Source organism: Serratia sp. NPDC087055, assembly GCF_044900985.1.
Lineage (GTDB): Bacteria > Pseudomonadota > Gammaproteobacteria > Enterobacterales > Enterobacteriaceae > Serratia.
On the sequence record NZ_JBJDOG010000005.1, the window covers coordinates 230,687 to 288,165 of the forward strand.

At 55.3% G+C, this 57,479-nt stretch carries 51 protein-coding genes (2 of these 51 running past the window's edge); 20 read left to right on the forward strand and 31 right to left on the reverse strand.

Features of this window, described 5'->3' with window-relative positions; genetic code table 11:
• The 4 genes in view from ACI2J2_RS20635 to ACI2J2_RS20650 are tightly spaced (at most 10 nt apart) and all read right to left on the reverse strand, a layout consistent with a single transcriptional unit that may run on beyond the window.
• A protein-coding gene (locus tag ACI2J2_RS20635; RefSeq protein WP_265555397.1) for an MFS transporter crosses the window boundary here: on the reverse strand, nt 1-596 show its 5' portion. It extends 835 nt beyond the left edge of the window; only the first 596 of its 1,431 coding nucleotides appear in the window; the start codon lies at nt 594-596; its stop codon lies off the left edge, out of view.
• 10 nt (nt 597-606) lie between these two features.
• Nucleotides 607-3,687 (reverse strand): multidrug efflux RND transporter permease subunit MdtC, encoded by a 3,081-nt coding sequence (gene mdtC / locus ACI2J2_RS20640; RefSeq protein ID WP_265555399.1) that lies wholly within the window; start codon nt 3,685-3,687, stop codon nt 607-609.
• Nucleotides 3,684-6,803, reverse strand: coding sequence for an MdtB/MuxB family multidrug efflux RND transporter permease subunit (locus ACI2J2_RS20645; RefSeq protein WP_404760749.1), 3,120 nt, complete (start codon nt 6,801-6,803; stop codon nt 3,684-3,686). The genes mdtC and ACI2J2_RS20645 overlap by 4 nt, the downstream gene beginning before the upstream one ends.
• Nucleotides 6,803-8,050, reverse strand: coding sequence for an MdtA/MuxA family multidrug efflux RND transporter periplasmic adaptor subunit (locus ACI2J2_RS20650; protein ID WP_404760750.1), 1,248 nt, complete (start codon nt 8,048-8,050; stop codon nt 6,803-6,805). Before ACI2J2_RS20650 ends, ACI2J2_RS20645 begins: the two co-directional genes overlap by 1 nt.
• Nucleotides 8,051-8,318: 268 nt before the next feature.
• Here ACI2J2_RS20650 and ACI2J2_RS20655 point away from each other — a divergent pair, with 268 nt between their 5' ends.
• The gene (locus ACI2J2_RS20655; protein ID WP_404760751.1) at nt 8,319-9,272 is read left to right on the forward strand and encodes an aldo/keto reductase; all 954 of its coding nucleotides are present in this window, start codon (nt 8,319-8,321) and stop codon (nt 9,270-9,272) included.
• Nucleotides 9,273-9,278: 6 nt separating this feature from the next.
• Here the strand turns inward: ACI2J2_RS20655 and ACI2J2_RS20660 are convergent, their stop codons facing one another.
• The 3 genes from ACI2J2_RS20660 to yegD form a co-directional block, all read right to left on the reverse strand.
• Nucleotides 9,279-9,788 (reverse strand): AAA family ATPase, encoded by a 510-nt coding sequence (locus ACI2J2_RS20660; RefSeq protein WP_404760752.1) that lies wholly within the window; start codon nt 9,786-9,788, stop codon nt 9,279-9,281.
• Nucleotides 9,782-10,345, reverse strand: coding sequence for a GNAT family N-acetyltransferase (locus ACI2J2_RS20665; RefSeq protein ID WP_404760753.1), 564 nt, complete (start codon nt 10,343-10,345; stop codon nt 9,782-9,784). The genes ACI2J2_RS20660 and ACI2J2_RS20665 overlap by 7 nt, the downstream gene beginning before the upstream one ends.
• Nucleotides 10,346-10,522: 177 nt before the next feature.
• A complete protein-coding gene (gene yegD / locus ACI2J2_RS20670; RefSeq protein ID WP_209638232.1) occupies nt 10,523-11,875 on the reverse strand; it encodes a molecular chaperone in 1,353 nt (450 codons plus the stop codon).
• Between the two features lie 166 nt (nt 11,876-12,041).
• Here yegD and alkA point away from each other — a divergent pair, with 166 nt between their 5' ends.
• Nucleotides 12,042-13,538, forward strand: coding sequence for a DNA-3-methyladenine glycosylase 2 (gene alkA, locus ACI2J2_RS20675; protein WP_404760754.1), 1,497 nt, complete (start codon nt 12,042-12,044; stop codon nt 13,536-13,538).
• Between the two features lie 10 nt (nt 13,539-13,548).
• Here alkA and ACI2J2_RS20680 read toward each other — a convergent pair whose 3' ends face one another.
• The 4 genes from ACI2J2_RS20680 to ACI2J2_RS20695 form a co-directional block, all read right to left on the reverse strand.
• Nucleotides 13,549-13,899 (reverse strand): DNA-binding protein, encoded by a 351-nt coding sequence (locus ACI2J2_RS20680; RefSeq protein ID WP_209638230.1) that lies wholly within the window; start codon nt 13,897-13,899, stop codon nt 13,549-13,551.
• Between the two features lie 211 nt (nt 13,900-14,110).
• Nucleotides 14,111-17,452: a diguanylate cyclase gene (locus ACI2J2_RS20685; protein WP_404760755.1), complete on the reverse strand. Its 3,342-nt coding sequence runs from the start codon at nt 17,450-17,452 to the stop codon at nt 14,111-14,113.
• 162 nt (nt 17,453-17,614) lie between these two features.
• Nucleotides 17,615-19,048, reverse strand: coding sequence for a magnesium transporter (gene mgtE, locus ACI2J2_RS20690; RefSeq protein ID WP_209638226.1), 1,434 nt, complete (start codon nt 19,046-19,048; stop codon nt 17,615-17,617).
• A 197-nt stretch (nt 19,049-19,245) separates the two neighbouring features.
• Nucleotides 19,246-19,425 (reverse strand): YfgG family protein, encoded by a 180-nt coding sequence (locus ACI2J2_RS20695; RefSeq protein ID WP_265555412.1) that lies wholly within the window; start codon nt 19,423-19,425, stop codon nt 19,246-19,248.
• A 488-nt stretch (nt 19,426-19,913) separates the two neighbouring features.
• Between ACI2J2_RS20695 and ACI2J2_RS20700 the strand changes: the two genes are divergently transcribed.
• Nucleotides 19,914-22,133 (forward strand): EAL domain-containing protein, encoded by a 2,220-nt coding sequence (locus tag ACI2J2_RS20700; RefSeq protein ID WP_404760756.1) that lies wholly within the window; start codon nt 19,914-19,916, stop codon nt 22,131-22,133.
• 28 nt (nt 22,134-22,161) lie between these two features.
• On the opposite strand, the gene ppx is transcribed toward ACI2J2_RS20700, so the two are convergent.
• Both ppx and ppk1 read right to left on the reverse strand, forming a co-directional pair.
• Nucleotides 22,162-23,712 (reverse strand): exopolyphosphatase, encoded by a 1,551-nt coding sequence (gene ppx, locus ACI2J2_RS20705; RefSeq protein WP_037424503.1) that lies wholly within the window; start codon nt 23,710-23,712, stop codon nt 22,162-22,164.
• A 10-nt stretch (nt 23,713-23,722) separates the two neighbouring features.
• The gene (gene ppk1, locus ACI2J2_RS20710; protein WP_209638220.1) at nt 23,723-25,786 is read right to left on the reverse strand and encodes a polyphosphate kinase 1; all 2,064 of its coding nucleotides are present in this window, start codon (nt 25,784-25,786) and stop codon (nt 23,723-23,725) included.
• 523 nt (nt 25,787-26,309) lie between these two features.
• Between ppk1 and ACI2J2_RS20715 the strand changes: the two genes are divergently transcribed.
• From ACI2J2_RS20715 to pstB, 3 genes are read left to right on the forward strand one after another with little or no spacing between them, the layout of a single operon-like run.
• Complete coding sequence (locus ACI2J2_RS20715; protein ID WP_404760757.1) at nt 26,310-28,484, forward strand: ABC transporter permease subunit; 2,175 nt, start codon at nt 26,310-26,312, stop codon at nt 28,482-28,484.
• Entirely contained in the window at nt 28,481-30,133 is a 1,653-nt protein-coding gene (gene pstA / locus ACI2J2_RS20720) for a phosphate ABC transporter permease PstA (RefSeq protein ID WP_265555420.1), read from the forward strand. Before ACI2J2_RS20715 ends, pstA begins: the two co-directional genes overlap by 4 nt.
• 28 nt (nt 30,134-30,161) lie before the next feature.
• Entirely contained in the window at nt 30,162-30,974 is an 813-nt protein-coding gene (gene pstB / locus ACI2J2_RS20725) for a phosphate ABC transporter ATP-binding protein PstB (protein WP_404760758.1), read from the forward strand.
• A gap of 242 nt (nt 30,975-31,216) precedes the next feature.
• Here the strand turns inward: pstB and speG are convergent, their stop codons facing one another.
• From speG to purM, 3 genes are all read right to left on the reverse strand, one after another.
• A complete protein-coding gene (gene speG, locus ACI2J2_RS20730; protein WP_209638211.1) occupies nt 31,217-31,771 on the reverse strand; it encodes a spermidine N1-acetyltransferase in 555 nt (184 codons plus the stop codon).
• A gap of 114 nt (nt 31,772-31,885) precedes the next feature.
• The gene (gene purN, locus ACI2J2_RS20735) at nt 31,886-32,524 is read right to left on the reverse strand and encodes a phosphoribosylglycinamide formyltransferase (RefSeq protein ID WP_265555422.1); all 639 of its coding nucleotides are present in this window, start codon (nt 32,522-32,524) and stop codon (nt 31,886-31,888) included.
• Nucleotides 32,524-33,561, reverse strand: coding sequence for a phosphoribosylformylglycinamidine cyclo-ligase (purM, locus tag ACI2J2_RS20740; RefSeq protein ID WP_265555424.1), 1,038 nt, complete (start codon nt 33,559-33,561; stop codon nt 32,524-32,526). The genes purN and purM overlap by 1 nt, the downstream gene beginning before the upstream one ends.
• A 255-nt stretch (nt 33,562-33,816) precedes the next feature.
• Between purM and upp the strand changes: the two genes are divergently transcribed.
• Together upp and uraA are read left to right on the forward strand one after the other, a co-directional pair.
• Nucleotides 33,817-34,443, forward strand: coding sequence for a uracil phosphoribosyltransferase (gene upp / locus ACI2J2_RS20745; protein WP_020828072.1), 627 nt, complete (start codon nt 33,817-33,819; stop codon nt 34,441-34,443).
• Nucleotides 34,444-34,636: 193 nt separating this feature from the next.
• A complete protein-coding gene (gene uraA, locus ACI2J2_RS20750; protein WP_265555426.1) occupies nt 34,637-35,929 on the forward strand; it encodes a uracil permease in 1,293 nt (430 codons plus the stop codon).
• 49 nt (nt 35,930-35,978) lie between these two features.
• On the opposite strand, the gene ACI2J2_RS20755 is transcribed toward uraA, so the two are convergent.
• The gene (locus ACI2J2_RS20755) at nt 35,979-36,227 is read right to left on the reverse strand and encodes a GlsB/YeaQ/YmgE family stress response membrane protein (protein WP_004941647.1); all 249 of its coding nucleotides are present in this window, start codon (nt 36,225-36,227) and stop codon (nt 35,979-35,981) included.
• Nucleotides 36,228-36,255: 28 nt separating this feature from the next.
• Entirely contained in the window at nt 36,256-36,765 is a 510-nt protein-coding gene (locus tag ACI2J2_RS20760; RefSeq protein ID WP_209638203.1) for an E3 ubiquitin--protein ligase, read from the reverse strand.
• Between the two features lie 228 nt (nt 36,766-36,993).
• Here ACI2J2_RS20760 and hda point away from each other — a divergent pair, with 228 nt between their 5' ends.
• Nucleotides 36,994-37,695 (forward strand): DnaA inactivator Hda, encoded by a 702-nt coding sequence (hda, locus tag ACI2J2_RS20765; protein ID WP_037424480.1) that lies wholly within the window; start codon nt 36,994-36,996, stop codon nt 37,693-37,695.
• A gap of 51 nt (nt 37,696-37,746) precedes the next feature.
• Here the strand turns inward: hda and arsC are convergent, their stop codons facing one another.
• Both arsC and ACI2J2_RS20775 read right to left on the reverse strand, forming a co-directional pair.
• The gene (gene arsC, locus ACI2J2_RS20770; RefSeq protein ID WP_209638201.1) at nt 37,747-38,100 is read right to left on the reverse strand and encodes an arsenate reductase (glutaredoxin); all 354 of its coding nucleotides are present in this window, start codon (nt 38,098-38,100) and stop codon (nt 37,747-37,749) included.
• A 20-nt stretch (nt 38,101-38,120) separates the two neighbouring features.
• The gene (locus ACI2J2_RS20775) at nt 38,121-39,590 is read right to left on the reverse strand and encodes a M48 family metallopeptidase (protein ID WP_209638199.1); all 1,470 of its coding nucleotides are present in this window, start codon (nt 39,588-39,590) and stop codon (nt 38,121-38,123) included.
• 370 nt (nt 39,591-39,960) lie between these two features.
• Between ACI2J2_RS20775 and ACI2J2_RS20780 the strand changes: the two genes are divergently transcribed.
• A complete protein-coding gene (locus tag ACI2J2_RS20780) occupies nt 39,961-40,503 on the forward strand; it encodes an Rrf2 family transcriptional regulator (RefSeq protein WP_209638197.1) in 543 nt (180 codons plus the stop codon).
• A gap of 158 nt (nt 40,504-40,661) precedes the next feature.
• Entirely contained in the window at nt 40,662-41,870 is a 1,209-nt protein-coding gene (locus tag ACI2J2_RS20785) for an NAD(P)/FAD-dependent oxidoreductase (protein ID WP_209638195.1), read from the forward strand.
• Nucleotides 41,871-42,014: 144 nt separating this feature from the next.
• Here ACI2J2_RS20785 and ACI2J2_RS20790 read toward each other — a convergent pair whose 3' ends face one another.
• Together ACI2J2_RS20790 and ACI2J2_RS20795 are read right to left on the reverse strand one after the other, a co-directional pair.
• Nucleotides 42,015-42,221, reverse strand: a complete 207-nt coding sequence (locus ACI2J2_RS20790; RefSeq protein WP_209638192.1) for a DUF2767 family protein — start codon at nt 42,219-42,221, stop codon at nt 42,015-42,017.
• Between the two features lie 29 nt (nt 42,222-42,250).
• Entirely contained in the window at nt 42,251-42,706 is a 456-nt protein-coding gene (locus ACI2J2_RS20795) for an Lrp/AsnC family transcriptional regulator (RefSeq protein ID WP_186427281.1), read from the reverse strand.
• Nucleotides 42,707-42,900: 194 nt separating this feature from the next.
• Between ACI2J2_RS20795 and ACI2J2_RS20800 the strand changes: the two genes are divergently transcribed.
• On the forward strand, nt 42,901-43,518 hold the full coding sequence (locus ACI2J2_RS20800; protein ID WP_404760759.1) for a LysE family translocator: 618 nt from the start codon (nt 42,901-42,903) through the stop codon (nt 43,516-43,518).
• A gap of 389 nt (nt 43,519-43,907) precedes the next feature.
• Here ACI2J2_RS20800 and ACI2J2_RS20805 read toward each other — a convergent pair whose 3' ends face one another.
• Nucleotides 43,908-44,336 (reverse strand): molybdopterin-binding protein, encoded by a 429-nt coding sequence (locus ACI2J2_RS20805; protein ID WP_209638189.1) that lies wholly within the window; start codon nt 44,334-44,336, stop codon nt 43,908-43,910.
• A gap of 298 nt (nt 44,337-44,634) precedes the next feature.
• On the opposite strand from ACI2J2_RS20805, the gene ACI2J2_RS20810 reads away from it, so the two are divergent.
• Complete coding sequence (locus ACI2J2_RS20810; protein WP_037424464.1) at nt 44,635-45,705, forward strand: AI-2E family transporter; 1,071 nt, start codon at nt 44,635-44,637, stop codon at nt 45,703-45,705.
• Nucleotides 45,706-45,759: 54 nt separating this feature from the next.
• Here the strand turns inward: ACI2J2_RS20810 and bcp are convergent, their stop codons facing one another.
• Both bcp and ACI2J2_RS20820 read right to left on the reverse strand, forming a co-directional pair.
• A complete protein-coding gene (gene bcp, locus ACI2J2_RS20815) occupies nt 45,760-46,224 on the reverse strand; it encodes a thioredoxin-dependent thiol peroxidase (RefSeq protein WP_209638187.1) in 465 nt (154 codons plus the stop codon).
• A 2-nt stretch (nt 46,225-46,226) separates the two neighbouring features.
• Complete coding sequence (locus tag ACI2J2_RS20820) at nt 46,227-46,832, reverse strand: glycine cleavage system transcriptional repressor (RefSeq protein ID WP_209638578.1); 606 nt, start codon at nt 46,830-46,832, stop codon at nt 46,227-46,229.
• A 110-nt stretch (nt 46,833-46,942) separates the two neighbouring features.
• Between ACI2J2_RS20820 and dapA the strand changes: the two genes are divergently transcribed.
• The 6 genes from dapA (at nt 46,943) to ypfH (ending at nt 53,803) form a co-directional block, all read left to right on the forward strand.
• Nucleotides 46,943-47,824 carry a 4-hydroxy-tetrahydrodipicolinate synthase gene (gene dapA / locus ACI2J2_RS20825; RefSeq protein ID WP_209638185.1) on the forward strand — a complete coding sequence of 294 codons (882 nt, stop codon included), beginning with the start codon at nt 46,943-46,945 and terminating at the stop codon, nt 47,822-47,824.
• 16 nt (nt 47,825-47,840) lie between these two features.
• Complete coding sequence (gene bamC, locus ACI2J2_RS20830) at nt 47,841-48,893, forward strand: outer membrane protein assembly factor BamC (protein WP_209638183.1); 1,053 nt, start codon at nt 47,841-47,843, stop codon at nt 48,891-48,893.
• A gap of 246 nt (nt 48,894-49,139) precedes the next feature.
• Nucleotides 49,140-49,853 carry a phosphoribosylaminoimidazolesuccinocarboxamide synthase gene (gene purC, locus ACI2J2_RS20835; protein WP_004951825.1) on the forward strand — a complete coding sequence of 238 codons (714 nt, stop codon included), beginning with the start codon at nt 49,140-49,142 and terminating at the stop codon, nt 49,851-49,853.
• Nucleotides 49,854-50,017: 164 nt separating this feature from the next.
• On the forward strand, nt 50,018-50,884 hold the full coding sequence (locus ACI2J2_RS20840) for a neutral zinc metallopeptidase (RefSeq protein ID WP_404760760.1): 867 nt from the start codon (nt 50,018-50,020) through the stop codon (nt 50,882-50,884).
• Between the two features lie 124 nt (nt 50,885-51,008).
• A complete protein-coding gene (locus ACI2J2_RS20845; RefSeq protein ID WP_322740280.1) occupies nt 51,009-52,997 on the forward strand; it encodes a GNAT family N-acetyltransferase in 1,989 nt (662 codons plus the stop codon).
• Nucleotides 52,998-53,113: 116 nt separating this feature from the next.
• Nucleotides 53,114-53,803, forward strand: coding sequence for an esterase (ypfH, locus tag ACI2J2_RS20850; protein WP_209638180.1), 690 nt, complete (start codon nt 53,114-53,116; stop codon nt 53,801-53,803).
• Between the two features lie 28 nt (nt 53,804-53,831).
• Here ypfH and ACI2J2_RS20855 read toward each other — a convergent pair whose 3' ends face one another.
• Genes ACI2J2_RS20855 through ACI2J2_RS20870 form a run of 4 tightly spaced genes read right to left on the reverse strand, consistent with a single transcriptional unit; the run spans nt 53,832 to nt 56,180 of the window.
• Entirely contained in the window at nt 53,832-54,017 is a 186-nt protein-coding gene (locus tag ACI2J2_RS20855) for a YpfN family protein (RefSeq protein WP_265555436.1), read from the reverse strand.
• Nucleotides 54,018-54,019: 2 nt separating this feature from the next.
• Entirely contained in the window at nt 54,020-54,694 is a 675-nt protein-coding gene (locus ACI2J2_RS20860) for a M15 family metallopeptidase (RefSeq protein WP_265555438.1), read from the reverse strand.
• Nucleotides 54,691-55,818 (reverse strand): succinyl-diaminopimelate desuccinylase, encoded by a 1,128-nt coding sequence (gene dapE, locus ACI2J2_RS20865; RefSeq protein WP_209638173.1) that lies wholly within the window; start codon nt 55,816-55,818, stop codon nt 54,691-54,693. Before dapE ends, ACI2J2_RS20860 begins: the two co-directional genes overlap by 4 nt.
• Entirely contained in the window at nt 55,815-56,180 is a 366-nt protein-coding gene (locus tag ACI2J2_RS20870) for an ArsC family reductase (protein WP_404760761.1), read from the reverse strand. Before ACI2J2_RS20870 ends, dapE begins: the two co-directional genes overlap by 4 nt.
• A 231-nt stretch (nt 56,181-56,411) precedes the next feature.
• On the opposite strand from ACI2J2_RS20870, the gene ACI2J2_RS20875 reads away from it, so the two are divergent.
• Entirely contained in the window at nt 56,412-56,837 is a 426-nt protein-coding gene (locus ACI2J2_RS20875; RefSeq protein WP_209638169.1) for a GNAT family N-acetyltransferase, read from the forward strand.
• Nucleotides 56,838-56,940: 103 nt separating this feature from the next.
• On the opposite strand, the gene ACI2J2_RS20880 is transcribed toward ACI2J2_RS20875, so the two are convergent.
• Together ACI2J2_RS20880 and ACI2J2_RS20885 are read right to left on the reverse strand one after the other, a co-directional pair.
• The gene (locus ACI2J2_RS20880; protein WP_404760762.1) at nt 56,941-57,261 is read right to left on the reverse strand and encodes an isochorismate lyase; all 321 of its coding nucleotides are present in this window, start codon (nt 57,259-57,261) and stop codon (nt 56,941-56,943) included.
• Nucleotides 57,262-57,284: 23 nt separating this feature from the next.
• Nucleotides 57,285-57,479: the 3' portion of a GNAT family N-acetyltransferase gene (locus tag ACI2J2_RS20885; RefSeq protein ID WP_404760763.1), read on the reverse strand. Its footprint extends 237 nt past the window's final position; only the last 195 of its 432 coding nucleotides appear in the window; its start codon lies off the right edge, out of view; its stop codon occupies nt 57,285-57,287.

A 57,479-nucleotide genomic window follows, 5' to 3' on the forward strand; every position in this document is an offset into this window, starting at 1 on the left:
CTGATGTCAAAGCGCCGCGTCTGCATACGGTAGTTAGGCATTAACAATAGCGTGGCGATGGCCCCGGCAATGCCGACTGGAATATTGATCAGGAAAATCCAGTGCCAACTGGCGTACTGGACGAGAAATCCACCCAGTGCCGGCCCCATCAGTGGGCCGATTTGGCCGGGTAGGGTGACGAAGGTCATCGCTGCCATGTACTGTTCGCGCGGGACGATTTTCATCACCGTCAACCGGCCAACCGGCACCATCATCGCCCCGCCAATCCCCTGAATGACCCGCGAGGCGATCAGCTCATTGAGGGTTTCAGAACGGGCACACAGGATGGAACCCAGCGTGAACAGGACGATGGCGCTGAAAAATACCCGCTGCACCCCAACCCGGTCCGCCAGCCAGCCGCTGGCGGGCAGCATCACCGCTACCGTCAACACATAGGAAACGATCACGGACTGCATGCGCAGCGGATTCTCCCCCAGGCTGACGGCCATCGACGGCAGGGCGGTATTGACGATGGTGGTGTCCAGCGTCTGCATGAAGAAGCCGAACGCCACAATCCAGAGTTGCCACTGTACTGAGGCGGTATGTTTTATGAGCATCAGGCAACCATTATTGAGGCAGCGGAACCAATTTCTTGCCGCGACGTAACTTCATCTGCAATCGGTCAAAATACAGATAGACCACCGGCGTGGTGTACAGCGTCAACAGTTGGCTCATCACCAGCCCACCGGCGATGGTGATCCCCAGCGGTTGGCGCAATTCAGCACCGTCACCGCTGGTTAGCACCAGCGGCAGAGCGCCGAACAACGCGGCCAATGTGGTCATCATGATCGGTCTGAAACGCAGTAGACATGCCTGGAAAATGGCATCACGTGCGCTGATACCGCCGTTGCGCTGCGCATCAAGAGCGAAGTCGACCATCATGATGGCGTTTTTCTTCACAATGCCGATCAACAGCATGATGCCAATCAATGCTATCAGGCTGAACGGCGCCCCGAAAAGCTCCAGCGCCAGCAATGCACCCACGCCTGCGGAGGGCAGGGTGGACAAGATAGTCAGCGGATGAATATAACTTTCATAGAGAATACCGAGCACGATATATACCGTGGCTATCGCCGCCAGGATCAGGATCACCTGGGATTTCAGCGTCTCCTGGAAGACCTGCGCCGTTCCGGCAAAGGCGCCGCGTACGGTCGAGGGAACGCCGAGCGCAGTCATGGCACGGGTTACGGCATCGGTAGCATCCCCCAGACTGTAACCGAGCGGCAGGTTAAACGAAATGGTCGAGGCGGCAGAAAGCCCCTGATGGTTTACGGCCAAAGGCGCATTGGCCGGCTGCCAGTGGGCAAAGTAGGACAAGGGGATCGCTTTGCCTTCACTGTTGATAATGAACATTTTATCCAGAGAGCTGACGTCTTGCGTATAGGCCGGAGCCACCTCCATGACCACCTTGTACTGATTGAGCGGTTGGTAAATGGTGGATATCTGGCGCTGGCCAAAAGCGTTGTCGAGCAGGTTATTGGCGTCGGAAACCGAGATACCCAGCCGCGCCATGGTGTCACGGTCATAAATCAGGTCCATTTCCGAGCCTTTATCCTGTTGATCCGAGTTGACGTCTGCCAATTCGGGCAGCGCGGCCAGGGCGGTGCGGATTTTAGGCTCCCAGGTGCGCAGGGCGCTCAAATCGTCAGAAAGTAGGGTGTACTGATAGCTGGCATTGGCCTGTCTGCCGCCCACGCGAATATCCTGAACGGCCATGAGGAACAGGCTGGCACCCGGTTCCTTCGCCAATTTTGCGCGCAAGCGGGCAATCACCTGTTGAGCGCTTTCCTTGCGTTCGGACAGCGGTTTCAGGGAGATAAACATTGAACCGCTGTTGGTGCGCGAACCGCCGGTAAAGCCTGTGACGTTATCCACGGCGGGGTCATCACGCACAATGGTCATAAAATCTTGCAGCTTCACGCGCATCGATTGGAACGAGATACTCTGGTCAGCCTGAATTGATCCCATCAGGCGACCGGTATCCTGCTCCGGGAAAAAGGTTTTTGGGATGCTGATGTACAACCAAACATTCAGTGCCACGGTGGCCAACAGTACAACCAGCACCCAACGCGAATGATTGAGCACCCAGTTCAGCGAACGCCCGTAGCCTTGTTGCAGCTTCAACAACAGTTTGCCAAAACCCCGAACCCGCCGCTGCGAGTGTGCCGGTTGCTGGCGCAGCAAATAGGCGCACATCATTGGCGTCAGGGTCAAAGATATCAGTAATGACAGGCCGATCGACACTGACAAGGTGACGGCAAATTCGCGGAACAGACGGCCAGGCAGACCGTCCATCAAGAGCAGCGGAATAAACACCGCCACCAGCGACATACTCATCGAGAGCACGGTAAAACCGACTTCACGGATCCCTTGCAGAGCGGCCTGGAGCGGTTTCATACCGGCTTCGACGTGGCGCGAGATATTCTCCAGGACCACGATGGCGTCGTCCACCACAAAGCCCGTCGCGATCGTGAGCGCCATCAGTGACAGATTGTTCAGGCTAAAGCCGCACAGGTACATGGCGGCGAAGGTACCAATCAGTGAAACCGGTACGGCGACTGCCGGGATCAACGTGGCGCGCCCGGAGCGCAGGAAGGCAAAAACGACCAGGATCACTAACGCAATGGCGATCACCAGCGATTGTTCCACCTCGGCCAGTGAGGCACGAATGGTCGGAGAACGGTCCTGGGCAATGTTCAATTTGATCGACGCGGGGATGCTCTCCCTCAGGTTTGGCAGTTCCGCGCGGATACGATCGACGGTATCAATAATGTTGGCATCGGGCGAACGGCTTACCACCAGCAGAATGGCCGGTTGGGCATTGGTCATCCCGGCATTGCGGACGTCCTGGACCGAATCAATGACGTCAGCGACGTCGCTGAGGCGTACGGCTGAACCGTTGTTGTAATGCACGATCAGCGGCTTGTAGCCTTCTGCCTTCTTGATTTGATCGTTGCTTTGTATCTGCCAGCGTTTGTCCTGGCTTTCCGCCGACCCCAGCGGCGTACGCAGGTTGGCGTTGCTGATAGCCTGGCGCACACTGTCCAGTGATACGCCCTGGTTAAACAGCGCGGACGGATTTAACTCGACGCGCACTGCCGGCAGGGAGCTCCCGCCCACGGTGACATCGCCTACGCCATCGGTCTGCGAGATTTTTTGCGCCAATTGGGTGGACGCGAAGTCATAAAGTTGCCCCTGGTTGTAAGTATCGGACGTCAGCGTCAGGATCATGATCGGCGCGTCGGAGGGGTTCATCTGGCGATAGGTGGGGCGGCTTGGCATGCCGGAGGGTAGCAGGCTTTGTGCCGCGTTGATCGCCGCCTGCACGTCACGCGCAGCGCCATTGATATCACGGTTAAGATCAAACTGCAGGATAATGCGGGTGCTGCCCAGTGAGCTCATGGAGGTCATTTCATTGACCCCGGCGATGCGGCCGAGTGCGCGCTCCAATGGCGTGGCGACAGAGGTCGCCATGGTTTCTGGATCGGCGCCCGGCAGAGTGGCAGTGATAGAGATCACCGGGTAGTCTACCTGCGGCAAAGGGGCGACCGGCAACAGGCTAAACCCCAGCGCCCCGGCTAACGCAATCGCCAGCGTCAGCAGGGTCGTCGCGACCGGCCTAAAGATAAACAGCGAGAAGAATTTCACGGTGTCTCCTGCGATTCTTCTTTGACGTGAGTATTGCGCGCCAGTTTGTCAAACAGCAGGTAAATCACCGGGGTGGTAAATAACGTCAGTATCTGGCTCATGATCAGGCCGCCCACCATACAGATGCCGAGCGGGCGGCGCAGCTCTGCGCCCACACCGGTACTGAGCATCAGCGGAAGTGCCCCTAGCAACGCGGCCAGCGTGGTCATTAAAATCGGCCTAAAGCGCAGCAGACAAGCCTGATAGATCGCGTCATACGGCGTCATGCCCTGTTCACGCTCGGCGGCGAGCGCGAAGTCGATCATCATGATGGCGTTTTTCTTCACGATACCGATCAGCAAGATGATGCCGATAATGGCGATCACGTCCAGCTCGCTGCCGGCCATCATCAAGGCTAGCAGCGCACCGACCCCGGCGGTTGGCAGCGTGGAGAGGATAGTGACCGGGTGGATAAAGCTCTCATACAGCACGCCCAGTACGATATACATTGCCACCACGGCGGCCAGGATAAGCCACAGCGTATTGCCGAGTGCGGCCTGAAACGCCAGCGTTGCCCCTTGGAATTTGGTGGTGATGTCTTTCGGCATGTTGAGGTTTTTCTCAACCTGGGTAATGGCATTGACCGCCTGCTCAAGTGAATACCCCTCCGCCACGTTGAACGACACCGTGGTGGCTGGGAATTGGTCAAGATGGTTGATGGATAACGGCCCGTTGCGCTGCTCGATTTTAGCAATCGTGTTCAGCGGCACGATGGTGCCGTTACTGCTGGTCAGGCGGATATCGTTCAAAGCAGCCAGGCCCGGTGTAGCCTGCACGTCATGCACCAGCACCACGCGATACTGGTTCGCCTGAGTGTAGATGGTGGAGATTAACCGCTGGCCAAAGGCGTTATACAGCGCGCTGTCCACGTCGCTCATTTGGACACCCAACCGAGAGGCTGAGTCGCGATCGACGTTGATATAGGCTTCCAACCCCTGATCTTGCCAGTCGCTGCTGACGTCTTGCAATGCCGGGGTTTGTCGCAGTTCATCGACCAACTGTGGCACCCATTGACTGAGCTGCTCCAGCGACATGGCTTGCAGGGTAAACTGGTACTGGGTACGGCTGACCTGCGTATCGATGGTCAAATCTTGCACGGGTTGCAGATACAAATTCAGGCCGGGTAGCTTAGCGGCCTGTTGCTGCATCCTGTTGATGATTTCTTGCAGGCTGCCGCTGCGTTCGCTCAGGGGTTTGAGGTTGATTTGCAGACGGCCGCTGTTAAGGGCGGCATTGGTGCCATCCACGCCGATAAACGAGGTGAGGCTTTCCACTGCCGGATCTTGCAGCAGTTGGGCGGCCACCTGTTGTTGCAGTTCTGCCATTTTACTGAAGGATACCGACTGCGGTGCTTCCAGCGTGCCCTGTATCAAACCATTATCCTGAATGGGGAAAAACCCTTTCGGAATAAACAGATACAGCAGCACCGTGAGCGCCATGGTACTCAGTGCCACGCCGAGCGTTAACCACTGGTGATCAAGCACTTTTTTCAGCCAAACGCCGTAGCCGGCAATCACGCGCTCGAAGAAACGCTCAGAAGCAGCAGAAAAACGGTTCTGCTTGCGCAGCGATTCATGGCTCAGCATGCGTGCGCACATCATTGGCGTCAGCGTCAGGGAAATAAAGGCCGAAATCAAAATCGCAACGGCCAGCGTGACGGCAAACTCACGGAACAAGCGGCCGACAATATCCCCCATAAACAGCAGCGGGATCAGCACCGCCACCAGTGAGAAGGTCAATGAAATAATGGTGAAGCCGATTTCACCGGCACCTTTTAACGCGGCATCGAGCGGTTTCTCGCCTTTTTCGATATAGCGAGAGATGTTTTCGATCACCACAATCGCGTCATCGACCACAAACCCGGTGGCAATAGTCAGTGCCATTAACGTCAGGTTGTTGATCGAAAAGCCGAGAAAGTACATGACGGCAAAGGTGCCGATCAGTGACAGCGGCACCGCAACGCTCGGAATTAGGGTGGCAGGCACGTTACGCAGGAAGATGTAAATGACCATCACTACCAGGGCGACAGCCAGTAGCAGCTCAAATTGCACGTCGCTGACGGAGGCGCGAATAGTGGTAGTACGGTCCGTCAGTACCTTGACGTCGACTGACTTCGGCAGGCTTTTGATCAGCGTGGGCAACATCTCACGGATGCTGTCGGCGGTGGTAATGACGTTGACCCCCGGCTGGCGCTGGATGTTCAGCACGATCGCCGGCTGCTTGTTGGCCCAGGCGGCCAGCCGGGTATTTTCGGCACCCTGTTCAACGGTCGCAATATCCTGCAACCGAATCGGCGCGCCATTTTTATAAGCGACAATCAGCTGACGATATTCATCGGCTGACTTCATCTGATCGTTGGCGGACAGCGTGACTGAACGCGCCGGGCCGTCCAGGCTCCCCTTGGCCGAGTTGACGTTGGCACCGGTAATGGCCGTGCGAACCGTTTCGCTGTCCAGTCCATTGGCGGCCATGGCGGGGGCATTGAGTTTAACGCGTACGGCAGGCCGTTGACCGCCGGACAGCGTCACCAACCCAACGCCGGTCACCTGGGATATTTTCTGTGCGACCCGGGTTTCCACCATATCCTCCACCTGGGTCATCGGCATGGCGGTTGAGGTCACGGCCAGCGTCAAAATAGGCGGATCGGCAGGGTTAACCTTGCTGTAAATGGGGGGGTAGGGCAGGTCGGTCGGCAGCAGGTTCGTGGCAGAGTTAATCGCTGCCTGCACTTCCTGTTCGGCGACATCTAACGACAGTGCCAATTGGAATTGCAGCGTGATCACCGATGCGCCGCCGGAGTTCTGCGACAGCATTTGTTTAAGCCCGGACATTTGGCCGAATTGGCGTTCCAGCGGGGCGGTAATTGCCGATGTCACGACATCTGGACTGGCGCCGGGGTATAACGTCACCACTTGAATGGTGGGGTAATCTACTTCAGGCAAGGCAGATACTGGCAGTGAGCGATAACCGATAATCCCCGCCAGCAAGATAGCCACCATCAACAGCGTGGTGGCTACTGGGCGCAAGATAAATAGGCGGGATGGACCACCACCGGGGTTCGGTGTCATCACCTGCATCAGGATTTCTCCCGCTTGGTATGCGGTTTGGCACTGCTGTCAGTCGTTTTGGTCTGCGGTGTGACCACTTCCACTTTCATGCCTTCAATCAATTGGTCAATACCGTCGGTCACTACCCGTTGTCCGGCGTTGAGCCCGCTGGCGATAACCACATTTTGGCTGTCTTCAATACCCAGGGTCACGAGATGCTTACTGACCTTATTTTCTGCATCCATGGTCCAGACGAAGTTACCTTCGTTGCCCATTTGCACGGCGGCGGTAGGCACCACGACCGCGTCCTGCAATGTTGCGACTTTCAGGCGCGCATTCACAAACTGGTTAGGGAACAGCGCATCGTCTTCGTTGGCGTATTGCGCTTTCAATTTAATCGTACCGGTGGTGGTGTCGATCTGGTTATCAAGGCTGAGCAGGCTGCCCTGCGCCAACAGGGCTTTATTGGTGCGGCCCCAGGCATCCACGCTCACCGGGCCGGCCTTCTGCGCCTTGACGATATCGCTGATATTGCCTTCCGGCAGGGTGAACACCACGTCGATCGGATGGGTTTGCGTGATCACTACAATGGCAGTGGTGCCGCTGGTGATGTAATTCCCCATATCCACCTGCTTCAACCCGACGCGCCCTGAGATAGGTGCAATGATCTTACTGTACGTCAACTGCAGCTGCGCGCTGTCGACGGCGCCTTGGTCTGCCTTAATGGCCCCTTCCGTTTGCTGGACCAACGACACTTGGGTATCCAGCTCTTGGCGTGAAATCAGATTGGTTTTGACCAGCTGCTGGTAGCGTGCCAGATCGCGTCGCGCGTTAGCGAGCGTGGCCTGATCTTTTGCCAATTGGCCTTGTGCCTGAGTTAACAGAACCTGGTAAGGGCGAGGATCGATCACGGCCAGCAAGTCCCCGGCTTTTACCTGTTGCCCTTCGGTGAAATGCAATGACATCAATTGTCCGTCAACCCGACTGGTTACGGTGACAGTATTGGCGGCAGTGACCGTGCCCAGACCGATCAGGTAGCGGGGAACGGTCTGCTGGGTAGCCGTCGCGGCCTGTACCGGTGATATAGAGCCACCACGTCGGCCACCTGCGTGGCTTGCACCCGCTGGATTCGCACCGGTGCGATGTGCACTCGGCGCCGTCTCTGCGGCTGGCTGCGCTGCGCTGAAGTGACGCCAAATCAATACGGCGGCAATAGCCACGATGATGACCACCAGCAGGCGCAGTATCAGTGAACGACGAGGGTTTTTTGCATTCATGGTGGCGAAAATCTCTCCAAAGGGCAGGTGCGTGGGCACGCATTGCCAAAAAAATACACTCCTTACAGAATACTAGTTTAGCGAGGAAAGACGGCATAAAAATGAAGGAAATATGGAGGAACCGTCAGCATTGTCCGAATAAGTTGTAGATTTGATCGTGCTATGTTTATAAGCGATGGCATCCGGCTTATAGCGAATAGGTTTTAGCGAACTTTCTGCCTTCACGCTAATAATTAACCTGCAAATCATTAACTCCATGGAGCATGCAATGAGTCATAAAGAACTGGGCCGTTCAGGCATCAAAGTACCAGCATTGACCTTCGGCGGTAACGTGTTTGGCTGGACGGCGGATCGTGAAACCTCATTCAGCCTGTTAGATGCGTTGGTGGAAAATCAGCTCAATTTTATCGATACCGCGGATGTGTATTCGAGCTGGGCGCCGGGCAATGTAGGTGGGGAATCGGAAACCACGATTGGCGAATGGTTGAAAAAGAGCGGCAAGCGCGACCAGGTGATTATCGCCACCAAAGTAGGCAAACCGATGGGCGAGGGTAAACAGGGGCTGTCGCCACGTTATATTCAGCAAGCGGTGGAGGATTCCCTGCGCCGTCTGCAGACCGACTATATCGATCTGTATCAGTCCCATGATGACGATCGGGATACGCCGCTTGCGGAAACGTTGGCGGCGTTTGATGCATTAATCAAGGCCGGCAAAGTGCGGGCAATAGGGGCGTCTAACTACCAGGCCGATCGTCTGGAAGAAGCCCTCAATATCAGTAAGCAGGAAGGGCTGGCGCGTTACGAAACCCTGCAACCGGAATATAACCTGTATGCGCGGGCGGGCTATGAGCAGGGATTGGAGGCCGTTGCGCAGCGTCATGGGTTGGGCGTGATTAACTTCTTCTCGCTGGCCAGCGGTTTTCTGACGGGGAAATACCGCAGTGAACACGATATCGGCAAAAGTCAGCGTGGCGACAGAGTGATCGCGCAGTACCTTAATCCGCGGGGCTTTAGCATTCTGGCAGGCTTGGATCAGGTGGCGAAGAAGCACCACACCACGCCGGCACAGGTTTCACTGGCCTGGCTGATCGCGCGGCCCAGCATTACTGCACCTATCGTCAGCGCCACGTCCTTAAAACAGTTGGATGAGCTGGTTAGCGCCACCCGGCTTCAGTTGGATGCGGATGATATCAGCACCTTGAACGAAGCCAGCGCCTGGTAATCGAGATTAACCGCGGGCGGTATCGATCAACTGAAGCAGCTGCGCCAGGCAGGCTTCAATTGTACATCCTGCGGTATCAATAGAGGCCACTGGCATGTTCCAGGGGATGTAATCGTGGTTACTGACATCCTGCCAGTTGGGCAATCGTAGCCCGGCAATGTCGCCGCCTCGGGTTTCGATCCTTCGGCGGTGCTCCGCACTGTCTGAACAGAACACTTCAATATCAATACAGGTTCTGCCAGTCCGGAGCGCAACCTGATGCCAGGCTTCACGGGTGACAGGCAGTGGGTTAACCGAATCGGCGATCACGGTGTGGCCCAGACGCAGGTTATCCTCAGCGACGCCATAGGCGGCAAAATAGCCTGATGGGCCTACGTCACTGGCTAAGGCACCGCTGTCACGGATTGCCTGTTCCAGGGTGTCGATTCGCAGATGAATTGCCGATAATGCACCTGCCAGCGCCCGTGCCAGCGTAGTTTTGCCGCTGCCCGGCAGCCCGGAAAAAACGATCAGCATTGTTGCTCCCGCCATAATTGTTGCCCCAGCCGATACAGTACATGTTTTTGCAGCGGATGGCCTTGGGGTAGCCGTGGATGAAGGAAGCTTTCACCCTTGGACGTCATGCCGATGCGTTCCATCACCCGGCGCGACGGTTGGTTAGCGTCGGCGGTAAAGGACACCACTTCTGCCAGATTCAGGTGTTCGAAGGCATAGTGCAATGCGGCCTCGGCCGCTTCACTGGCGTAGCCTTTGCCCCAGTGTGCTGCAGCCAACCGCCAGCCAATTTCTACGCAGGGCGAACAGGGGAGATCATCAGCAGGAATAGCCAACCCAACAAAGCCGATAAAAGGTGCTCCGCCTTTCACTTCCAGTGCCCATAAGCCCCAACCATGCTGTTGCATGAACAGGCGGATCTTGTCGGCGAGTGCGTCACTTTGCGCGGAACTGAGCGGGGCGGGGAAATAACGCATGACCTGAGGATCGGCATTAAGGGCAGCGAAGGCGGGCAGATCATCGTCACGCCAGGCACGCAACCGCAGCCTGTCAGTTTCCAGGGGAAATATTTCACACATCGACTTTCCTCCAGTAACCAAGCATTCCTTGGTTTCATGGTAGGGGCGCTGCATGCTACGCCCTATAGCATAATCAATGGGTTAAATCGGATCGAACAGGTTCGACCCTTACCTGTTTAGCCCTTTTGCGGTTTTGTCTGCCGTCTGGAGCGCGGTATATACCGCGCCCTCAGGCCATTAACGGAACAGCGTTTGCGCCCAGCGCGCCAACCCGGCAGTTACCGAGCCGAAGTCGTTGCCACCGACAATAGGGATGCCCGGCAACTGTTGTTCCAGCGCGGCACGCAGCAAGGGTGAACGCGCGCTACCGCCGGTGAGATAAATCACCTGTGGTGCGGTTTGGCTGCTCGCCAGGGCGGCACTGACCTGTTCCTGAATACGCAACAGGGGTTGCGAAATAGCGTCGGCAAGCTGATCCTGGTTGATGGTTTCCACCAAGTCAGGCTGGACGAACGCCAATGGCGCGCTGATGCTTTGCTGCGCCGACAGGGCGATTTTACTCTCTTCCGCCGCGCGTACCAACCGGTAGCTCAGACGCTGCTGGTGCACTTTCAGCAAACGTTTGACCTTTTCCGGTTCGGCGGCATCACGGATCAAATCACGCAGCATGCGACCGTTGGCGACGCTGTAAAAGTCGTTTTGTGCCGGCACGTCGTTGGTGGCGACCGCGTTCCAATAAGGCAGCGCGGGCAGCGCGATACCCTTGCCGGTTTCGCCACCCATGCCGAACAGCGGCATCAGCTGTTTGAACGCCAACATGATGTCCAGGTCGTTACCGCCGACACGGCACCCGCTGTGCCCCAGCAGGCTTTGCTGGCGATCGGCACGGTCGCGCCATTGTGGCCCCATCAGCAGTACCGAGCAGTCGGTCGTACCGCCACCGATGTCTACCACCAGCACGGTTTTCTCTTCGTTCAGCGTCGCTTCGAAGTCCAGTCCCGCCGCTACAGGTTCAAACTGGAATTCAATGTCCTTGAAACCGGCGCGCTCGGCAGCACGGTGCAAAATACCCTGCGCCTGCTGGTTAGCGTCTTCACCCCCAATCCCCTGGAAGTTGATCGGACGACCGATCACCGCCTGGCTGATGCTGTCTTGCAGCACGTTTTCCGCCTGACGTTTGATGTGGAACATCATGGCGCAAACCAGATCTTCAAACAGCGCAATCTGCTGTGGCTTCAGGCCGTTAGCACCGAGGAAGGATTTCGGCGAGCGAACAAAATACACCTCTTCCGGATCTTCGGCGTAGTGAGCCAGTGCCTGTAGGCCAAATAGCACGCTGTCGTTACCGACGGGAATGTCTTCTTCGCGGTTGTAGCTAATGGCCCGGCGCAGCAGTTGCTGATTTTCTTCGCTGCCGGTCGGTACCTGCCAGTGGCGGTGCAAGCATTCGCTCACGGCTTCACGCGTCGGTGCACAAAGCATCGACGGCAGGTAAGGTTCGTTGTTTTCCAACGTCAGTAGCTCGGGGCCGTTATCACGCATCACTGCGACAGAACAGTTGGCTGTTCCGTAATCGAATCCAATAAACATGTCTTTTCTCAATCCCCATGCCAATGAAGGGGGGCGACTTTACCCGAGACTTGGCTCCTGGGCAACGTGTGGGCGCTTAACTGACGAAAAATTTAGCGGCGACCAGCATGGCATGCTTAACTTAATGTCCGAATTCCGCACGTCAGCGCACCAGCCGAGTCGCATAATGAACAAAAAACTGACCCCGAGCGTTGCCATGAAAAACCAACAACAGGCGCTGTACGACGCACTGAGCGCGCGCGACCGCAAATTCGACGGCCGCTTTTTCGTCGGTGTTTCCTCGACCGGCATTTATTGTCGGCCGGTGTGCAGTGCCCGTACGCCGAAAATCGAAAACTGCACTTTTTACCCCAGCGCCGCGGCGGCGGAACTGGCGGGGTTCCGCCCCTGTCTGAAATGCCGGCCGGAGCTGGCACCGGGGTTGGCGCTGATCGATCTTGGCAATCGCTATGCGCAGGTGGCGGTGCAGTTGATTGAACAAGGGTACCTGTCAGAACACAGTTGCGAGCAACTGGCCGCGCGGCTGGGGATCTCTGATCGTCATTTGCGGCGTATCTTCGCCGATCAGTTTGGGGCATCGCCGATTGATTACGCCCAGTCGCACCGGTTGTTGCAGGCCAAACGCCTGCTGGCGGATACCGATATGCCATTGAGTGACGTCGCATTTGCGGCCGGTTTTGGCAGCCTGCGGCGTTTTAATGAGCTGTTCAAGGCACGCTACCGGCTTATTCCATCGGCGCTGCGCAGCAGCAGCGACCGCAATGCGCCCACCGTTGCCAGCGGGCTGGTGTTTCATCTGGGCTACCGACCGCCCTATGACTGGCAGCGCATGTTGGGTTTTTTGCATGCGCGTGCGGTGAGCGGTGTCGAACGGGTTGATGGGCAGCAGTATCTGCGAGCGATAGCCATTACCCAAGGGGGCGTCGAGTATTGCGGCTGGGTGAGCGTCCAGCCGGATGAAACGCGCAACCGGGTACGAGTAGAGATTGCCGCCTCATTAAGCCGGGTGACCACGGAAGTGCTGCGCCGGATCCGTCAACTGTTTGATCTGGACGCCGCACCGGATTTGATTGCCCATGCCTTGGGCGCATTGGCTGCCGATGCGCCAGGGTTGCGGCTGCCCGGTTGCGTGAACAGTTTTGAACAGGCGGTCCGTGCCGTCTTGGGGCAGTTGGTGAGCGTCAAGATGGCCGCGACTTTTGCCGGGCGGATGGCTGAGCAGTGGGGGACGCCGCTGGAACAACCCTATGGCGGCATTACACATCTGTTCCCCAATGCTGAGCAGGTCGCGCAGTTACACCCTGAGGCGTTGCGTCCGCTGGGGGTGCAGTTGAAACGCGCAGCGGCAATCATTGCGATTGCGCGTGCGGTAACCGAAGGGCGGCTCCAGTTGGATAACGTGTTGGATATTGAGCAAGGTATTAAGGCGCTGACCGCCTTGCCGGGGATTGGCAGTTGGACGGCCAGTTATATCGCGATGCGTGCCTGGTCCTGGCCAGACGTGTTTTTGGCGGGGGATTATTTGATCAAGCAACGCTTCCCTGACCTGACGCCGCGCCAAATTGAAAAATATGCCGAACGCTGGCGGCCGTGGCGTTCTTACGCCACGCTCCATTTGTGGCATAACGACGCATGGGTACCGCTGGCGGATGTCGACAATTAGCGCGGTGGCGTTATCCTTCGTTGTCGATACGAGCCAGTAGGCTTTCTATCCCTTCACGCATCAGGAATGCCAGCACCTTCTCGCGTTCGGTTTCGCTCAGGTGATAGTAATACTGCACCCATACTGCCAGTGGCTCTTGGCGTTCAACCTGATATTCTGCGGGTTCTTCCTGCAACATCAACAGCTTGCGCGGGCCAATAGGCAGGCTGTTGATATGGTATTCCACCGCTTTCCCCTGGATGCCTTTACGGCGGCGGCTGATCCAACCTTCGCGCCGCGCCATCAAATTGATTCCCTGTGGTGAAGAGGGCAGTCCTGCTATGCCTGTCAGCTCCCTGGCGGCAAACCACTCGTTTTTCATAGCCATTATCCCTGAGCAATTACGTGCAAAGATGGTTCCTGGAAATTAACGGGCGTGCTGATTTCCGTATCAAAGTGATTGTACGAAGGATTAACTTTCACCCGTTAGTTATACCACTAACATCTGATTGGCTAAGCAAAAACGTGCTGGGGGCGTGCGGCACAGGATGCCGCAACGCAAAAGAACACAGGAGAGCGCCGCGCTGAGGCAGTTACCTTATGCCGAAATAACCGCCGCTGAGCAGCTCGGTAAGGGGTTGTTCCCGCGCCACGGCGTCACCGTCTGCCAGGTCGACGCCCAGAGCCTGCAACGTATGCAATGTTATCTGCTGGTGTGCTGGGCCTGCCAGTGTCTGGGCATGTACACGGTGGGCTGCACCGTTAAGCATGGAAACCATCAGTTCATCCATCTGGTTGCAGTGAACCTGGGTGATAAAGCGCTCATCAATGCGGATATAGTCAATCCGACGGCCATGCAGTTCGTCGAAGGCGTTGAGGCTGTGGCCGAAGCCGCTGACGATCAGCTTGCAGCCCAGCCGTTGTAATTGGTGGATAAACGGCCTGCAAATGTCATCGTGTTCCAGCACCGCCGCCTCATCGACCACCAGCAGCAAAGCCTGTGGTTGTAATGGAGAGGCATTTAACCGTGTGATCAGGTGTTGTCGGAACCCGGCGTCGAGCAGGCTGTCTGTCGAGAGTGGGAGCGCGATTGTCAGGCCTTTCGCCCCGATCTCTGCGGCGTGGCGCTCGAGAACCTGCCGGCTGACCCAGTCATCGACGTCCGGCAGCAGGCCATAAAGCTGTGCCGCAGCGAGAAACGCCTCTCCGTTCAACGGACGTGGATCCAGCGGCATGACCTGCAGTTTTAACTGATAGAAACACACTGCCAGTGGGGTTTTCGGCGGTGCCACGGCCTTAACACTGAGCATCAACTGCCCGTCGGCAATAATGCTCATCACTTCCTGTCTCGTCAGCAGCTCATGCTGGCGTTCCAGCATCTGTTTTTGCCGTGCCTCATACAGATAGACCTGCCCGCGGCCGCGATGTTTGGCGGTATAACAGGCAATGTCCGCCTGCGCCAACAGCTCGCCGCTTTTACCACTGCCGCTCTCTATACGGGTGATGCCAGCGCTGGCACCTACGTGATAAACCTTTCCTTCCCAATAGAACGGGTGCTGGCTGATGTTGTTAACCAGCTGCTGCATCAGGGATTTTGCCTGCTCGCTGGCACAATCAAACAGGATTAGCCCAAACTCATCCCCCCCGAGCCTTGCCAGGCAGTCGCTGTCACGCACGTGGCGTTGCATCAGTTGGGCAATATCCCTCAGCAATGCATCGCCTGCCGCATGCCCGGCGCTGTCATTGACGGCCTTGAAACGATCGAGATCGAGGAACACCAGCGCATGCTGCCGCTGTTTTTCACCGGAGCCCAGAATGGCGGCTTTCAGGCGTTTCTCAAAACTGGTGCGATTGGGCAGGCTGGTGAGGGCATCATGGGCGGCGCTGTAACTCAGTTTACGCATCAACTCGCGTGAAGCCGTGACATCTTGCAACACCATCACAGCCCCCATCACGCCACCCCCGAGGGTTTTCAGCGGCGATACCGATTGTTGAATATCAAAGTGACGGCCGTCACGACTGTGCAGCACCAGGGCATAATCCGCCGAAAGCTGACGATTTTCCTGAAGGCAGCACTGGACCGGGTTTTCCACTTCCATGCCATCTTTGCCGTTAGTCATGCGTACGACTCCTGCAATCGGCATGCCAACAGCCAGACTCAGCGGCCAGCCGCACATCTGTTCGGCCACCGGATTCATGAAGGTGATATGCATGGCATCGTCAGTTGAAATCACCCCTTCGCCAATGGCATCCAGCGTGATGTGCAGACGTTCTTTCTCTTGGTGCAGCGCTTCGGTCAGATTGCGGACTTCCGTCATATCAATGTTCGTGCCGATCATGCGCAGCGGGCGGCCTTGTGCATCCAGAATGACGTTGCCCTGGCCGCGGATATGGCGGACTTTTCCTTGGCGGGAAAGCAGCCGGAATTCGAGGATAAAAGGACGCGGTTGGTCCAGCAAAGAGGCCATTTCACGGTCGGTTCGCTCGCGATCTTCCGGCAGCAGGAGGGTGCGCCACAGTGAAAGCGTAGGCGTCTGCTCTGGACTGAGGTCATAGAGTTCAAACATGCGCTTGTCCCAGGTGAGTTCCTCACCGTCCATGACCCATTCCCAAACGCCAATCCCCCCCACCTGATTGGCCAGCGTGATGCGTTCAACCAACCGATGATTCTCTGCGGCGGTGCGTTTCAGTTCGCTGATGTCTTCCACCTGAGAAATAAAATACAGCGGTAGGCCTTCGGCATCGCGCACCATTGAGACAGCCAGCAGAGCCCAGACGTGTTCGCCATCGCTGCGAATATAGCGTTTTTCCAGGGTGTAGCTGCTGATATGGCCTTCGAGCAGATCCTGTAACTGCATCAGGTCGGCATTCAAATCATCCGGGTGAGTGATCTCCTGAAACGTCAAGCGCCGCAGAGCTTCCGGGGTGTAGCCCAGCAGGTTGCACAGTGCTTGATTGACCTGTAGCCATTTCCCTTGCGGAGAGACCAGCGCCATACCGATAGCGGAGTATTCCAGCGCATTACGAAAGCGGGCTTCGCTCTCGACGATATGCTGTTTTTCTACCCGGAAGGCGTGCATGACCATCGCCATGGCGTGTGCGGGGATCAAAATCAACAGAATCGGTAAGTAGATTTCGATGTCACTGAGCGGTTCGGCGGGAACATTAAAATGCAGCAGCCCAAGTGAAATCATCACGGTGATCATCAATGTGGTACAAAAGCAGGTCACAAAGGCTTCCAGGCGTGGCAGTGCGATCGCCGCCCACAGCAGAGGAAGAATGACAAAGGTAAACGGGAAAGGCAGATAGGTCAGCGCGAGATAGCAAAAAATCAGCGCCATCATGAGCGTCAGCAGCAAGGAGAACAGGTTTAACTGCTCCAGCATGCGCCGGCGATAGACCAATCCAATCGGTGCCAGTGACAGGACGCCAATGGCTTCCGAAATAAACCAGGTATTGAAGGGCTGCCAGAAGGATTGCTCCGGGGCAGGGGCCCACCAGGCGGCCAGCAAGGCGCTAAATAGCGGGGTGAAAATGACCGCACAGACCACGAACTTTAGCCAACTGGCCAGATTATTCAGGGGATCGTCAGACAACAGCATACGGCGCAGCAGCAGGGTACTGACGGAGGCTTCCAGCAGGTTGATCAGCGCAAGCTTTACCGGCACCCAGCTAAATCCGTACAGGATAACGCTGGCGCTTATGATACCCAGCCCACAGGCCAGCAAGGGTAATCCCCATTGGCGCGGCGAATGGCGATACAACAGGGTAATGATGGCAGCCGTAGGGAACCACAGCGGCGTAAAATGGCTGGATTCGTTCGACAACGTCAGACACAACAAGGCCAACATAAAAACGGCTACGGCTGCCAGCAAAGTCTGCGTCAACAGCACGCTTTTGCGCGTAGTGAGATGATTCGGTGCGCTGATATCCATAGACAACCTTAACGCTGGCATCTGTCACTGAACTACGTCATGACGCGGATGGGATGAGAAGTTTATTGCCAAAGGGTAGTACAGCACAGCAAGAAAACATACTGAATCAAACGGCTTTAGTGAGCGAGCGCAAAAGCCGGCGTTGCCGCCGGCTCGACAGCGTCAGAGCAGGAACAACGTGGCCAGACCGAGGAAGATAAAGAAGCCGCCGGTATCGGTTAATGCCGTGATCAGTACGCTGGAACCGACAGCGGGATCTCGGCCCATTTTTAGCATGGTCATTGGGATCACCACCCCCATCAGCGCCGCCACCAATAGGTTGAGGATCATGGCTAACGTCATGACGCCACCCATAGCCCAGTCGCCATAGAGCAGCCAGGTGACTATCCCCATAATGCCGCCCCATACGACGCCGTTAATGATGGCGACGCCAAGCTCCCTGAGCATCAGGCGAGAAATATTGCCAACTTCGATCTGGTGTAGCGCAAGTGCGCGGACAATCATGGTAATGGTTTGGTTACCGGTATTGCCGCCGATACCCGCAACGATGGGCATCAACGCCGCCAATGCCACCAACTGCGAAATGGTGTGTTCAAACAGGCCGATGACACGTGACGCGATAAACGCGGTGCACAGATTGATTGCCAACCAAGCCCAGCGAGTTTTCACCGCTTTGCTGACAGGGGCAAATACATCTTCTTCCGGGCTCAACCCCCCCATACGGCGAAGGTTGCTGTCGCTTTCTTCATTGACGACGTCGACGATCTCTTCAATCGTCAGGCGGCCCATCAGTTTGCCCTTGGCATCGACAACCGGGGCACTGATCAGGTCATAACGTTCAAACGCGCTGGCTGCAGCCTCCGCTTTGTCTTCCGGCAGAAAACGGGTGGGATCGTTGTCCATGACTGCGTGTACCGGCGTTTCAGGATCGTTGAGCAGCACCGCGGTCAGCGGCAGTTCACCGAGCAGCGTATTTTTACGGTCCGTGACAAAGAGTTTATCGGTAGCGTCCGGGATGGTTTTGCGCAGCCGCAAGAAACGATGCACGGCCCCGAGGGTAACGTCAGGGCGCACAGTGACCAGTTCAAAATCCATCATCCAGCCGACGGTGTCTTTGCCGTAGTGGATCATCTCGCGCACCTGCGCACGCTGATCCGGCTCCAGCGAGGTCAGCAGGCGGCCCATCAGGTTACGCGGCAGATATTGAGCCAGATAAGCCTGTTCGTCGACATCCAGCGTTTTGATCGCCTTGAGCAGGTCTTTATCGCTCATCTCTTCGATCAGGCTGTCCCACACCGGTTCGGCCACTTCCACCAGTGTTTGGCCGCGTTTGGCATTGCCAACCAAACGCCACAGCGCCAGGCGTTCGTCCTGCGGTAACGCTTCCAGTAAGTCGGCCAGGTCAGCGGCATGCATGTCGTCCAGCAGCCCGGTAATTTCGGCGGTCTGGTTTAGCAGTTCACTTTTACTGAGGGCGTTTTCATCCCCTGGTCTGCCGAGAATACCGTCTATCAGGTCTTTGTTGTTTAACAGCAGGGAAAGAATGCGCTGACGATGCTCAGCGACTTTTTTAACATTATGCGTTGCGGCGGACATGGTATTCCTTACTGGCACTCAGTGATCCTTACGGGCGATCTCTACACAAGATAGAGCATAGTGAATGCAGGCGTCATTTTTATGAAATGGGCACAGATGCCAAGGAATAAGTAAGGGGCCTGGCATGCCGAAATGCGGTCCGACGGCAGGCTGCTTAACTATTCGATTGCTCTGCAGGAGGTGTTGGGTCTGTCGGTTCAGGGGGGAGTGTCCTGGTTTTCTCCCTCTACCTCGGTGGTCTCTTGATAGGGGGCGAGCTTTTTTTCCTGATGATGGGGCACCGCAACGACGGCGGCATACAGCAGACGGCCGACTAAAATGATAAAGCTGATAAACAGCACTATTTTCGTCATTTGTCCGGTAGTTTTTTTACGCATATATCACCCGGCATGCCGGTTTCCTGTGTTATACCCGCTGCCTTTCAAACGGTAGCCACTGTAGCGGCTGTGTGGAGCCAACGGCTCATATGAGCGTAATAGGCCGTGCCTTTACCGTACTGAGAGCGAGTAATGAAAGCCGATAAAGTGTAAATGGGATTCTAGCGATTGGTGACAAATATTGTCTATTTATTTCCGGCGACCCAAACAGAGTATTTGACCGGTGTTTAGCTTGGGTTTGAGTTTATCTGTGGGATCAGCATGTTAAGAGATGACAAAAAATGGCTGACATATTTTTACCCAACTTTTCCTCCTTGGTTGATCGGCGTCAAGCCTGAGACGGCCCTCGTGCATAAAATTCCCCCCCGTTCCCCTGTCGCATATGGTACTTTCAGTTTGCCTCATGAATGGATAGAGGTATGAAAAGGAACCTGCCTTACCACCTGAACGCGTGAATGGAATTGCGCTCTGAAGGACTCATTATTTTTATGGTTAAACCGACATTTTGGAAACATTTGCGTGAGCGCTGGTGGGGATACCCCCTGATCTGGAGCTTGTTGTTGATCCCGTTCGCCGGTTGGCTCTCCCCCCGCATCATGTTACCCGAGAGCAAGGTTTATCTGCTCTACCTGCCGCTGGCAGCCTGTATTGCGTTGTTGATGGTTTATGACTGGCGGGCGTTGCCGGGAATTGCTCTTGCCATTTTACTGCGTTACGGCTGCCGACTTGGCCTGGAAAGCGGCGTGCTGCTCACGGCGTTATACCTGTTATGCCTAAGCCTATGTTGGCTGGGGTATCGCAACCAAACCCAGCGTCGCTGGTGTGCGGCCCCCGGCGTGCCCAGGTTGGTCAAGGCAAGGCTGGTCTGGCTGATCGTGTTGCCGGCGCTGCTGTTTATTCTCGGATTGAAGCTGTTGGTGGGGTTAAAACAATTGCCTGACGAGCTGGGAATGATGCCGGGTGATAATGGCTATCTGCTCGCGTTGGTTAATTTCCAGGCGTTGTTATTAGGGTGCCTTTCCGCGGTGCCACTGTTCTACTTTATGTTGCGCCTGCTGAAAAAGCCCGGGTTCATGTTAAGACTTTGGCGGCGCGTTGGCCGTGAAATGGCTCCAGACGTCGATAAAAAAGAGCTGGCGCTGTGGTTTTTGATCCTGTGCGCAATGGTCATATTGCTGTCTTATCATGCAAAAGATGCCAATCCTCTGTTGTTGGGGGGCTACGGTCTGATATTACTGCTGCCGGTGATGCTGTATGGCGCAATGCGTTTTGGCTACCAATTCAATTGCATCATTTGGTCGTCCACGCTTTTGGTGTTGCTTTCCCATCATCCCGACTATGCCCAGCACGAAAACCTGTTGCATAACCTTGCCGTTATTTCTTCGATGATGGTGGTGTTTACCTTATGCATTTTCTTGATGTCTGCGCTCAATACTCGCCAACGGTTGAGTCATGCCAGGGCGCAAAACGCCGCGCTGCAGGACCCGGTGATTGGATTGCCCAATCTGCGCGCCCTTAAACGGGATCTGGCCCAATCACCGCCTTCGACGTTGTGCTTTCTGCGCGTGAGTGAGTTGGACTTGTTAAGCCGTAATTACGGCATGCAGTTGCGCATTCGTTTTAAGCAGCAGTTGGCCGCGCTTTTACACCAAATCTTGGCGCCGGGCGAGGGGGTTTACCATTTGCCGGGCTATGACCTGTTGTTGCGAGTGGACGGCAGTAACAGTGAAGAAAAGGTCGCTGAGATTTACCGCGGGTTGGAAAAATTCCGATTGGTTTGGAATGGGTTGCCAATCCATCCGCCGTTGGGACTCGGGTACTGCAGTGTGATTGCCGATTTTGAGCATCTGTATCTTCTGCTGGGGGAACTCAGCTCGTTGGCCGAAGTCTCGCTGACCAGTGGCAAGCCGGAGAGCGCACACAATGGTGGTCATTTGATACAGGACGAAATCAAACGCAAGGTGGCGTTGCTGCATGGGGTGCAGAGTTCGCTGGATAGCGATGGGTTTATCCTGATGGCGCAGCCGATCCTGGGTCTGCGCGGCGATAGGTACCACGAGATTCTGTTACGTATGCGTGATGATCAGGGGGCGATCATCTCACCGAACGACTTTTTACCGGTGGTGCATGAGTTCGGTCTGTCCTATCGGCTGGACATGTGGGTACTGCGCAATACGTTAAAATTTATGGACAAACACCGTACCGAACTGCCCAGCGTACGCTTTGCGATCAATGTGTCCCCCTCTTCGCTGTGCAGGCCCATGCTGTGCCATGACGTGCAGAATTTGCTGAAGCAGTACCGGATTGAACCCTATCAACTGACACTGGAAGTGACCGAGTCGCATTTGCTGCAGGATACCGACTACGCCGGTACCAATTTGCAGGTATTACGTGAAATGGGATGCCGTATAGCGTTAGATGATTTTGGCACGGGCTATGCCAGCTACGATCGGCTCAAGATACTGCCGGTGGATATGCTGAAAATAGACGGGAGTTTTGTACGCGATATGCTGACCAATCCGGTGGATTTCCAGGTAATCATGTCGATTTGCAAGGTCGCACGGATGAAGCGATTGGTCATTGTGGCGGAGTATGTTGAAAGCGCGGAACAGTGGGCGGCGCTCAAGGGCGCTGGCGTGGATTATATGCAGGGCTATTTTATCAGTGAACCTCAGCCGCTCACGGCACTGCTGCCGGCACAACCTTGATTATCGCCCCCAAGCGGGGGCGATAGATTTAGGCTGAGCGCTGCTCGTCCTGCGAGCCTTCTTCTTCGCAAATCAGTTTCCAACCCACGACGTCGTTCCAGTAGGCCTGTTCACGTTCAAAGTCCAGTTGCACCAGACTGTTTTGCGCCAGATAGCCCGCAGGGAAACGCAGTGTCCAGTGGTTGTCGTCAGTGCTCAGACGCAACGTTTCTGGGGTAGTGGTCGACTGACGTTGATTGTTGAGCAGGGTACTCAGACGCAACAGTTGGATCAGCGGCAGGTAATGTTTTTTCTTGAACAGGTTCAGGCGTGGCAGTTCTTCCAGCTTAATGCCTTTACGGTGGAAGCGGACCAATGCAGCCAGCAACAACTGCTGCTCTTGGTTAAAGCCAGGCAAGTTGGTGTTTTGCAGAATATAGGCCGAGTGGCGGTGCATCCCACTGTGATTGATGCTTAAGCCTACTTCATGCAGCATGGCGGCCCACTTCAACAGGGCTTCCAACTGCGGGTTCGCCAGCTTGGTGTTTTGCGCCATCCACTGTGCGTACAACAGTTCCGTGGTTTCCAGCACCCGTTTGGCTTGTTCACGGTCGATATTGTAGTGATCGGCCAGGCTCTTGGCGGTGCGGCTGCGAATATCTTGATGGCGGAAACGGCCTTCCATCTCGTACAGGACGCCTTCACGCAGAGCACCGTCGGAAAGACGCAGATCGCGGATTGCCAGCGCATCGAATACGCCACACAGGATAGCCAAACCTGGAACAAATACCGACTGACGGTCTTCTGACAGCCCCGGCAGGCTCAGTGCACTGAAGTTTTTAAACTGCAGCACCTGTTCCGCTAACATCTCCAGCCTTTCAAGCGTAATCAGACCGTCTTTTTCACCCATTTCCACCAGCACTTCGTGTGCCGCTTTGATGGTGCCGGACGCGCCTAGCGCATACTGCCAGCCCTGAATGCGGTATTGCCAGGCCAGGGTTTCCAGTTTCTGCGCTGCTGCGAGGCGTGCACGTTTAAAGTTGTTTTTGCTGATTTCCCCGCCAGGGAAAAACTGCTGGGCGAAACTGACGCAACCCATGCGGCGGCTTTCTGCCAGCAGGGGCTCAAAGTCTTCGCCGATCACCAGCTCGGTGGAACCGCCGCCGATATCGATCACCAACTTGCGGCCTTTTTCCGGCTGGGTATGTTCCACGCCCATAAAGATCAGACGTGCTTCTTCCTGCCCGGCGATGATTTCAATGGGGTAAGGGATGACTTTGGCCGCGCGCTTGAGGAAGACCTCTGCGTTTACGGCCTGGCGTAATGTATGGGTACCGACGATCGTAACGTTATCCGCCGGGAAGCCCTGAAGCCGTTCGGCAAACAGCGCCAGACAGGCCAGGCCACGTTCTATTGCCTCTTCACTGAGCACATTGTTGCTGTCCAATCCATCGGCGAGGTGTACCCGCTGCTTTAAACGGCCTAATACCTGTAAGGCGCCGTTGACGACGCGGGCAATCACCATGTGGAAACTGTTCGACCCGAGATCGATGGCAGCGATTTCCTGCGGTTTGTTCGTTGCTGTGCTTTTTAGCGGCATAGTTGCTGGCCTACTGTCCTGGTTGTTCCAGAGCTTTTAAATACTCATAAATGGCAACCTGAGAACGGACTTTACGGCGATTGCCGCGCGGTACGTACTGGTTGCTCAGTTCTTTATCGAGGTAACGCGCCTTGACCGTGTCGCTGAACAGGATTTCCAGAATATCCAGAACCCGTTGTTTCAGCGTTGGATCCAGCAGCGAGACCGCGACTTCGATGCGGTAATCTATATTACGGGTCATCCAGTCTGCGGAAGACAGATAAACCAGTTTGTCACCTTTGTTTTCGAAAACGTAAACCCGATCGTGTTCCAGATAACGGTCGACGATGCTGATTATCTGAATATTGTCACTGATCCCCGGCAGGTTGGGAATCAAAGAACACATCCCTCGCACCAACAGGCGGATTTTTACACCGGCGCCGGAGGCGGTATATAACCGATCTACCAACCCTTTATCCACCAGATTGTTGATTTTCAGCATAATGCCAGCCGGATGCCCCGCCTCAGCGTTGGCAATTTCCTGGTCGATCAACTCATACAGCTTCAAGCGCGAGTTCTGCGGCGACACCATCAGGTTGTCGAACGTGACCGGTCGATATGGGTTTTCGATAAAGTTGAACACGCGACGCACCTCATTGGTGATGCGTGAGTCGGCGGTCAGCAACGAATAGTCGGTATAAATACGCGCGGTTTTCTCGTTAAAGTTACCGGTCCCGATATGAGCATAGCGCACAATCTCATCGCCTTCACGGCGCGAGATCAGGAACAACTTGGCGTGGATTTTCAGCCCCGGCGCCGAGAAGATAACGTGCACGCCAGCTTCCGTGAGACGCTTAGCCCAGTGGATGTTGGCCTCTTCATCAAAGCGCGCCTGTAGCTCAACCACCACCGTGACTTTCTTGCCGTTGTGGGCTGCGTGGATCATCGACTCGATGATGCGGGAGTCTTTTGCTACGCGATAAATATTGATTTTGATCGCCAGCACGCTGGGGTCGAAGGACGCCTGGCGCAGCAGTTCCAGCACATGCTCAAAAGTGTGGTATGGGTAGTAAAGCAACACGTCTTGTTCGCGGATGGCGTCAAAGCCGTTGCGGAACTTATCGAACCAAATATGGCGCAGGCGAGGCAGCGGTTTGTTGACCAGGTTGGCCTTACCGACGTTAGGGAAGCCGATAAAATCTTTGAAATTGTGATAGCGGCCGCCGGCAATCACCGAATCGTAGTTGGAGATGCCAAGTTTACCGCGTAGCAGTTCCACCATTTCATTTGGCATATCACGCTGATAAACAAAACGCACCGGTTCGGCGGTCAGACGCTGCTTCAGGCTGGAAGACATCAGTTCCAGCAGGCTGGATTCCATTTCGGTGACCAGATCGTATTCCGCGTCACGGGTCATTTTCATGGAATAGGCATTGAGCGCATCGTAGTCGAAGAAGCCCTTAAAGATATCGTCCAGGCAATAACGCAGGATGTTATCCAACAGGATCATCGGTTTGCGGCGACGCGGAGCTTCCGGTGGCAGGTTGACGAAGCGCGGCACCTTGTCGGACGGGATCTCCAGCAGCGCGTAATCGATGCGCGTACCGCGGATGATCTCAACGGCCAAATAGGTGTAATCGTCTTTCAGGAACTGCACCAGATTGGTTTCGTGGTTGATCAGGATAGGCGTGATGTGTTGGCGCAGATGCTGTTTGAAGTATTGTCGCAGCCAAATCTGCTGGTTCTCGGACACCTGGCGTTCGTTGATCAGGAAGATTTGATTACGCGCCATTTCCAGCAGTAAATCGTTATAGAGGCTGTCGAACTCTTGATCGGTTTTTAATACCTTGGCCTGGATCTTTTTCAGCAAATGGCGAGAGGTGCCGCCAGAACCCTGTTCTTCGCTGATCAGAATGCGTCGTTTGAGATCGGCAAAACGGACTTTATAGAATTCATCAAGGTTATTGGAGTAAATGCCCAGAAAACGCATGCGCTCAATCAGGGGATTGCTCTTATCTGCGGCTTCCTGCAACACGCGTTCATTAAAGGATAACCAGCTTAATTCTTTTTCGATGTAGAGCTTTTCCTGACCCATTGCCACTCCAGTTCAATTTTAGAAAAGGATCCGGGACCTAGCCCGGATGCCGCTTCAGGTCGCGTCCCTAAAGCCCGAGCGCTGCGTGGTCGGGCTTGAACCTAGGTTCGCTATACCCAGCCCCCAGGCCTTGACTGCGGGCTTTGGGACTGCGACGGCGCCATGACCCATTGCGGGACACAGCCTACTATCTTGCATCATTATTGCGAGAGATTGACAGGAAAGTCCAACATATCCATTACGTTGGCGTGAGGCATTTTAATACGTAAAAATATTTACTGTGGCATCAGCGCGGAAGGGGCTGTTTGCGTAGCATAAAGTTGTGATTATTGTGCTTTATATTTATGTATGTGATCGGTATTGCCATCATTTTTCAGCAACATATGTGATGAATGATGAGTATTGCAGCGTAAAATTCGATGAGTGCTCTGGGTAACTTTGTCATGCAAACGTCATAAAACTGACATAAGATGCCCGGTTATTCTATGGCGCAAGCCTGCTTATATCAGCGATAGCGAGAGACATGGCACAGACTACGGTAAACCAACATCCCCGGGATCGCCTGCGAGCGCGCATCGACCGTAGCGTGCAGGCGGCGGTCACCGTCAGCGGGTTGCTGGTGCTGATGACGTTGATGCTGATCTTCGTTTACCTGCTGTTTGCGGTGCTCCCGTTGTTTAAACCGGCGGCGATGGGCCAGGCAACGCCGTTGCCGTTCAGTGCAGCTGCACCGGCGTTGGCGCTGGGTATGGATGTGCAGCAGCGCATCGGTTATCGCATTGACGACCAGGGGGCGGGGCAGTTTTACCGCTTAGCGTCCCAAGAAGGTACTAAAACGGGGGCGCCGTTGACGCAACAACCGTTGCTGAGCAAACCGGTGCTGTTGACCCAGGCGGCTGGCGAGCGTGATTTGTTTGCTTTGGCGCAGGCCGACGGTCGATTTATTGTCGCCAGCGCGGATTTTGCCGCTGCAGGTACGTCGTTACCGCAGTGGTTATTCCCGCTTGGACAACGGCCGTTAACGCTGGACAAACAGGGGCAGCCGTTGGCCTTGTTGACACTGTCCCAGGCGCGGCATGGGCAGTATTTGCTGGCGGGGATCACCGCCGATCGCCGTTTGGTGTTCGGCCGTTTTAGCCACGATCAACCCCCACAACTGAGTGAACACCCGCTTAATAGCGCGGTGCAACAGTTGGTATTAACGCCGGACGGCCGTCAACTCTACCTGCTGGCAGGTAATCGGCTGGCCCGCTATCAAATAAACGATACCCAGTTACAGCTAAAAGAGAGCCGTATTCTCGGCGATCATCCCCCTTATCAACTGACGGCGTTGCCCGGCGGCAGTGCGTTATTGATTGAAGCGGCCAATGGCGTTATGCGTGAATGGTTTGATGTTGAAAAAGATCAGCGCTGGCAGTTGACGCCAGTTCAACATTTCGACCATCAGTCCGAACCACAGGATTTACTGGTGGCTGAACCGTATCGCCGGGTGTTTGCTACGCTGAGGCCCGACGGTGGCTTCTCGTTATTTTCCAGTATCCAACCACAGCCATTGCTGAATGGCAGACTCGCCGCTGGGGTACAGCAGATGGCATTCGCCCCACGCGGTGATGGCCTGCTGTTGGAAACGGCACAGGGCTGGCAACACTATGCGATCGATAACCCTTATCCCGATGTCACCTGGCGCTCACTGTGGCACAAGGTGTGGTACGAGAATTACCCCGAACCGGCTTACGTTTGGCAGTCAACCTCTGGCGAGGACAGCTACCAGGCCAAGTTCAGCCTGATTCCGGTCATTTTCGGTACATTCAAAGCCGCGGCCTACGCCATGCTGTTTGCCATTCCACTGGCGTTAGCCGGGGCAATTTATACGGCCTATTTCATGTCCGCCGGGTTGCGGCGGGTGATCAAACCGGCAATTGAGGTCATGGGCGCCTTACCGACGGTAGTGATCGGGCTGGTGGCCGGTATTTGGCTGGCCCCGGTGATCGAACACTATTTACTGGCGGTCTTGTCGTTGCCGCTGTTGCTGGCCGGGGTCGTTCTGGCGAGCGGGGCGCTGGTGAACCGCTTGGCATCGCGTCGTCTGCCGCCGGGGGTTGACCTGCTGATCCTATTACCGCTGATAGCCCTCACCGTTTGGTTGGCGTTCACCCTTGGGCCTTGGCTGGAGGTGAAACTGTTCGGCGAACCGCTGCATTTTTGGCTGGGTGATGATTATGACCAGCGTAATACGCTGGTGGTCGGCGTGGCGATGGGCTTTGCGCTGGTGCCGATTATCTTCTCTCTGGCTGAGGATGCCTTGTTCAGCGTGCCGGCAACCTTGAGCCAGGGATCGTTGGCCTTGGGGGCAACGCAATGGCAAACCGTGATGCGGGTGGTTTTACCTTCTGCCAGCGCCGGTATTTTCTCGGCGCTGATGATTGGCTTTGGCCGGGCGGTAGGCGAAACCATGATCGTGCTGATGGCGACCGGAAATACACCGGTTATCGACGGCAGCCTGTTCCAGGGCTTGCGCGCTTTGGCTGCCAATATCGCCATTGAGATGCCAGAGGCCGTTGCCGGTAGCAGCCATTATCGCGTACTGTTCCTGACTGCGCTGGTGCTCTTCATTTTCACCTTTGTCTTCAACACGCTGGCGGAAGCCATTCGTCTGCGTTTGCGTGAACGTTATACCTTGAACCAGGAGGCGCCATGAGACGTTGGGCGAAGAGCGGTTCACCGTGGATCTGGCTGACCGCCGGTTCGGTCGCCGTCAGTCTGTTAGCGTTGATCGGTATTCTGCTGCTGCTGGCTGGGCAGGGTATGCGTTATTTCTGGCCCAGCCCTGTCTACCAATTTGAACTCAACCAAAGCGCTGCCGGACCGGTGACGATGATCGGTGAGTTGTACCAGCAACAGAGCATTCCGCGCCGTCAATTGCAGGAGTCTGGCGTTGAATTACCGCCAGGAAATGCGCCGAGCTTTGAACGTTATCTGATCAAGGTAGGCAATCGCGAGAGTGAAGGGCAGGATTTCCGCACGCTGCTGGCTGGCGATATTCGTCGTCAAAGCACGCCGCGCGATTTACTGGTGCTGGAGCGCAACAGCAACGGCACAGCCTATGGCTATTTGGCCGGTATGCTACAGGACGGTCAACCCTTGACCGGGCGTAACCTCAGCCAAGCGCTGTTACAGCGTTTGCCGCAAATTGCTGCGCTTTCACGCCAGGCACATGATATTCAGTTCCGCGATATGGCGCGCATCAACCAACGGTTTGACGCGTTGCGCCTGCGCGAGAAAAGCTTGCAGCACGGCGAACAGTTGAGCGCGCGTGCTCAGGCTTCCATCAATGCTGAAAGACTGGAGTTACAGCGCCAGTATCGCGTGCTGTCTGACCGGTTGGACGGATTGAACCGCGATCGCCACCGTGATGCGTTGTTGTTGCGTGATATGCACGGCCAGACTCACACCATTGCGCTTAGTCAGGTGCGTGATGCCTGGTATCCCAATGCGATGAACACCACGCAAAAGCTGGTGCATTGGGGTGAGCAGGTGAAGAAGTTCCTTAGCGATAGCCCGCGTGAAGCCAATACCGAAGGGGGCGTATTCCCGGCTATTTTTGGCACGGTGCTGATGGTGATTCTGATGTCGATTGTGGTGATGCCGTTTGGTGTGATCGCCGCCGTCTACTTGCACGAGTACGCGGGTAATAACGTGCTGACGCGTCTGATACGCATCGCGGTCGTTAATCTGGCCGGTGTGCCGTCGATCGTTTACGGCGTATTTGGCCTTGGTTTCTTTGTTTATATGATTGGCGGCAGCCTAGATCAGCTGTTCTTCCCGGAATCGCTGCCTAACCCAACCTTTGGTACGCCGGGCGTATTGTGGGCGGCGTTGACCTTGGCGTTGCTGACGTTGCCGGTGGTGATTGTTGCCACTGAAGAGGGGCTGTCGCGTATTCCAGCCTCACTGCGTCAGGGCTCGTTGGCGCTGGGGGCCAGCCGGGCGGAAACGCTGTGGCGCATTGTTTTGCCAATGGCTGCGCCAGCAATGATGACGGGGTTGATCCTGGCGGTGGCGCGCGCAGCCGGAGAGACGGCACCGCTGATGCTGGTTGGCGTAGTGAAATCCGTCCCTGTGCTACCGGTGGATGACATTTTCCCGTATCTGCACCTGGAGCGGAAGTTTATGCATCTGAGTTTCCAAATTTACGATATGGCTTTCCAGAGCCCAAGCGTGGAAGCGGCCCGTCCTTTGGTGTTTGCCACCGCCTTCCTGCTGGTGGTGATTGTGGTAGGGTTGAATTTGGCGGCGATGGGCATCCGACACTCGCTAAGGGAGCGGTACAGAGCATGGTCGCAGTAATAATGACGTTATTCTTGGGGAGTGCGTAATGGGTTTGATGACGCCAGGCAGTTTGCCCCGGCTGGATGTCCAGCATCTTGATGATGAACATACCGCGTTGGCGGTAAACGGTCTCAACCTGTTTTATGGTGAAAAACAGGTGCTGCATGATATTTCTCTGCGTATTCCCAAACACCGGGTGACGGCGCTGATTGGCCCGTCGGGTTGCGGTAAATCAACGCTGTTACGCTGCTTCAATCGTATGAATGATTTGGTGGATAATTGCCGCATTGAGGGCGACGTGCAGCTTAATGGCCAGGGTATTTATGGATCGCAAATCGACGTTGCGGCGTTAAGACGCCGAGTGGGGATGGTGTTTCAGCGGCCGAACCCGTTCCCGAAGTCGATTTATGAAAATGTGGTTTACGGCTTGCGTCTGCAAGGTGTGCGTGACCGACGGATCCTGGATGAGGCGGTTGAGCGTTCGTTGCGTGCAGCGGCGCTGTGGCATGAGGTGAAAGACCGACTGCGTGAGAACGCATTTCGTCTTTCTAGCGGCCAGCAGCAGAGATTGGTGATTGCACGGGCGATAGCGATTGAACCTGAGGTGTTGCTGCTCGATGAGCCCACGTCGGCGCTGGATCCGATCTCGACCCTGACCATCGAAGAGCTGATTTCCGCGCTGAAACAGCAGTACAGCGTGGTGTTGGTGACACACAACATGCAGCAGGCGGCACGGGTATCCGACTACACGGCGTTTATTCATCAGGGCCGGCTGGTGGAGTATAACGACACCGACGACATCTTCACCTCACCGCGTCAGCGGCGTACCGAGGATTATATTACTGGGCGTTATGGTTGAGGGCGTATCATTCCTCTCTGACAGTGAAATAGAATCCATACGCCATTATCTAAAAAAAAACCGCTTTCACGTAATGCTGGTCACTTAAGGTGTTTTTTTAGCGAGTTCAATGTTCTTTTCGGTCGATAAACGCGCAAAGCACCATGAGGCTTATGCGCCTCGACCGAGCAAGGGACCCAGGGCGGGGTCCCTTGCAATCCCGCGCCTTTGCCCACTCAGACGGTTGGCTACGCCAACGGCTCTCACTTCACCAGAGGTTTATCGCTGGCGGGTGTTTTGAACTTTGCCAGGTACTGCGGCTGGAAGATGCACATGCGCAGCACGGTCCGGTATTCGCCGTTAACGAAGAATTCGTCAATCAGCTCGCCTTCGACTTCAAAGCCCAGCTTACTGTAGATGTGGATCGCCTTCGGGTTTTCTTTGTCGACGATCAGGTACAGCTTGTACAGGTTCAGTACCGAGAAACCGTACTCCATCGCCAGCTTGGCGGCGATCGTAGCGTAGCCTTTGCCTTGATGAGTCGGATCAATAATGATCTGGAATTCCGCGCGGCGGTGGATGTGATCGATCTCCACCAGTTCCACCAGCCCGACCTTGGCGCCTTCGTGGGCGATGATAAAGCGGCGTTCGCTCTGATCGTGGATGTGTTTGTCGTAGAGATCGGAAAGCTCGACAAAGGCTTCGTAAGGTTCTTCAAACCAATAGCGCATCACGCTGGCATTGTTGTCCATCTGGTGGACGAACGCCAAATCATCCCGTTCCAGTGGGCGTAGTTTGACGTTGGTAGTGCTGGACATGGGGGTTCCTCTATGTCGTGAAATTGTGCAAAGTATAACGTCAGAGAATGAATGCCGGCGAAAAAAAACGGTGCCGCATGGGCACCGTTTAGGCAATGTTCAGACTGCGCCGTTTTAATCGGCGGCATGCCCTTGTTCAGGCAGGCGTTCGCCATCCAGCCAAGCGGCGTTATCGCGCATTGCCAAGCGGCCCTCAACAAACCAATTTACCACCAGCGGATAAATAGTGTGTTCCTGAGCTTGCACCCGCTCAACCACCTCATCTTCCTCGTCACCGGGGAAGATGGGCACTTTGGCTTGCAGGATTACCGGGCCGCCGTCGAGCTGTTCGGTCACGAAATGCACTGAGGTGCCGTGTTCGCTGTCACCGTTATCTATGGCTTGCCGGTGGGTATGCAATCCCGGGTATTTAGGCAGCAGAGAAGGGTGGATGTTCAGCATGCGCCCGGCATAGTGCTGCACGAACGCTGGACTGAGGATGCGCATATAACCGGCCAGCACCACCAGATCGGGCTGGTATTGGTCGATAGCCTCTGCCAATGCGGCGTCGAACGCTGCACGGTCGGCAAAGGCTTTGGCATCCAGCGCATGGGCGGCAATACCTGCCGCCTCTGCACGTTGCAGGCCGTAAGCCTGCGCCCGATTGCTGAATACCGCCACGATGTCGGCGGCAATCCGGCCCTGTTGGCAGGCGTCAATCAGTACCTGGAGATTGCTCCCCTGGCCAGAGACCAACACCACGATCTTTTTCATCAGTTGATGACCACTTGTTGTTCGTCAGAAGAAGCGGTCAGTGTACCTATCTTCCAGGCTTTTTCACCGGCTGCGGTCAACAAAGCGATAGCAGATTCAACGGACGCTTCTGGCAGTGCAATCACCATACCCACGCCACAGTTAAAGGTGCGGTACATTTCGTGACGGCTGACATTGCCGGTTTGCTGCAACCAGTTAAATACTGCCGGCCATTGCCAACTGGATTCGTCGATCACGGCCTGCATGCCTTCTGGCAGCACGCGTGGGATGTTTTCCCAGAAACCGCCGCCGGTCAGGTGGGCGATAGCGTGCACGTCGATTTTCTCGATCAGTTCCAGCACGGATTTCACATAAATCTTGGTCGGTGCCAGCAGATGGTCAGCCAGCGGTTTGCCGTCCAGATCTGTGGTGCTTGGGTCGGTGTTGCTGACTTCCAGGATTTTGCGCACCAGCGAGTAGCCATTGGAGTGCGGGCCGGAAGCGCCCAGGGCGATCAAGGCATCGCCGGACTGCACTTTGCTGCCGTCGATGATCTCGGATTTTTCGACTACGCCAACGCAGAAGCCGGCCACGTCGTAATCTTCACCGTGGTACATACCCGGCATTTCGGCGGTTTCACCCCCCACCAGCGCACAGCCAGACTGCTTACAGCCTTCGGCGATGCCGGTGATCACGCTGGCCGCGGTGTCCACGTCCAGTTTACCGGTGGCAAAATAATCCAGGAAGAACAGCGGCTCGGCGCCCTGTACTACCAGGTCGTTCACACACATTGCGACCAGATCGATGCCGATGGTGTCGTGTCGTTTCAGGTCCATCGCCAGACGCAGCTTGGTGCCTACGCCGTCGGTACCGGAAACCAGTATTGGCTCGCGGTATTTCTGCGGCAACGCACACAGGGCGCCAAAACCGCCCAGTCCACCCATGACTTCCGGGCGGCGGGTCTGTTTAACTACACCTTTGATGCGGTCTACCAATGCATTGCCAGCATCGATATCGACACCTGCGTCTTTATAGCTGAGAGAGGTTTTGTCGGTCACTGCGCGATCCCCACGACGGTTTGCGATTTGAAAACTGTGCTTCCGGCTTTGATTCCGGAATAAGGCGCGGCAATTCTAACAGCGCAGGCAAACGTTTGCGAGTGGCTTGTGAGGCAGCTCTGCTTTTTCGTCATCTATACTGTTATTCAATCTTTTGTTGATCCCGATCGGGCTATTGTGGGTGGCGCTGTCGGCAAAAGGAGGTATAATCCGGCGATTTTTTTGGCCGTCAACCACCTTAATAGGAGAAAAATGATGAAGATCGTTGAGGTGAAACACCCGCTGGTGAAACACAAGCTTGGCCTGATGCGTGAAAATGACATCAGCACCAAACGCTTCCGTGAGTTGGCTTCGGAAGTCGGTAGTTTGCTGACCTATGAAGCAACCGCCGATCTGGAAACGGAGAAGGTGACCATCGATGGCTGGTGTGGCCCGGTTGAAATAGATCAGATTAAAGGGAAAAAAATTACCGTTGTGCCTATCCTGCGTGCCGGTCTGGGTATGATGGAAGGGGTGTTGGAAAACGTCCCAAGTGCGCGTATCAGCGTGGTGGGTGTTTACCGTGACGAGGAAACGCTGGAGCCGGTACCGTATTTCCAAAAGCTGGTTTCCAATATTGAAGAGCGTTTGGCGCTGGTTGTCGACCCTATGCTGGCGACCGGTGGTTCGATGATCGCGACTATCGATCTGCTGAAGAAAGCCGGCTGCAACAGCATCAAGGTGCTGGTATTGGTTGCTGCACCTGAAGGTATTGCCGCGCTGGAGAAAGCGCACCCGGATGTTGAGCTGTACACGGCCTCCATCGATCAGTGCCTGAACGAGAAGGGGTACATCGTGCCGGGCCTGGGTGATGCGGGCGACAAGATATTTGGTACTAAATAAAAAAATAAGCCGACTTTAATCAGTCGGTTTTTTTTGCATAAAATATATCTATCCCCCAAATAATTGATGTTGCATCAAGGCGGCAAGCGACAGAATCCCGATGAGCTTACTTAGGTAAGTGATTCGGGTGATTGAGCGTAGCCAACGCAGAGGCAGCGGCAAGTATGACGGGGATAGCAGAGGAAAAACATCCATGACCCGTCGTGTGATAGGCGTAAGCGAACGCCCGCCGCTACTGCAAACTATTCCGCTCAGTTTCCAACATCTGTTCGCCATGTTTGGTGCGACCGTGTTGGTGCCGATCCTGTTCAAAATCAACCCGGCGACGGTGCTGTTGTTTAACGGCGTCGGCACGCTGCTGTATCTGTTTATCTGTAAGGGCAAGATCCCGGCGTATCTCGGTTCCAGCTTCGCGTTTATTTCCCCCGTGTTGCTGCTGTTGCCGCTAGGCTACGAGGTCGCACTGGGCGGTTTCATCATGTGCGGGGTGTTGTTTTGCCTGGTGGCGCTGATCGTTAAAAAAGCCGGGACCGGCTGGCTGGATGTCATTTTCCCGCCAGCGGCGATGGGGGCGATTGTTGCCGTCATCGGGTTGGAGCTGGCGGGTGTGGCGGCCAATATGGCAGGTTTGCTGCCGGCCGATGGCGTCAGCGCAGACACGACCACGATAACCATTTCTTTGGTGACGCTTGGCGTGACAATCCTGGGGTCCGTGCTGTTCCGCGGTTTTCTGGCGATTATCCCCATCCTGATTGGCGTGCTGGTCGGGTATGCGCTGTCGTTCTTCATGGGCGTGGTCGATTTGACTCCGATCCGAGAGGCGCATTGGTTCGCACTGCCCACGTTCTATACGCCGCGTTTTGAGTGGTTTGCTATCTTTACCATCCTGCCGGCGGCGTTGGTGGTGATTGCTGAGCACGTTGGCCACTTGGTTGTGACGGCCAATATCGTGAAGAAAGATTTGATCCGCGATCCTGGCCTGCACCGTTCAATGTTTGCCAATGGCATCTCGACGGTAATCTCCGGCTTCTTCGGTTCAACGCCAAACACCACCTACGGTGAGAATATCGGCGTGATGGCCATCACCAAGGTTTATAGCACCTGGGTGATCGGCGGTGCGGCGGTTCTGGCCATTTTGCTGTCCTGCGTCGGCAAGTTGGCGGCAGCCATTCAGGCTGTACCTGTGCCGGTGATGGGTGGGGTTTCCCTGCTGCTGTACGGCGTGATTGGTGCATCAGGTATTCGTGTACTGATTGAATCCAAAGTGGATTACAACAAGGCGCAGAACCTGATCCTGACCTCGGTGATTCTGATCATCGGCGTCAGCGGTGCCAAGGTGCATATTGGTGCCGCCGAGTTGAAAGGCATGGCGCTGGCGACCATTGTCGGCATTGGTCTCAGCTTGTTGTTCAAGGTCATCAGCCTGTACCGAAAGGAAGAGGACGTGATCGACGCGCCGGACGAGCCGGCTGAACGGAAGCCATAATAGAAAACGGGCAGCCAATAGGCTGCCCGTTTTGTTAATACGCAAGACATTAGCTGCGGATTTTGCGGTAAACAAACAGCACGACGATGGCGCCAATGACGGCGACCACGAAGCTGCCGAAGTTAAAACCGTCAACCTTGCCGTAGCCGAAGAAGGTGCTGATATAGCCCCCCACCACAGCGCCGACGATCCCCAATACGACGGTCAGAATAAAACCACCGCCGTCTTTGCCCGGCATAATCCACTTGGCTAAAATGCCAGCGATGAGGCCGAAGATAATCCAGGAAATAATCCCCATTTACCGCTCCTTTTTGTGATATCAGGCGTTATTGCTGGGTAGCCGGCTGCGTTTTTTCCGCAGAGTCGACATCACCTTTTAATTCTTCAGCTTTATTTTCAGCGCTGTTTTTAATGGCTTCGGTTTTCGCTTTGGCCTGCTCGGTCAAATCGTTGGCACCATTAATGGCATCGTTCTTGATGGTTTTAGCCTGATCGACCAACTGCTGGCTTTGTTTGCTGGCATCTTCCTTGAGTGCGTCAGCCTTGGCTTTCGCATCGTTGGTGATGGCATCTGCCTGCTTGGCGGCATCATCTTTAATCGCAGAGGCCTTGTCTTTAAGCTGATCGGCTTGCGTGGCGGCCTCTTTCTTGATGTCCTTGGCCACCGCAGCGGCTTTGTCGGTCAGATCGTCCGCTTTTTTCTGTGCGGCGTCTTTCATCTGCTCTGCGCTGTCTTTGGCTTTTTCAAGATTGGCGTCGACTTTGGATGAATCATCACAGCCGGCAAGCAATAGCCCAATGATTGAGGCCAAAAGCACTTTATTCCATACTTTCATTGTCCATATCCTTGTAGAAATCTTATTAACGGCGATTGCATTTTGCCCCACTATACTAGGATAACTCTTGGATAAAGTACAAATTCTGCCTGGCCAGGCGAGCTGTCCGCGGGGCTTTATCGGAGCCGTTGTTCACTATTACGGCATAAAATCCTGCCGATTCAACAGAGCCTGTTTTCTGTGGTAGACTTACCGCGTTTTCCTGCCAGTTTTGGTTGAGGTGCTTTTCTGAATACGCCGGCACAGCTTTCACTGCCACTTTATCTTCCCGATGATGAAACTTTTGCCAGTTTTTATCCGGGGGAGAACCCATCCCTATTAGCCGCGATCCAGTCCGCCGTTCGTCAGGAACATGGCAGCTATATCTATTTCTGGTCACGCGAGGGTGGTGGGCGTAGCCACCTGTTACATGCAGCCTGTGCGGAGCTTTCACAACGCGGCGAAGCCGTGGGTTATGTGCCGCTGGATAAGCGAGCTTATTTCGTGCCAGAAGTCTTGGATGGCATGGAGCAGCTGGCTTTGGTGTGCATCGATAATATCGAATGTATCGCGGGCGATGAAGAGTGGGAAATGGCCATCTTCAACCTCTATAACCGCATTCTGGAAACCGGACGCACGCGTCTGTTTATCACGGGCGATCGCCCGCCACGGCAATTGAATCTCCATCTGCCTGATTTGGCTTCACGGTTGGACTGGGGTCAGATCTACAAGTTACAGCCGCTGTCGGATGAAGAGAAACTGCTGGCTCTGCAATTGCGTGGCAAACTGCGCGGTTTTGAACTGCCGGAGGACGTCGGCCGTTTTCTGCTGAAACGGTTGGATCGCGAAATGCGGACACTGTTTATGACATTGGATCAGCTCGATCACGCGTCGATCACCGCACAGCGTAAGTTGACCATCCCGTTTGTGAAAGAGATCCTGGGGCTTTAACCGGCCAATGGGGCTAAATAGGGCACCACACGTCAGTGCCCATTATCCTGCTTAGAGAATGTCCAGCACGTGCTCCGGTGGCCGGCCGATACGCGCTTTACTGCCCTTGACCACGATAGGACGTTCGATCAGCTTAGGGTTCGCTACCATAGCGGCTAACAGCTGGTCTTCGCTCAGGCTTTCATCTGCCAGCTTCAATTCCTTGTACAACTCTTCTTTTTTACGCATCAGCTCGCGAGCCGAGGTGAAACCCAGCTCTTTCAGCAGTTTTTTTAGCTGGGCTACCGATGGCGGTGTCTCCAAATACAGTACCACGTCAGGCGTTATGCCCTGTTGTTCCAGCAGTGCCAAGGTTTCACGGCTCTTAGAGCAGCGTGGATTGTGGTAAATCGTGACGTTTTTCATTGAACTCATCCTTTTCAAAATCAGCTGCGCTGGTACTGGCGGAAACGCTCTTGCAACTGGCGCAATTGGTCGATGCGCGCATCATAACGCGCCTGTTTCAGGCTGCCGAGTTTTTGCAACGAACTGGCGTTGCTGAGCAGGCCGATGGCCTGATCGAGACGGCCGGTCAGCGCCAGGCTTTCGGCGCGGGCAGAAAGCTCTTCATCGCGCAGACCTTGTGCGGCGCTGGCCTGAGCAAGCAGATCCCAGGCATTGGGATCGTCCGGGTGGGCGAAGGTATAGCGGTTAAGAATTTTTGACGCCTGTGCCGGTTGGTTGCCTTCAACATAGGCGTTCGCCAGGTTGAGCTGCAGCACCGGGTTATTGCTCTGGGCAGCATTGGCGGCTTGCAGGCGCGCAATGGCCTGTGGCGCACGCTTCTGCCCAAGATCAATGTCGGTCATCAGATCGAGCAGCCAGACGTTTTTCGGGTCTTGTGCCAGCAGTGGCTGGATAATGTTACGGGCATCATCATACTTTTTCGCCTCATAAAACAGGATAGCGCGGCCATATTTGGCGGCCATCTGTTCGCGCACGTTGCCTTTGCTGTAAGTATCGAGCAACTCTTCGCGCAGGCCATAACCCTCTGAACTGTACATGCCCAGTGAACGGACCTTGGCCATCAGGTAGTCCTGCGTGGACTGTACCAGGTGCTTAGGCATTTGGTTGGCACGGTTGCGCGCGTCAGACAGGCGGCTGTCGGGCAAGGGGTGAGTCAGCAGCATTTCCGGTGGTTTTGAGGCGTAACGCGACTGGTCAGACAGTTTTTGCAGGAAGTCGGGCATGGCTTCCGGATCAAAACCGGCACGTTGCAGCACCTGAATGCCGATGCGGTCAGCTTCTTGCTCATTTGATTGGGTAAAGCTGATCATACCTTGCTGCGTGCCGGCCAAGGTGCCGCTCAGCGCCGCCATCCCCATGGTCGGGTTGGCCATGGCCAGCAAGATAGAGCCAAGCGCACCGACCCATGTCAGCGGGGCGTTGCGTTGTTGATCTTCCATGGCTCGCGCCAGGTGACGCTGGGTGACGTGTGAGATTTCATGCGCCAAGACTGACGCCAACTGACTTTCGTTATCGGTTTCTCGGAACAGGGCAGAGTGCAACACCACGTTGCCGCCAAAGAAGGCGAAGGCGTTGATTTCGTCGTTGCGTACCAGATAGAAATGGAAGGGCGTACGCACTGAATAGGCGCTCCCCACCAGTCGGTTGCCCAACTGGTTGATATATTGGGTCAGCAGTGGGTCGTTGATCAGCGGTGCGCTGGCACGAAGCTGACGAACGTAAAAATCACCCATCGCCATTTCTTGGCCAATGCTCAGGGTACCGCCCGCAGAAGTGCCCATATCAGGCAGTTGATCCTGGGTTTCCGCCTGCACCGGCGCCATCGCTGTGGCGTTGAGTGTGCCAAGCAACAGTACTGCAATCGCTGTTTTGGTCAACCGGGTGGTCATAGTCAGGCCTTTCCCTTAAAGAGTCATTTCTAAGACGTCAGCATTACCTAAGAGTTCTTCTTACCTACCGGGCTTACCAGAACAATCAGCACGAAAGCGGGTTAGCTCACAAAAATGCCTGGGTTATGGCGGCCTGTTGGCAGATAACATCATAGTCAGCCGAAAGCGACAAGGAAACGTCTGTACGGCAATAATCGAGCAGAAATGCTTTATTTTTCATTTCTGAATCTCTCTGGTGTGATCTTGAACTTGCGTCGTTCTGTCGGTCCGATAAAAACAAAGACTAACTTTGTCTGTGTTTTAATTGACAAGAAAAACGTGGACTAATATAGTCTGCGTTATTGAATTCATACGTGCAGCTCAAACCCACATGGCATACATAACTACCAGCGTTGAATACGGCATCCATTGTTTACTTTGGCTGGTCGGTGAAAATCAGCGCGCACTCAGCAGCCGCGATCTTGCCGAACTGCAGGGGATTTCACCCAGTTTTCTCGCCAAAATCTTCCCTAAGCTGGAGAAGGCAGGGATTGTCGCCGCAAGTGAAGGCGTGCGCGGCGGTTATCGACTGGCTCGTCCTGCGGATGACATCACTTTTCTGGAGATCATTGACGCGATTGAAGGGCACAAGCCGCTGTTTGACTGCCAGGAGGTGCGTGGCCGTTGTGCGGTGTTTGACGACAGCCCGCCAGACTGGGCGGTTTCCGGCAAGTGTGCCATCCATGCGGTGATGCTGCAGGCCGAAAAGGCCATGCGTGATGCGCTGGCAGTGCAAACGTTGGGGGCCGTTGCCGCTCGCTTCGGGCGCAAGGCACCAGAGGGGTTCTTTGGCGAGATCGATATCTGGATTGACGAACGCATGAGTGAACGCACGACGCGTAGCGGCAAGCCCGCTCGCGCAAAGCCTCAATAACGTCTCAGTATTTCCTCTACTTCTTTTTTTCCCCGCCTGTGTGCCACAGGCGGTAGCCCTTCTGCACCCTGTTGACAGGCGGCGGAACGGCCCAACTCGCCTGGAAAATAATTCGGGCGATTCAACAACCCGATAAACGTGTATGAAGGAGTCATTCCATGACGCAGAAAATAGTGATCGCCGGTTCTGGTTTCGCTGGATTTTGGGCCGCCGTTTCCGCCATGCGGGCGGTGTCGCTTGCGGGTAAAGAAGGGGCTGTCGAAGTGACGATGGTTTCGCCGACCCCGAATCTCACCATCCGCCCGAGATTGTATGAAGCGGTGTTGGAAAATATGAGTCCGGACATCTCGGCGCAGCTTGCGGCAATTGGCGTCCGCCATTTTGCCGGGTTGGTTGAGCATATCGACAGCGAAAACAGAACATTGCAGGTAGTGAGTGCTGAAGGACACAAACACCCACTGGTTTATGATCGTTTGGTGCTGGCGACCGGGAGCCAGTTGTTTATTCCCCCGGTTGCCGGTTTTGCCGAGTATGGATTCAATGTCGATACGCTGGAAAGCGCGCAGCGGTTGGACGCCCATTTAAAGGCGTTGAAAGAACAACCGGAAACCCCGGCGCGTAACACCGTGGTGGTGGTGGGTGGTGGGCTCACCGGGCTGGAAAGCGCAGCAGAAATGCCGATGCGCCTGCGTGCCATTCTGGGCAATGAAGCCAATATCCGCGTCGTGATTGTTGATACCGCGGAAGAAGTGGGTGCTGGAATGGGGGCTGAACCCGCCCGCGTGATCCGACAAGCCTTGGACGAATGTGGCGTTGAGCCGCGGGCAGGAACCCGTGTTACGGCGATCGATGCAGGCAGCGTAACGCTGTCGACCGGTGAGCGCATCGCAACCAACACGGTGATATTGGCCGCTGGCGTACGGGCGCACCCATTGGTTGCACAAATCCCAGGAGAACGAGACAGTGCCGGGCGTATTCTCGGCGATGCATTCCTGCATGCGCCTGCTGTTGAGGGGGTTTTTGTTACCGGGGACACCGTCAAGGCAGCGACCGACGAACTGGGCAATCATAACCTTATGACCTGCCAGCATGCGATGAGCCTGGGCCGTGTTGCCGGGCACAATGCCGCTGCGGAGTTGGTGGGGTTACTTGCACACCCTTATAGCCAACCAAAGTACGTGACCTGCCTCGATCTTGGCCCTTGGGGCGCACTCTACACCGAAGGCTGGGACCGTCAGGTACGCTTCACGCGTGAAGAGGGCAAAAAGATCAAACAGGAAATCAACACCCAGTGGATCTATCCGCCGGCATTGGATCGCGATGCGTTGTTTGCCATTGCCAATCCGGACTTTGTGATTGTGCCTTAAATTGCCTGTGGGGGCGAAATGCTCCCCTTTTTTATGACCAGGGTGACCGGGTGAGCCGATAGAGGCCTGCCTGCAGTGAAACAGTTGCCCTGGTAATGCAGACTACGCGGTTGTTAAACGTGCCTCGTCACAACGTACGGCGAGCTATCGCTCCAGCCACTCAACCGCCAATTCTCGCGCTTCATCCAGACTGACATCACGGCCTTCCCGGGTAATGGCTATTTTTAGCTCATTAATCACGTCCGCTTTTTGGGTTTCATGTTCTTGATTGGCTAACGCCAGGAAGGCATCGCCGACCACGGTACAAATGCCGATGTACAAGGCTTTGGAGTCTTCAAAACCACTGCTCATAACTGTTTCCTCTTAATTTTGATGTAAATCTACAACGGCAGAAAAGAGCGCTCAGGCACGACGGTTTTCATCACCAAAGTAGAACTGAGGCGTTGAACGCCGGGCAGAGCGGAAAGTTTTTCGTCATATAACTGCTGAAAAGCCGGCAGATCTCGGGAAATAACATGCAGCAGGTAGTCAGGATCACCGAACAGCCTTTGTGCCTGTACCACCTGAGGGATATCTACCATTGCGTCCTCAAAGGCCGCGACAGCATGGCGGTCACCTTCCCGCATGGTGACGAAAACCAGCGCGGAAAAGTTAAAACCCAGGCTGCCCGGATCAAGTTGAGCGCGGTAGCCGCGGATCACGCCAGACTCTTCCAGTGCGCGTACCCGGCGATGGCAGGGGGAAACGCTAAGCCCGATCCGTTCTGCCAGCTCCGTAACAGATTGACGCCCATCCGCCTGTAGTTCAGCAAGAATCTTGCGATCTATCTTATCCATTTGGAAAAATCTCCCCAAATTAACCATTTTCAAGCAAGTAATTGGCAACACATTTTAACGCCTTGCAGATATTCTTTCCAATAATTAAACGGCCCGGACTGAGCGATTTTTACGTGATGCGTACGTCCGCAGAATGAGGAAGAACAGGTGAAAATACGCATGACAGGGCAACCTGGACAAGGGAGCGCGCAACCATGACGCTTGCCATTTTCGCTGCATTTTGGGCCGTCTCGATTTTGTTTGTTATCACGCCGGGCGTGGACTGGGCCTATGTCATATCGGCAGGAATACGTGGCCGGGTGGTGGTGCCTGCCGTGGCGGGATTGCTGTTTGGACACTTGCTGGCCATTTTGATTGTGGCGGCGGGCGTGGGTGTGCTGGTTGCCGGCAACCCGCTCATTCTGACGGGGCTCACTATCCTGGGGGCGGCTTACCTGCTGTGGATTGGCGTTAATATGCTGGTTCACCCGTCTGTGCCCGGCAGCGGTGAGAAACAAAGCTCGGGTTCATGGGTGCGTTGGGCGGGTAAAGGGGTTTGCGTGAGTGGCATGAACCCCAAGGTTTTTCTGCTATTTCTGGCTCTGCTGCCGCAGTTCACCGATCCCTATGCCGTATGGTCGATTCCCATGCAGATCCTCGCGCTGGGTTTGTTGCACTTGGTCAGTTGTGGGTTAGTTTATTTGCTGGTGGGTTTTGGCTCGCAATCGATATTGCAGGCGCGTCCGCAGGCCGCGCGGGTTGTCAGCCGTTTTTCTGGCGCTGCCATGGTGCTCATCGCTATTGGGCTGTTCGCCGAGCAGGCGTTGAAATAAGGCGTGGGTGCCGTCATCAACAAATCCACTCAGACGGTTGGCTGCGCCAACGGTTCTCACTTCATCACGCCGCATCACGGCAGGCTACGGCAGGCGTCCCTGCCTGTCTTGCCTGAAACCGCCGTCCATGGCGGTTTCGCCTATGCGTTGTGCTTGCGTTCGACGGGCGCCCAACCGCGTGCTCATCTCATCATGTTCACTGTCTTTCATCAGCTAACGTCACGCTGAGGGGCTGGGTTGCCCGGTGGTAGCCAATTGCCATTCATTGTAGCTACAGAGAAAGGTAGGGTATTGATGGCAATTCTACGTGCACTGAGCTTACCGATACTGAATGAAAAATGCCCGTCAGGCCTGGCTGAGTAACAGCGGGCTTGAACGGGTGTCTACGGTTATGCTTTGACAGCAAGCAGCACGGAAGAGGCTTTGATCAACGCGATTAACCGTGAGCCGTTTTCCAACGCCATGTCCTGCAGACTTTCATTGGTGATTACCGATGTCAGCGTGAAACCCGCGTCAGTTTTGATGTGCACCGTACTGTTGACGGCGCCTTGTTCTAGGGCGTTGACGGTACCGGCAAATTGATTGCGCGCTGAAAAACGCAGCCCGCAATCCTCTGACGCTAAAATGACCCAAGGCGCCTTGATCAGCGCCACCGCTTCCTTACCTGTCACCAGGCCAAGAGATTGCTGGCTTTGGACAGTCACAATGGCGACCAGCTTCTCCCCGCCCGGCAGGGTGATTTCCACTTCATCGTTGACGGCGCCTTTGGCAACTGCGGATACGATTCCGGATAACTGGTTACGAGCAGATACTGACATAAATTCTCCTGGATCAGACATAATGGGGTTGCCATACAGAATGGCTATTTTCCATCTCCTTTACCAATGCCTGTGGGATATTGTGTGAACTACGGGACGTTTCATTGGGGCGGGTCATCACGAATGCCCAGATACCTGTTTGCAGAAGAAAGCAGGTCATGCTGGATGGTAAATGGCCGGCATGGTACAACCATACGCTTGAACCCCCATTTTATGCTGGGGTTTGTCGATAGATTGAGAAAATCCCCACCACAGGAACCGCAATGCCTGCCAGTCAAACCTCTAGGAGCACTCTCTGATGCTGGAGATGTTATTACAATGGTACCGTCGCCGCTTTACCGATCCACAAGCCATTGCGCTGTTGGTGATCCTGGTCGCCGGGTTCCTCATTCTTTATTTTCTGCATGGCATTTTGACCCCGCTGTTGGTGGCCATTGTGTTGGCCTATTTGTTGGAGTGGCCGACCGCGCGGCTTCAGCGCATTGGGTGTTCGCGTAACTGGGCGGCGAGCATGGTCATGATCATGTTTGCCGGTATCGCGATGCTGTTGGTGTTTGTCGTCGCCCCCACGGCCTGGCAGCAGGGGATCAACCTGATGACGGATTTGCCGGGGATGCTCAATCAGTTCTATAACTTTGCCGCGACGTTGCCGAAGCGTTATCCGGCGCTGGTGGATGCCGGCATCATCGATATGATGGCGGAGAACCTGCGCGGACGGCTGTCGGGTATGGGCGAGTCTGTCGTGAAATTCTCGCTGGCTTCGCTGGTGGGGCTGCTTACGCTGGCAATTTACCTGATCCTGGTACCGATGATGATGTTCTTCCTGCTGAAGGACAAAGAGCAGATGCTCAACGCCGTGCGGCGTGTCTTACCGCGCAATCGCGGGCTGGCCGGGCAGGTGTGGCTCGAAATGAATCAGCAGATCACCAATTATATTCGCGGCAAAGTGCTGGAGATGGTGATTGTCGGCGTCGCGACTTACCTGGTGTTCGTGATTTTGGACATGCGCTATTCGCTGCTGCTGGCGGTATTAGTGGGGTTCTCTGTCCTGATCCCCTATATCGGCGCAGTGCTGGTGACCATTCCCGTGGTGGTGGTGGCCATGTTCCAATGGGGCATCGGCGCTGATTTCTGGACGCTGATCGTCGCTTATCTTGTGGTGCAGGGGCTGGACGGTAACCTGTTGGTGCCAATTCTGTTCTCCGAGGCGGTCAATCTGCACCCGTTAGTGATCATTCTGTCGGTGATCATTTTCGGTGGGTTGTGGGGCTTTTGGGGTGTGTTCTTCGCTATCCCGTTGGCGACGTTGGTGAAGGCCGTCATTCACGCCTGGCCGGACGAATTGCGTGTAGAAACGGAACAAGAATAGAATAAGCGGGAAGGGAAATAACGAAGCGCAGCAGGCCGCTGCGCTTCGTGAGAATTATTGCTGCAGGTAGCTCAGAACAATGTCGTGATGATTGGTGGTCTTGAAATCATCAAACACTTTTTCAACCTTACCCTTGGCGTCGAGCAAGAAGCTGATGCGGTGAATGCCATCATAGGTTTTCCCCATGAAGGTTTTCTCGCCCCAAACGCCGAACTGCTCTGCTACCTGGTGATCCTCATCGGATAACAAGGTGAAGTTTAACAACTCTTTCTCGGCAAAACGCGACAGCTTTTCTGGTTTATCCGTGCTGATGCCAAGCACTTCGACACCGGCTTTTTTCAAGTCATCCATGTTATCCCGCAAACCGCAGGCCTGTACGGTACAGCCTGGCGTCATCGCCTTGGGATAAAAATAAACAAGCACTCGCTGTCCTTGGAAGTCGGCTAAGTTAATTTCCTCACCGTCCTGGTCAGGCAAACTAAAGTTCGGCGCTGTGTCACCGGCTTTCAATGGGCTCATAACTACTCTCCATCTTTCTCATCATGCTGTGGATAGTTAACAACGCTAATACTGCCTTGTGCTTTCAGTTCTGTACATAGGCGATGAAAGGCTTGCTCAATATTTGATGCATCTTGATTGCCGGGACTGTGTGCCGTGATCTGGATATACAGCTGCGGCGGCAGCCCACCTTCCGCCGGCTGGGTGCGGGACACCAACTCGGCAATGTTCATCTGGCTGGAGTCGAACAGATCGGTAAAACGCTCGATGAGGTGTGGGGAGTCCTGTACTTCAACCTGTACCCATACGGTGGCCGGCATCGGCGGCCTTTCGTGTGAGTTGGTCCGTTTCATTACAATGAGCAGGTCCAGTTCTGCGCCTTTTTGCGGCAGGGTGGACTCGATCAGGGTAATGGCGTTCCAACTGCCTGAAAGCAGCATGATGAACGTGAATTCTTCACCCAACATGGCCAGACGGCTATCTTCGATATTGCATCCGCAACTGCTGACGTGACGAGTGATGGCATTGACGATTCCGGGGCGATCGGCGCCGAGCGCGGTAATTACGAGATAGTGTTCATCTGGCTTAGGCAAAATGGAGCTTCCTGTCGTGCTCAATGGGGTTACCATGGTAAACATAAAAAAAACCGCCTGCCAAGCGCTTACAACACCGTTGTTTGCTTGCTTTTGGATAGGCAGCAAAAGTACCATGAGTGACTTGTTTGTGGAGGGGACGGCCAATGTTTACGGGAAGTATTGTTGCACTGGTTACGCCGATGGATGACACAGGTGCTGTCGATCGCGCGAGCCTAAAAAAATTGATTGATTATCATGTAGCCAGTGGAACTGCGGCTATCGTTTCCGTAGGGACTACCGGTGAGTCCGCAACGCTTGCCCATGACGAGCATGTCGACGTGGTATTGCAGACGCTGGAGCTGGCCGCAGGCCGTATTCCGGTGATTGCCGGCACGGGGGCCAACGCCACCGCTGAAGCCATTTCTCTGACGCAGCGTTTCGAAAATACGGGTGTCGCGGGTTGCCTGACGGTCACGCCGTACTACAACAAGCCGACTCAGGAAGGGCTGTACCAGCACTTCAAGGCGATTGCCGAAAGCACCGCACTGCCGCAAATCCTCTATAACGTGCCTTCGCGCACCGGGTGTGACATGCTGCCGCCGGTGATTGCGCGTTTAGCAAAAATTAAGAATATTGTTGCTGTTAAAGAGGCAACAGGGAACTTAAGTCGTGTAAGTCAGATCCAAGTGCTGGTTGATGATGAAGATTTCATTTTGCTGAGCGGCGATGACGCCAGCGGTCTGGATTTCATGCAACTGGGCGGCAAAGGGGTGATTTCCGTGACGGCCAACGTGGCGGCGCGTGAAATGGCGCAACTTTGCGCGCTGGCAGCGCAGGGCGATTTTGCCCAAGCACGCCGCTTAAATCAGCGCTTGATGCCGTTGCATCAGGATTTGTTTGTAGAAGCAAACCCAATTCCGGTGAAATGGGCCTGCAAGGCATTGGGATTGATGGCAACCGATACGCTGCGTCTGCCTATGACGCCGTTGACCGACGCTGCCCGTCCGGTAGTGGAACGCGCACTGAAAAGCGCCGGTTTGCTGTAACTCTAAGGGAAATTTGATGGTTTATTCATTGCAAAAGTCGAGGGTAGCAAAAGTCGTTGGCATCTCGCTGGTTATGATGTTGGCGGCCTGTAGCAGCGACCAGCGCTACAAGCGCCAGGTCAGCGGCGATGAAGCGTATCTTGACGCTTCACCGCTGAAGGCACTGAACGCCCCCGCGGGTATGATCCTGCCGGTGCAAAGTGGTAACTACGATGTTCCGGCTACCACGCTGAAAGGCGGGATCGGCAAGCAACTGGATATTCGTCCGCCGGTACAGCCTCTGGCATTGCTGAGCGGTTCACGCGCGCAATATGCTGGCGACAGCGGTACGCTGCTGCTTGAGAACAGCCCGCAAAACCAGAACCTGTGGTCACGCGTTGTCAGCATGCTGCAGGCGAAAAATATCGCGATTGCCTCACGCCAAGACGCCGGTCAGACTCTGACTACTGACTGGGTGAAGTGGAACCGTCTGGATGAAGATAACCAGTACGAAGGCCGCTACCAGATCAGCGTGCAGCAGCAGGGTTACCAGCAGGCGCTGGTGGTTAAAACCGTGGGTCTGCAGCAGCAGGGAAAAACCGATCAGGTTACCGACCCGTCTGAAGTTCAGCGCTACAACGGTATGATGATGAATACCATCGTTGAAGGCCTGGACAAACAAGACAACCTGGCAAGCAGCCAGTCTGCTAATCGTTTCGGCGCGCTGGACGTGCAGAGCGCGGCAGATGATACCGGCCTGCCAATGTTGGTTGTGCGTGGTCCGTACACTGTGGTGTGGGATCGCCTGCCGGCAGCGTTGGAAAAACTGGGGATGAAAGTGGGTGACCGCAGCCGTCCGCAGGGTACCGTCGCTGTGACCTACAAATCCCTGAGCGGCAGCGATTGGGATGCGTTGGGTGCCAAGGATCCTGAACTGAAAGAAGGCGATTACAAACTGCAGGTGGGGGACTTGAACAACCGCACCAGCCTGCAATTTATCGATCCTAAAGGTAAGCCGTTGACCCAGTCGCAAAACGACGGGTTGGTTGCGGCATTCCAGGCAGCATTCAGTAAAACCAGCGTTAAATAACGGAAAAGGGGCTTCGGCCCCTTTTTGTTTGATGGTTACGGTATCGTTTGCGTCGCAGATTTGGCACAATATACCCATCATTCTTGAAGCTACAGCTGTGTTGGCTGCGTGCACTCACCCCGGTCACTTACTTGAGTAAGTGACCGGGGACTCCTGCCCTTGCCGCCTTGCTGTAACTCCAATTATCTTGGGTATATCACGCCTGTGTGTTGAAGCGTTTTTAAAAATTTTTTTGGAGTAAGTGAGATGCAAAAAATAGCTGAGCTGTATCGCGGAAAGGCAAAAACCGTCTACACCACCGAAAACCCCGACCTGCTGGTGTTGGAATTCCGCAACGATACGTCAGCACTGGATGGTCAGCGTATTGAGCAGTTCGATCGCAAAGGCATGGTGAACAACAAGTTCAACCATTTCATCATGAGCAAACTGGAAGAAGCTGGCATCCCGACGCAGATGGAACGCCTGCTGTCAGACAATGAAGTGCTGGTGAAAAAGTTGGACATGGTGCCGGTAGAGTGTGTGATCCGTAACCGTGCCGCCGGTTCTTTGGTGAAGCGTCTGGGCATTGAAGAAGGCCTGGTGTTGAATCCGCCCCTGTTCGACCTGTTCCTGAAAAACGATGCGATGCACGATCCAATGGTCAATGAATCCTATTGTGAAACCTTCGGTTGGGTGAACAAAGAGCACCTGGCACGCATGCGTGAGCTGAGCTACAAGGCAAACGACGTGCTGAGCAAGCTGTTTGACGATGCGGGTCTGATCCTGGTCGACTTCAAACTGGAGTTCGGTCTGTTCAACGGTGAAGTCGTGCTGGGCGATGAGTTCTCGCCAGACGGCAGCCGCCTGTGGGACAAGAACACCCTGGACAAGATGGACAAAGACCGCTTCCGTCAGAGCCTGGGTGGTTTGATCGAAGCCTACGAAGAAGTGGCTCGCCGCATTGGCGTCAAACTCGACTAAGGGTTTTCGCTGCAAACGGGGTCATCTGGCCCCGTCATTTCCTTCATTTTCTCGTCGTCTGCGCCGTTTTGCCTGCATTTCCAGAAAAATTCTACATTTCCCCTGCCGCTGAGCATTTATAATGATCAACGTAACATGACAAAAACCTAATCTGGAGTTTACTTATGCGTTGGCAAGGGCGTCGGGAAAGTGACAATGTTGAGGATCGTCGCGGGCAGTCTTCAGGTCTGGGTGGCGGTGGTGGCGGTTTCCGTGTGCCTCGCGGCAAAGGCGGTATCGTCATTTTAGTGGTGGTGCTGGTGGCCGGTTATTATGGTGTCGATCTTTCGCCGTTGCTCAATGGCGGTGACGTGAGCCCGCAAACTCAACAACAGAGTGCCAGCATCAGTCCAAAAGACGATGAGCTGGCCAAGTTTACCTCGGTGGTGCTGGCCTCTACCGAAGATAACTGGAAAGACGTTTTCCAACGTATGGGGAAAACCTACCAGCCGCCTAAACTGGTCATGTATCGCGGCGTAACGCGCACCAGTTGTGGTACGGGCCAGGCGGCAATGGGGCCGTTTTATTGCCCGGGTGACAAAACCGTGTATATCGATTTGTCGTTCTATCAGGATATGAAAACTAAACTGGGTGCCGGCGGTGACTTTGCGCAGGCCTATGTGGTGGCGCATGAAGTCGGCCACCATGTACAAAACCTGCTGGGCATTGAAGCAAAAGTACGTCAGATGCAGCAGGGCGCCAGCCAGGCGGAAGTGAATCGCCTGTCGGTGAAGATGGAACTGCAGGCGGACTGTTTTGCCGGTGTCTGGGGCAAATATGCCGAGAAGCAACAGATGTTGGAAGAGGGTGATTTGCAGTCGGCGTTGAACGCCGCACAGGCGATTGGCGATGATCGTTTGCAGCAGCAGGGGCAAGGACGTGTTGTACCGGACAGTTTCACCCACGGTACCTCACAGCAGCGTTATACCTGGTTTAAGCAGGGTTTTGACAGCGGCGATCCTAACACCTGCAACACCTTCGCATCACGTTAACATGCTATGCCGGAGCCTGACTCCGGCATTTTTTTAAGTCTGAGTATCAGGCTATGTCCCACCTGTGGACGTGGCACCGTCGTAAATAAGGGACACCGCCTTGTTACAGGCAATGCAGCAACGTATGCAGCAGCAGGGCATCAGGCGCCTGCTGGTGCTCAGTGGCGAACCGCAATGGTGCCGCCAGCAGGCGCAACACCTGGCAGCGACGCTACCGGGTGACTGGCCGTGGGTGGGGGAAAACCCGCCCGCGGGCGTGCAGGCGTTGGCGAGTAGCGCGGTGAAAACGCTGTTGGGCCAAGAGAGGTTGCACGCGACCTTTGACGCAACAGCCGGTTTGGATGTTGAAGCGCTGGCAGCATTAGCCGGTACGTTACGTGCCGGCAGCTGGTTACTGTTATTGACGCCATCCTGGCGACAGTGGCATCAGCAGCCGGATCATGACAGCCTGCGCTGGAGCGATTGCCCACAACCGATCACGACCCCAAACTTTATTCATCATCTGCAACAGCACTTGGTGTCAGACACTGAGGTAACGGTCTGGCGACAGGAAGAGGCGCTGGCACTGGCCCCCTTGCCGTCACGCCCGGACTGGCATGCCCCGAATGGTCGCCCTACCACGGAGCAACAAAGGTTGCTGACGCAATTGTTGGGCGCCGAATCAGGCATTTGGGTACTGACGGCGGCACGTGGGCGCGGTAAATCAACGGTGGCGGGCATGCTGGTGGCGAATACGCCACTCACCTGTTGGATTACCGGGCCGAGCCGTGCTGCCACCGAAGTCGCCGGTGAATGGGCGCAGGGCCGTGCTCAATTTTGGGCGCCGGACGCGCTGCTGGCCCATTGCCGTGAACATGATGTCAGCGACGTAGGTTGGTTGCTGGTGGATGAAGCGGCGGCGATTCCCGGACCGTTATTGCAACGCCTGGTGAGCCATTTCCCCCGCGTTTTGCTGACCACCACGGTTCAGGGTTATGAAGGCACCGGCCGTGGTTTTTTACTGAAGTTTTGTGCTGGGCTTCCTGCGTTTCAGCCATTGGGGTTGGAACAGCCGATGCGTTGGGCACGCGGTGATGCGTTGGAGCGCGTAATAGATAACGCGTTACTGTTCACCGAGCAATCCCCCTGGCAGGCCTCAGGTGAGGCGGTCAGTATCAGCAGTACCGAACAACGCGGGTTGTGTGCCGAGCCCCAACGGCTGGCACGTTTTTATGCCTTATTGAGCAGTGCCCACTATCGCACCTCGCCGCTCGATTTACGGCGGCTGATGGATGCCCCCGGCATGCATTTCGCCATGGCGCAGGTGGAGGACAACGTCGTCGGTGCACTGTGGCTGGTAGAGGAAGGCGGATTGAGCGCAGAGCTGGCCCATGACGTCTGGGCGGGGCGACGGCGGCCACGCGGCAATCTGGTGGCACAATCGCTGGCGGCGCATGGCGGCCAGTGGTGGGCGCCGACGTTGCGTTCACGGCGTATTACCCGCATTGCGGTGTTACCTGCATTACGCCAGCAGGGCATTGCTCGCCGCATGATAGCGGAGCAACGCCAGCAAGCGCAGGGGCTGGACTACCTTTCGGTCAGTTTTGGTTACACCGAGCCGCTGTGGCGATTTTGGCAATCCTGTGGTTTTGAGCTGGTACGCATCGGTAGCAAAACCGAGGCCAGCAGCGGTTGCTACACCGCCATGGCGATCCTGCCGTTAACCGAACAGGGTGAAGCGCTGCAACATGCGGCCCATAAGCATCTCGCACGTGATTGGCGCTGGTTGCAGCCACGTATCAATCTGCAACTGGAGATCACCGGTGATGATGGTGATACACAACTGGGTGAGGACGACTGGCGCGAGCTGGCCGGGTTTGCTTTCGCCCACCGGCCACTCGAGGCCAGTCTGGGCGCGCTACAGCGTTTATTGTTAGCCAGCACCTTACCGCTGCCCGCTTTGCGTCTGCATTTGCAGCAACAAGCAACGCCAATAGCCTGCGTGGTACAGCTGGGTTGCAGCGGACAGAAAGCCTTGTTGCGTCGTTGGCGGCAAGAGGCGGGTTTGGCCCTCGAACAGCTTGATGCACAGCACTGCCTGCGTTGGCACGACTGGTCTCAATCGTTGGAATAAATTGAAGATGTTGCTCAATAAAACCCGATTTTCCTGATTCCTCAGCGGCGTATAGTAGCTGGCAGAAACCCGGACATTGGGTACTGGGCAGAATCTGATGAATGAAGGAGTCACCGATGAAACATGAGCATTTCGTTGTCCAAAGCCCGGCAACCCCGGCTGCGCAGCTGATCCTGCTGTTTCACGGTGTCGGCGACACCCCGGTCGCGATGGGTGAGATTGGCAGTTACTTCGCCAAGGATTTTCCGCAGGCGTTGGTGGTGAGCATCGGCGGCCCTTTCCCCTTCGGGAACGGCAGTGGTCGCCAATGGTTTTCGGTACAGGGTGTGACGGAAGATAACCGCGCCGAGCGCATCGCAGACGTCATGCCGCAGTTTGTCGAAACCGTACGTTACTGGCAGAAACACAGTGGCGTGAATGATGCGGGCACCGCGCTGATAGGTTTTTCTCAGGGATCAATCATGGCGCTGGAAGCCTTGAAGGTAGAACCCAAACTTGCTGGCCGCGTGGTGGCTTTCAGTGGGCGTTTTGCCAGCTTGCCGGAGCAGGCATTGGGTGAGAGCGTGGTGCATTTGATCCACGGTGAACAAGATGCGGTAATTGCAGTGCAGCACGCCAGGGCGGCGGCAGAACGGCTGCAGGCCAAGGGCGTCGACGTCACGTTGGATGTCGTGGATGACGTTGGGCATGCCATTAATCAGGCGATGATGAATAGCGCCCTCGAACGACTGCACTATTACGTGCCACAACGTTACTGGGAAGAGGCTTTGTTTGGTAAGCGGGGCGATTTAATCGCCTTCAAGTAAACGTCAGGGCGCATTACGCGCCCTGATATCATTTTTTCTTCGGCCAATCGTCTTCATCATCCCACTCGGCGTTGTTATCGCGGTGAGGGGGGAGTTCCGGCTTATCGGCCAGATAGCGTTTGACGTCAACGCGACGTAGCTCTTTGATCCCACTGATGATCATCCCGACGAGAATCAGCAAGATTATCCACCAATAGTCAGCTAACCATTCCATATTTACTCCTTTCCTTCAGTGCGTATAAAACGCGAAAATATCGATGGCAGATGCTCTTCAAGCCATGCTGCACCGGCAACGTCCTTATCTTTCCAGGCTGCCAGCAACAGTGCTGGCGTCAGCAAATGTTCAGCCTCGCGCGCCAGTGGGCGGTAGCTCAAATGCCAAGGCTCCACCGCCACGCCGTCACCCTCTTCGGTGAACGGACGGTAAAAGCCAAATTCGGCCATATGATCCGTCATCCACTGGTTGAGTGGATAAAAGTAGCCGCCTTGTTCGTATTCCCAGGGTTCCAGTTGCAACTTCTGCCCAGCGGGCAACAGAGAGGGATCGTAAACGTCCAGATCGCTGCCCCAGTGATGGCGGCTGGCGCCCGGTAAAGCCGACCAGCGTAAGATCGCCTCGCAACGTTCTGCCGCGGACAGCGGCGTGATGTCGATAGGCCGACTGTCCTTATCTAATACTGGCCGCTCGCCGCAGAATTTGCCATTCCAGATCGCCTGTTGCCGTTCAAAATCACGAAATGTGCTGGCGGGCTGTAGACTAAACCCGGCTTCGAGCGCCGCCTGTTGCATGGCAAGGAACGCCGCGACCGCTGCGGGTTGCAGGCGGTGGTGACCGCTAAGCGGCGCCAGGTGGTCAGTCGAGCGCCCAGTCAGCATTTCTGGCGTGATCATGCGACTAATTGCTCCATGATGCGTTGATACATGCGACTCAGTAATTGTAGGTCAGCCGCGTGTACACATTCGTTAACTTTATGGATAGTCGCATTGACTGGCCCCAACTCAACCACCTGCGCGCCCATTTGGGCGATAAAGCGGCCGTCGGAGGTTCCGCCAGTGGTCAGCAATTGCGGTGTCAGTTCGGAATAGTGTTCGACGGCATTCACCACCGCGTCTACCAACGCCCCGCGCGCGGTAAGGAAAGGGTGACCCGACAGACGCCATTCGATGCTGTAGTTCAGCTGATGGCGTTCGAGCAACTCCTCTACGCGTTGTTTGATCGTGGCGTCAGTCGATTCGGTGCTGAAACGGAAGTTGAACTGGACGAACATCTCGCCCGGGATCACGTTGTTGCTGCCCGTGCCGGCCTGCACGTTGGCGATCTGCATACTGGTTGGCGGGAAGAATTCATTGCCGTGGTCCCACTCAATGGCCACCAGTTCATTAAGCGCCGGCATGGCACGATGTACTGGGTTATCCGCCAGGTGCGGGTAGGCGACGTGGCCCTGAATGCCGTGAATGTGCAGGTTAGCGGTGATTGAGCCGCGGCGGCCGTTTTTCACCACGTCGCCGACGCGTTCGGTGCTGGACGGCTCGCCAACCAGGCAGTAATCAAGGCGCTCGTTGCGTGCCATCAGGGCTTCTACCACTTTCACCGTGCCGTGCGTAGCGCTGGCCTCTTCATCAGAGGTGATCAGGAATGCCAGACGCCCCTGATGGTGCGGGTTAGCCGCGACAAAGCGTTCGGCTGCAACTACCATGGCCGCCAGTGAACCTTTCATGTCCGCCGCGCCGCGGCCATACAGCATACCGTCGCGGATGGTCGGTTCAAATGGCGGGTTGTCCCAGCGTTTTTCGTCGCCGGTCGGCACCACGTCAGTGTGGCCGGCAAACGCCAGGGTTTGCCCCTCGCCGCGCCAGGCCCAGAAATTCAGGGTGTCGCCGAAAGGCATGGGCTCAACGGTAAAACCGATGGCTTCGAGACGTTCAATCATTAGCGCCTGGCAGCCTTCGTCATGTGGGCTGAGAGAAGGGCGTTTGATCAGCTGTTGGGCCAGTTCGATCACCGGGCAAATCATGCTGCCACCTCGGAAATAAATTGCTGATAACCCTCGGCGTTGAAGCCGAGCAGAGCATGACCTTTGCCGTCGATCAGCAACGGACGCTTGATGATGGCCGGTTGGGACAGCATCAGCGCGATGGCTGCATCGGGATTGTCGCAGGCGTTACGCTGCGCTTCGTCCAGTTTGCGCCAGGTGGTGCCGCGGGTATTCAGCAGCGGCTCCCAGCCCAAAATATCGACAAAATCACGCAGCTGCTGTTCGTCCAGCCCGTCTGCGCGGTAGTCGTGAAATTGATAAGCCACACCCTGTTCTTCCAGCCAGCGGCGCGCTTTTTTGATGGTGTCACAATTTTTGATGCCGTACATGGTTAACGTCATGGAGTAAGAACCTTCTCTGCAACCCAACACCGGCGCGTGTGGCCGGTGGTAAACCGCCGGTGGCGGTGAAATGAAAGCCAGCGACCAGAATGCCGAAAAATAGCGGGGAGTTCCACCGTCCAATGGTCTGAAAGGCGAGGAAAAGCTGAAAAAACACCGGCCGAATTTACCGCGGCGGATTATTTGCTAATCTCAATGTGGTACCCAGTCTGCCTGCACAAGAAGAAAAGCATGGATAAATATCGTATCGACATCACCGAAAGCGCGATTGATGAAATACACGCGCTGATCGCTGAGGGTTTGAATCAGTACAACGATGAGATCACGGGTAGCAACGACCGACGCCCGCTGGCCGTGGTGGTGAGAGATTCCGTGAGCGGAGCGGTGTTGGGTGGGATCACCGGACGTTCATCACTGGGCATGCTGTTTTTAGATCTGTTTTATCTGCCAAAATCGCTGAGAGGTTCGGGGCTGGGCAGCGAACTGCTGCGTCGTTTTGAACGGGAAGGGCGGAGCAGGGGATGTGTTTCTGCGGTGTTATACACCCTCAGTTTCCAGGCACCGAAATTTTATGAGCTGAATGGCTGGACGCGCTTTGGTGAAGTGCCCTGCCTGCCGGCGGGCACCCACCGTATCTTTATGATGAAGGCGCTGTAGTTTTTCTGGTCAAGGCTATGGTCTGAGCTGCCGCAATTGATAACCCAGACTTTTTTTCACCATCGGCCATTCGTGGTCGATGAGGGAGAAAACCCCGTTGCATTCACTTTTTGTCCTGGTCCTTGGACCAATGCTTCATCTCTTCGTCGATAAAGTAAGTGACGAGATCGCGATACAGTTTTTCTATCACTTCCGGGCTCAAACCGTGTTCTTCGGCCCAGACGCGTCTTTGCAACAGCATGGCGTCAAAGCGCTCTTTGGCGCGCACCGCATCGGGACTGGTCTTGAATTTTGCCGCTGCCTTTACGTAATCGAAACGTTTGGCGATCAGCGTGATGATGTTTTCATCCATCATATCTATTTCTGCGCGAATATCGTTCATATCCGCACACTCTTGCGGAAGCAGACGGTTCTCAATGTTCATTGAGGTGTTCTCTTAAGGTTTGTTCAACGCAGGTAGCCATTCTGTTGCAGGCGTTCCAATGACGCGCTGTCGGCATACACCATGCCGGTGGTCAGCTCACGAAAGTGGTATTTTTTGTAGAAATCCAGCTTGTCGGGCACCGAGTAGATAAACACCTTTCCGAGCGGTGCCAAATCCTGCATCACCCGATCCATCAATAGCCGCCCCCATCCCCGTCC

Coding starts and splice junctions, on each gene's coding strand:
- ACI2J2_RS20645 (WP_404760749.1), bottom strand. CDS start 6,803: ATGCAGGTGATGACACCGAACCCCGGTGGTGGTCCATCCCGCCTATTT.
- ACI2J2_RS20650 (WP_404760750.1), bottom strand. CDS start 8,050: ATGAATGCAAAAAACCCTCGTCGTTCACTGATACTGCGCCTGCTGGTG.
- ACI2J2_RS20655 (WP_404760751.1), top strand. CDS start 8,319: ATGAGTCATAAAGAACTGGGCCGTTCAGGCATCAAAGTACCAGCATTG.
- ACI2J2_RS20660 (WP_404760752.1), bottom strand. CDS start 9,788: ATGCTGATCGTTTTTTCCGGGCTGCCGGGCAGCGGCAAAACTACGCTG.
- ACI2J2_RS20665 (WP_404760753.1), bottom strand. CDS start 10,345: ATGTGTGAAATATTTCCCCTGGAAACTGACAGGCTGCGGTTGCGTGCC.
- yegD (WP_209638232.1), bottom strand. CDS start 11,875: ATGTTTATTGGATTCGATTACGGAACAGCCAACTGTTCTGTCGCAGTG.
- alkA (WP_404760754.1), top strand. CDS start 12,042: ATGAACAAAAAACTGACCCCGAGCGTTGCCATGAAAAACCAACAACAG.
- ACI2J2_RS20680 (WP_209638230.1), bottom strand. CDS start 13,899: ATGAAAAACGAGTGGTTTGCCGCCAGGGAGCTGACAGGCATAGCAGGA.
- ACI2J2_RS20685 (WP_404760755.1), bottom strand. CDS start 17,452: ATGGATATCAGCGCACCGAATCATCTCACTACGCGCAAAAGCGTGCTG.
- mgtE (WP_209638226.1), bottom strand. CDS start 19,048: ATGTCCGCCGCAACGCATAATGTTAAAAAAGTCGCTGAGCATCGTCAG.
- ACI2J2_RS20695 (WP_265555412.1), bottom strand. CDS start 19,425: ATGCGTAAAAAAACTACCGGACAAATGACGAAAATAGTGCTGTTTATC.
- ACI2J2_RS20700 (WP_404760756.1), top strand. CDS start 19,914: ATGGTTAAACCGACATTTTGGAAACATTTGCGTGAGCGCTGGTGGGGA.
- ppx (WP_037424503.1), bottom strand. CDS start 23,712: ATGCCGCTAAAAAGCACAGCAACGAACAAACCGCAGGAAATCGCTGCC.
- ppk1 (WP_209638220.1), bottom strand. CDS start 25,786: ATGGGTCAGGAAAAGCTCTACATCGAAAAAGAATTAAGCTGGTTATCC.
- ACI2J2_RS20715 (WP_404760757.1), top strand. CDS start 26,310: ATGGCACAGACTACGGTAAACCAACATCCCCGGGATCGCCTGCGAGCG.
- pstA (WP_265555420.1), top strand. CDS start 28,481: ATGAGACGTTGGGCGAAGAGCGGTTCACCGTGGATCTGGCTGACCGCC.
- pstB (WP_404760758.1), top strand. CDS start 30,162: ATGGGTTTGATGACGCCAGGCAGTTTGCCCCGGCTGGATGTCCAGCAT.
- speG (WP_209638211.1), bottom strand. CDS start 31,771: ATGTCCAGCACTACCAACGTCAAACTACGCCCACTGGAACGGGATGAT.
- purN (WP_265555422.1), bottom strand. CDS start 32,524: ATGAAAAAGATCGTGGTGTTGGTCTCTGGCCAGGGGAGCAATCTCCAG.
- upp (WP_020828072.1), top strand. CDS start 33,817: ATGAAGATCGTTGAGGTGAAACACCCGCTGGTGAAACACAAGCTTGGC.
- uraA (WP_265555426.1), top strand. CDS start 34,637: ATGACCCGTCGTGTGATAGGCGTAAGCGAACGCCCGCCGCTACTGCAA.
- ACI2J2_RS20755 (WP_004941647.1), bottom strand. CDS start 36,227: ATGGGGATTATTTCCTGGATTATCTTCGGCCTCATCGCTGGCATTTTA.
- ACI2J2_RS20760 (WP_209638203.1), bottom strand. CDS start 36,765: ATGAAAGTATGGAATAAAGTGCTTTTGGCCTCAATCATTGGGCTATTG.
- arsC (WP_209638201.1), bottom strand. CDS start 38,100: ATGAAAAACGTCACGATTTACCACAATCCACGCTGCTCTAAGAGCCGT.
- ACI2J2_RS20775 (WP_209638199.1), bottom strand. CDS start 39,590: ATGACCACCCGGTTGACCAAAACAGCGATTGCAGTACTGTTGCTTGGC.
- ACI2J2_RS20780 (WP_209638197.1), top strand. CDS start 39,961: ATGGCATACATAACTACCAGCGTTGAATACGGCATCCATTGTTTACTT.
- ACI2J2_RS20785 (WP_209638195.1), top strand. CDS start 40,662: ATGACGCAGAAAATAGTGATCGCCGGTTCTGGTTTCGCTGGATTTTGG.
- ACI2J2_RS20790 (WP_209638192.1), bottom strand. CDS start 42,221: ATGAGCAGTGGTTTTGAAGACTCCAAAGCCTTGTACATCGGCATTTGT.
- ACI2J2_RS20795 (WP_186427281.1), bottom strand. CDS start 42,706: ATGGATAAGATAGATCGCAAGATTCTTGCTGAACTACAGGCGGATGGG.
- ACI2J2_RS20800 (WP_404760759.1), top strand. CDS start 42,901: ATGACGCTTGCCATTTTCGCTGCATTTTGGGCCGTCTCGATTTTGTTT.
- ACI2J2_RS20805 (WP_209638189.1), bottom strand. CDS start 44,336: ATGTCAGTATCTGCTCGTAACCAGTTATCCGGAATCGTATCCGCAGTT.
- ACI2J2_RS20810 (WP_037424464.1), top strand. CDS start 44,635: ATGCTGGAGATGTTATTACAATGGTACCGTCGCCGCTTTACCGATCCA.
- bcp (WP_209638187.1), bottom strand. CDS start 46,224: ATGAGCCCATTGAAAGCCGGTGACACAGCGCCGAACTTTAGTTTGCCT.
- ACI2J2_RS20820 (WP_209638578.1), bottom strand. CDS start 46,832: ATGGTAACCCCATTGAGCACGACAGGAAGCTCCATTTTGCCTAAGCCA.
- dapA (WP_209638185.1), top strand. CDS start 46,943: ATGTTTACGGGAAGTATTGTTGCACTGGTTACGCCGATGGATGACACA.
- bamC (WP_209638183.1), top strand. CDS start 47,841: ATGGTTTATTCATTGCAAAAGTCGAGGGTAGCAAAAGTCGTTGGCATC.
- purC (WP_004951825.1), top strand. CDS start 49,140: ATGCAAAAAATAGCTGAGCTGTATCGCGGAAAGGCAAAAACCGTCTAC.
- ACI2J2_RS20840 (WP_404760760.1), top strand. CDS start 50,018: ATGCGTTGGCAAGGGCGTCGGGAAAGTGACAATGTTGAGGATCGTCGC.
- ACI2J2_RS20845 (WP_322740280.1), top strand. CDS start 51,009: ATGCAGCAGCAGGGCATCAGGCGCCTGCTGGTGCTCAGTGGCGAACCG.
- ypfH (WP_209638180.1), top strand. CDS start 53,114: ATGAAACATGAGCATTTCGTTGTCCAAAGCCCGGCAACCCCGGCTGCG.
- ACI2J2_RS20855 (WP_265555436.1), bottom strand. CDS start 54,017: ATGGAATGGTTAGCTGACTATTGGTGGATAATCTTGCTGATTCTCGTC.
- ACI2J2_RS20860 (WP_265555438.1), bottom strand. CDS start 54,694: ATGATCACGCCAGAAATGCTGACTGGGCGCTCGACTGACCACCTGGCG.
- dapE (WP_209638173.1), bottom strand. CDS start 55,818: ATGATTTGCCCGGTGATCGAACTGGCCCAACAGCTGATCAAACGCCCT.
- ACI2J2_RS20870 (WP_404760761.1), bottom strand. CDS start 56,180: ATGACGTTAACCATGTACGGCATCAAAAATTGTGACACCATCAAAAAA.
- ACI2J2_RS20875 (WP_209638169.1), top strand. CDS start 56,412: ATGGATAAATATCGTATCGACATCACCGAAAGCGCGATTGATGAAATA.
- ACI2J2_RS20880 (WP_404760762.1), bottom strand. CDS start 57,261: ATGAACATTGAGAACCGTCTGCTTCCGCAAGAGTGTGCGGATATGAAC.